52 protein-coding genes and 2 pseudogenes (2 of these 54 only partly in view) are annotated in these 57671 nt (G+C 58.2%); 18 read left to right on the plus strand and 36 right to left on the minus strand.

The features are described from left to right. Window positions 1-314, plus strand: the 3' portion of a protein-coding gene (azoR, locus tag HWQ14_RS16880; protein WP_148419465.1) for an FMN-dependent NADH-azoreductase. 292 nt of this gene lie to the left of the window's left edge; the window shows 314 of its 606 coding nt (coding positions 293-606); its start codon lies beyond the left edge, outside the window; it ends in the stop codon at window positions 312-314. Between the two features lie 89 nt (window positions 315-403). Beyond that, window positions 404-1090, plus strand: coding sequence for an RluA family pseudouridine synthase (locus tag HWQ14_RS16885; RefSeq protein ID WP_176610390.1), 687 nt, complete (start codon window positions 404-406; stop codon window positions 1088-1090). Between the two features lie 7 nt (window positions 1091-1097). Here the strand turns inward: HWQ14_RS16885 and HWQ14_RS16890 are convergent, their stop codons facing one another. After that, window positions 1098-1637: a DUF2058 domain-containing protein gene (locus HWQ14_RS16890; RefSeq protein ID WP_148419463.1), complete on the minus strand. Its 540-nt coding sequence runs from the start codon at window positions 1635-1637 to the stop codon at window positions 1098-1100. A 169-nt stretch (window positions 1638-1806) separates the two neighbouring features. Here HWQ14_RS16890 and HWQ14_RS16895 point away from each other — a divergent pair, with 169 nt between their 5' ends. Together HWQ14_RS16895 and HWQ14_RS16900 are read left to right on the plus strand one after the other, a co-directional pair. Beyond that, entirely contained in the window at window positions 1807-2781 is a 975-nt protein-coding gene (locus HWQ14_RS16895) for a DUF1852 domain-containing protein (protein WP_176610391.1), read from the plus strand. 25 nt (window positions 2782-2806) lie between these two features. Then, window positions 2807-3835 (plus strand): methionine synthase, encoded by a 1029-nt coding sequence (locus HWQ14_RS16900; RefSeq protein ID WP_176610392.1) that lies wholly within the window; start codon window positions 2807-2809, stop codon window positions 3833-3835. On the opposite strand, the gene HWQ14_RS16905 is transcribed toward HWQ14_RS16900, so the two are convergent. Then, window positions 3832-4764, minus strand: coding sequence for a LysR family transcriptional regulator (locus HWQ14_RS16905; RefSeq protein ID WP_176610393.1), 933 nt, complete (start codon window positions 4762-4764; stop codon window positions 3832-3834). The genes HWQ14_RS16900 and HWQ14_RS16905 overlap by 4 nt on opposite strands. Before the next feature lie 98 nt (window positions 4765-4862). Here HWQ14_RS16905 and HWQ14_RS16910 point away from each other — a divergent pair, with 98 nt between their 5' ends. Together HWQ14_RS16910 and HWQ14_RS16915 are read left to right on the plus strand one after the other, a co-directional pair. Beyond that, entirely contained in the window at window positions 4863-5297 is a 435-nt protein-coding gene (locus HWQ14_RS16910) for a DMT family transporter (protein WP_176610394.1), read from the plus strand. Between the two features lie 4 nt (window positions 5298-5301). Further along, on the plus strand, window positions 5302-5760 hold the full coding sequence (locus tag HWQ14_RS16915) for a DMT family transporter (protein WP_148419458.1): 459 nt from the start codon (window positions 5302-5304) through the stop codon (window positions 5758-5760). A 2-nt stretch (window positions 5761-5762) separates the two neighbouring features. On the opposite strand, the gene HWQ14_RS16920 is transcribed toward HWQ14_RS16915, so the two are convergent. The 8 genes and pseudogenes from HWQ14_RS16920 to HWQ14_RS16955 form a co-directional block, all read right to left on the minus strand. Next, on the minus strand, window positions 5763-6290 hold the full coding sequence (locus tag HWQ14_RS16920; protein ID WP_176610395.1) for a DUF3833 domain-containing protein: 528 nt from the start codon (window positions 6288-6290) through the stop codon (window positions 5763-5765). Then, entirely contained in the window at window positions 6287-6811 is a 525-nt protein-coding gene (locus tag HWQ14_RS16925; RefSeq protein ID WP_176610396.1) for a hypothetical protein, read from the minus strand. The genes HWQ14_RS16920 and HWQ14_RS16925 overlap by 4 nt, the downstream gene beginning before the upstream one ends. Further along, a complete protein-coding gene (locus tag HWQ14_RS16930; RefSeq protein WP_176610397.1) occupies window positions 6808-7293 on the minus strand; it encodes a DUF2878 domain-containing protein in 486 nt (161 codons plus the stop codon). Before HWQ14_RS16930 ends, HWQ14_RS16925 begins: the two co-directional genes overlap by 4 nt. Then, window positions 7290-8511, minus strand: a pseudogene (locus tag HWQ14_RS16935) (class I SAM-dependent methyltransferase). Before HWQ14_RS16935 ends, HWQ14_RS16930 begins: the two are co-directional and overlap by 4 nt. After that, on the minus strand, window positions 8508-9230 hold the full coding sequence (locus HWQ14_RS16940; RefSeq protein WP_148419453.1) for a DUF1365 domain-containing protein: 723 nt from the start codon (window positions 9228-9230) through the stop codon (window positions 8508-8510). The pseudogene HWQ14_RS16935 and the gene HWQ14_RS16940 overlap by 4 nt, the downstream one beginning before the upstream one ends. A gap of 1 nt (window position 9231) precedes the next feature. Further along, entirely contained in the window at window positions 9232-10491 is a 1260-nt protein-coding gene (locus tag HWQ14_RS16945; RefSeq protein WP_176610398.1) for an NAD(P)/FAD-dependent oxidoreductase, read from the minus strand. Beyond that, window positions 10488-11207, minus strand: a complete 720-nt coding sequence (locus HWQ14_RS16950) for an SDR family NAD(P)-dependent oxidoreductase (protein ID WP_176610399.1) — start codon at window positions 11205-11207, stop codon at window positions 10488-10490. The genes HWQ14_RS16945 and HWQ14_RS16950 overlap by 4 nt, the downstream gene beginning before the upstream one ends. After that, on the minus strand, window positions 11204-11638 hold the full coding sequence (locus HWQ14_RS16955; protein ID WP_176610400.1) for a nuclear transport factor 2 family protein: 435 nt from the start codon (window positions 11636-11638) through the stop codon (window positions 11204-11206). The genes HWQ14_RS16950 and HWQ14_RS16955 overlap by 4 nt, the downstream gene beginning before the upstream one ends. Window positions 11639-11897: 259 nt before the next feature. Here HWQ14_RS16955 and HWQ14_RS16960 point away from each other — a divergent pair, with 259 nt between their 5' ends. After that, window positions 11898-12095: a hypothetical protein gene (locus HWQ14_RS16960; RefSeq protein ID WP_176610401.1), complete on the plus strand. Its 198-nt coding sequence runs from the start codon at window positions 11898-11900 to the stop codon at window positions 12093-12095. Window position 12096: 1 nt separating this feature from the next. Next, window positions 12097-12849, plus strand: coding sequence for a hypothetical protein (locus HWQ14_RS16965; RefSeq protein ID WP_148419449.1), 753 nt, complete (start codon window positions 12097-12099; stop codon window positions 12847-12849). A gap of 58 nt (window positions 12850-12907) precedes the next feature. Here the strand turns inward: HWQ14_RS16965 and HWQ14_RS16970 are convergent, their stop codons facing one another. Next, complete coding sequence (locus tag HWQ14_RS16970; protein ID WP_148419448.1) at window positions 12908-14884, minus strand: alkyl/aryl-sulfatase; 1977 nt, start codon at window positions 14882-14884, stop codon at window positions 12908-12910. A gap of 203 nt (window positions 14885-15087) precedes the next feature. Here HWQ14_RS16970 and HWQ14_RS16975 point away from each other — a divergent pair, with 203 nt between their 5' ends. Further along, a complete protein-coding gene (locus HWQ14_RS16975; protein ID WP_176610402.1) occupies window positions 15088-15723 on the plus strand; it encodes a helix-turn-helix domain-containing protein in 636 nt (211 codons plus the stop codon). Window positions 15724-15767: 44 nt separating this feature from the next. Here the strand turns inward: HWQ14_RS16975 and HWQ14_RS16980 are convergent, their stop codons facing one another. The 14 genes from HWQ14_RS16980 to paaA all read right to left on the minus strand — a co-directional run bounded on the left by HWQ14_RS16980 (window position 15768) and on the right by paaA (window position 29144). After that, window positions 15768-17765, minus strand: coding sequence for a BCCT family transporter (locus HWQ14_RS16980; RefSeq protein WP_176610403.1), 1998 nt, complete (start codon window positions 17763-17765; stop codon window positions 15768-15770). Window positions 17766-17947: 182 nt separating this feature from the next. Further along, on the minus strand, window positions 17948-18553 hold the full coding sequence (gene paaY, locus HWQ14_RS16985; RefSeq protein ID WP_176610404.1) for a phenylacetic acid degradation protein PaaY: 606 nt from the start codon (window positions 18551-18553) through the stop codon (window positions 17948-17950). 9 nt (window positions 18554-18562) lie between these two features. Beyond that, on the minus strand, window positions 18563-19498 hold the full coding sequence (gene paaX, locus HWQ14_RS16990) for a phenylacetic acid degradation operon negative regulatory protein PaaX (protein ID WP_176610405.1): 936 nt from the start codon (window positions 19496-19498) through the stop codon (window positions 18563-18565). Window positions 19499-19631: 133 nt separating this feature from the next. Beyond that, a complete protein-coding gene (gene paaK / locus HWQ14_RS16995) occupies window positions 19632-20948 on the minus strand; it encodes a phenylacetate--CoA ligase PaaK (protein WP_176610406.1) in 1317 nt (438 codons plus the stop codon). 26 nt (window positions 20949-20974) lie between these two features. Beyond that, window positions 20975-22180, minus strand: a complete 1206-nt coding sequence (gene pcaF / locus HWQ14_RS17000) for a 3-oxoadipyl-CoA thiolase (protein ID WP_176610407.1) — start codon at window positions 22178-22180, stop codon at window positions 20975-20977. Beyond that, complete coding sequence (paaI, locus tag HWQ14_RS17005; RefSeq protein ID WP_176610408.1) at window positions 22180-22602, minus strand: hydroxyphenylacetyl-CoA thioesterase PaaI; 423 nt, start codon at window positions 22600-22602, stop codon at window positions 22180-22182. Before paaI ends, pcaF begins: the two co-directional genes overlap by 1 nt. After that, complete coding sequence (paaH, locus tag HWQ14_RS17010; protein ID WP_176610409.1) at window positions 22592-24019, minus strand: 3-hydroxyacyl-CoA dehydrogenase PaaH; 1428 nt, start codon at window positions 24017-24019, stop codon at window positions 22592-22594. Before paaH ends, paaI begins: the two co-directional genes overlap by 11 nt. A 1-nt stretch (window position 24020) precedes the next feature. Beyond that, complete coding sequence (gene paaG / locus HWQ14_RS17015; RefSeq protein WP_176610410.1) at window positions 24021-24806, minus strand: 2-(1,2-epoxy-1,2-dihydrophenyl)acetyl-CoA isomerase PaaG; 786 nt, start codon at window positions 24804-24806, stop codon at window positions 24021-24023. 2 nt (window positions 24807-24808) lie between these two features. Further along, window positions 24809-25576 carry a 2,3-dehydroadipyl-CoA hydratase PaaF gene (paaF, locus tag HWQ14_RS17020; RefSeq protein WP_176610411.1) on the minus strand — a complete coding sequence of 256 codons (768 nt, stop codon included), beginning with the start codon at window positions 25574-25576 and terminating at the stop codon, window positions 24809-24811. After that, the gene (paaE, locus tag HWQ14_RS17025) at window positions 25573-26643 is read right to left on the minus strand and encodes a 1,2-phenylacetyl-CoA epoxidase subunit PaaE (protein WP_176610412.1); all 1071 of its coding nucleotides are present in this window, start codon (window positions 26641-26643) and stop codon (window positions 25573-25575) included. Before paaE ends, paaF begins: the two co-directional genes overlap by 4 nt. Before the next feature lie 7 nt (window positions 26644-26650). Beyond that, window positions 26651-27148: a 1,2-phenylacetyl-CoA epoxidase subunit PaaD gene (gene paaD, locus HWQ14_RS17030; RefSeq protein WP_176610413.1), complete on the minus strand. Its 498-nt coding sequence runs from the start codon at window positions 27146-27148 to the stop codon at window positions 26651-26653. A gap of 11 nt (window positions 27149-27159) precedes the next feature. Next, window positions 27160-27906: a 1,2-phenylacetyl-CoA epoxidase subunit PaaC gene (gene paaC, locus HWQ14_RS17035; RefSeq protein WP_176610414.1), complete on the minus strand. Its 747-nt coding sequence runs from the start codon at window positions 27904-27906 to the stop codon at window positions 27160-27162. An 8-nt stretch (window positions 27907-27914) separates the two neighbouring features. After that, entirely contained in the window at window positions 27915-28202 is a 288-nt protein-coding gene (gene paaB, locus HWQ14_RS17040; RefSeq protein ID WP_003857353.1) for a 1,2-phenylacetyl-CoA epoxidase subunit PaaB, read from the minus strand. Between the two features lie 12 nt (window positions 28203-28214). Further along, window positions 28215-29144 carry a 1,2-phenylacetyl-CoA epoxidase subunit PaaA gene (paaA, locus tag HWQ14_RS17045; protein WP_176610415.1) on the minus strand — a complete coding sequence of 310 codons (930 nt, stop codon included), beginning with the start codon at window positions 29142-29144 and terminating at the stop codon, window positions 28215-28217. A 285-nt stretch (window positions 29145-29429) separates the two neighbouring features. On the opposite strand from paaA, the gene paaZ reads away from it, so the two are divergent. The 3 genes and pseudogenes from paaZ (at window position 29430) to HWQ14_RS17060 (ending at window position 35634) form a co-directional block, all read left to right on the plus strand. Continuing rightward, window positions 29430-31475 (plus strand): phenylacetic acid degradation bifunctional protein PaaZ, encoded by a 2046-nt coding sequence (gene paaZ / locus HWQ14_RS17050; RefSeq protein ID WP_176610416.1) that lies wholly within the window; start codon window positions 29430-29432, stop codon window positions 31473-31475. 656 nt (window positions 31476-32131) lie between these two features. Continuing rightward, window positions 32132-34407: pseudogene (tynA, locus tag HWQ14_RS17055) on the plus strand (primary-amine oxidase). A gap of 120 nt (window positions 34408-34527) precedes the next feature. Next, on the plus strand, window positions 34528-35634 hold the full coding sequence (locus tag HWQ14_RS17060) for a GGDEF domain-containing protein (protein ID WP_176610417.1): 1107 nt from the start codon (window positions 34528-34530) through the stop codon (window positions 35632-35634). A gap of 119 nt (window positions 35635-35753) precedes the next feature. Here the strand turns inward: HWQ14_RS17060 and HWQ14_RS17065 are convergent, their stop codons facing one another. Continuing rightward, entirely contained in the window at window positions 35754-37253 is a 1500-nt protein-coding gene (locus HWQ14_RS17065; RefSeq protein WP_176610418.1) for an aldehyde dehydrogenase family protein, read from the minus strand. Between the two features lie 241 nt (window positions 37254-37494). Here HWQ14_RS17065 and feaR point away from each other — a divergent pair, with 241 nt between their 5' ends. After that, on the plus strand, window positions 37495-38403 hold the full coding sequence (gene feaR, locus HWQ14_RS17070; protein ID WP_176610419.1) for a transcriptional regulator FeaR: 909 nt from the start codon (window positions 37495-37497) through the stop codon (window positions 38401-38403). On the opposite strand, the gene HWQ14_RS17075 is transcribed toward feaR, so the two are convergent. The 3 genes from HWQ14_RS17075 to HWQ14_RS17085 are packed head-to-tail and all read right to left on the minus strand — an operon-like array spanning window position 38404 to window position 41556. Further along, window positions 38404-38721: a YdbL family protein gene (locus HWQ14_RS17075; RefSeq protein WP_176610420.1), complete on the minus strand. Its 318-nt coding sequence runs from the start codon at window positions 38719-38721 to the stop codon at window positions 38404-38406. It abuts the gene before it with no gap. A gap of 7 nt (window positions 38722-38728) precedes the next feature. Continuing rightward, window positions 38729-38920 (minus strand): YnbE family lipoprotein, encoded by a 192-nt coding sequence (locus HWQ14_RS17080; RefSeq protein WP_176610421.1) that lies wholly within the window; start codon window positions 38918-38920, stop codon window positions 38729-38731. Next, window positions 38917-41556: a YdbH family protein gene (locus HWQ14_RS17085; RefSeq protein WP_176610422.1), complete on the minus strand. Its 2640-nt coding sequence runs from the start codon at window positions 41554-41556 to the stop codon at window positions 38917-38919. Before HWQ14_RS17085 ends, HWQ14_RS17080 begins: the two co-directional genes overlap by 4 nt. A 210-nt stretch (window positions 41557-41766) precedes the next feature. Here HWQ14_RS17085 and HWQ14_RS17090 point away from each other — a divergent pair, with 210 nt between their 5' ends. Together HWQ14_RS17090 and HWQ14_RS17095 are read left to right on the plus strand one after the other, a co-directional pair. Continuing rightward, window positions 41767-42756 carry a 2-hydroxyacid dehydrogenase gene (locus HWQ14_RS17090; protein WP_176610423.1) on the plus strand — a complete coding sequence of 330 codons (990 nt, stop codon included), beginning with the start codon at window positions 41767-41769 and terminating at the stop codon, window positions 42754-42756. Window positions 42757-43029: 273 nt separating this feature from the next. Further along, a complete protein-coding gene (locus HWQ14_RS17095; RefSeq protein ID WP_176610424.1) occupies window positions 43030-43866 on the plus strand; it encodes an alpha/beta fold hydrolase in 837 nt (278 codons plus the stop codon). Between the two features lie 122 nt (window positions 43867-43988). On the opposite strand, the gene HWQ14_RS17100 is transcribed toward HWQ14_RS17095, so the two are convergent. Further along, window positions 43989-44267: a DUF1471 domain-containing protein gene (locus HWQ14_RS17100; RefSeq protein WP_176610425.1), complete on the minus strand. Its 279-nt coding sequence runs from the start codon at window positions 44265-44267 to the stop codon at window positions 43989-43991. Between the two features lie 233 nt (window positions 44268-44500). Between HWQ14_RS17100 and HWQ14_RS17105 the strand changes: the two genes are divergently transcribed. Beyond that, the gene (locus tag HWQ14_RS17105) at window positions 44501-45094 is read left to right on the plus strand and encodes a DUF4142 domain-containing protein (protein WP_148419424.1); all 594 of its coding nucleotides are present in this window, start codon (window positions 44501-44503) and stop codon (window positions 45092-45094) included. Window positions 45095-45186: 92 nt separating this feature from the next. Here the strand turns inward: HWQ14_RS17105 and HWQ14_RS17110 are convergent, their stop codons facing one another. Next, window positions 45187-47283 carry a pyrroloquinoline quinone-dependent dehydrogenase gene (locus HWQ14_RS17110; protein ID WP_176610426.1) on the minus strand — a complete coding sequence of 699 codons (2097 nt, stop codon included), beginning with the start codon at window positions 47281-47283 and terminating at the stop codon, window positions 45187-45189. A gap of 10 nt (window positions 47284-47293) precedes the next feature. Beyond that, on the minus strand, window positions 47294-47659 hold the full coding sequence (locus tag HWQ14_RS17115; protein ID WP_176610427.1) for a hypothetical protein: 366 nt from the start codon (window positions 47657-47659) through the stop codon (window positions 47294-47296). Window positions 47660-48031: 372 nt separating this feature from the next. Between HWQ14_RS17115 and HWQ14_RS17120 the strand changes: the two genes are divergently transcribed. Together HWQ14_RS17120 and HWQ14_RS17125 are read left to right on the plus strand one after the other, a co-directional pair. Continuing rightward, the gene (locus HWQ14_RS17120) at window positions 48032-48997 is read left to right on the plus strand and encodes a magnesium and cobalt transport protein CorA (RefSeq protein ID WP_176610428.1); all 966 of its coding nucleotides are present in this window, start codon (window positions 48032-48034) and stop codon (window positions 48995-48997) included. A gap of 321 nt (window positions 48998-49318) precedes the next feature. Next, window positions 49319-52627, plus strand: a complete 3309-nt coding sequence (locus HWQ14_RS17125; RefSeq protein WP_176610429.1) for an autotransporter outer membrane beta-barrel domain-containing protein — start codon at window positions 49319-49321, stop codon at window positions 52625-52627. An 86-nt stretch (window positions 52628-52713) separates the two neighbouring features. Here the strand turns inward: HWQ14_RS17125 and HWQ14_RS17130 are convergent, their stop codons facing one another. The 4 genes from HWQ14_RS17130 to HWQ14_RS17145 form a co-directional block, all read right to left on the minus strand. Continuing rightward, the gene (locus HWQ14_RS17130; protein ID WP_176610430.1) at window positions 52714-53475 is read right to left on the minus strand and encodes an OBAP family protein; all 762 of its coding nucleotides are present in this window, start codon (window positions 53473-53475) and stop codon (window positions 52714-52716) included. Between the two features lie 287 nt (window positions 53476-53762). Next, window positions 53763-55133: an efflux transporter outer membrane subunit gene (locus HWQ14_RS17135; protein ID WP_176610431.1), complete on the minus strand. Its 1371-nt coding sequence runs from the start codon at window positions 55131-55133 to the stop codon at window positions 53763-53765. Between the two features lie 3 nt (window positions 55134-55136). Beyond that, window positions 55137-57077: a MacB family efflux pump subunit gene (locus HWQ14_RS17140; protein ID WP_148419419.1), complete on the minus strand. Its 1941-nt coding sequence runs from the start codon at window positions 57075-57077 to the stop codon at window positions 55137-55139. Beyond that, window positions 57074-57671: the 3' portion of an efflux RND transporter periplasmic adaptor subunit gene (locus tag HWQ14_RS17145; protein ID WP_176610432.1), read on the minus strand. The gene runs 590 nt beyond the window's last position; 598 of the gene's 1188 nt are visible here — the last part of the coding sequence; its start codon lies off the right edge, out of view; the stop codon is at window positions 57074-57076. Before HWQ14_RS17145 ends, HWQ14_RS17140 begins: the two co-directional genes overlap by 4 nt.

Here is a 57671-nt window from a genome sequence, read left to right on the forward strand (position 1 = left end):
ACTTCAACATTCCTACCCAGCTGAAGAACTACTTCGACCTGGTGGCGCGCGCTGGCGTAACCTTCCGTTACACCGAGAACGGCCCGGAAGGCCTGGTGAAAGGTAAACGTGCCATCGTGCTGACCAGCCGCGGCGGTATTCATAAAGATACCCCAACTGACCTGGTCACGCCGTACATGACGCTGTTCCTGGGCTTCATCGGCATTACCGACGTGAACTTTGTGTTCGCGGAAGGTATCGCTTACGGCCCGGAAGTGGCAACCAAAGCGCAAACCGACGCGAAAGCCGCTATCGACAGCCTGGTCGCAGCGTAAGATCCTCCCCTCTCACCGCCCGGTGGGAGGGTTTTTCTTTCCCTGAAAGTTCGTTATCATCCGCTCCCCCTTTCCAGCCGGACAGCCTGATGTCTGTCATTATCGATACTTTTATTGCTCCGCCGTGTCACGACGAGGTTGAGATCCTCTGGCAGGACGACCATCTTTTGCTGATTAATAAACCTTCCGGGCTGCTTAGCCTGTCGGGTAAAAATCCGCAGAACCGCGACTCCGTGCACTATCGTCTGGTACAGGACTTCCCCGGCTGCACGCTGGTACACCGTCTCGATTTCGGCACGTCGGGCCTGATGGTGATTGCCCTGAATAAAGCCGTTAACGCCGCCCTGTGCCACCAGTTCAGCCAGCGCGCCGTGACCAAGGTTTACAGCGCCCTGCTTTGCGGACACGTGGAGCAGGATGACGGGATCGTCGATGCGCCCATCGCCAAAGATCCGGCGCTGTTTCCGCTGATGTCGATCTGTGCCGTCAACGGCAAACCCGCCCGCTCGCGCTATCGGGTGGTGGAACGTCTGTATCAGAATAGGGAGGTGCCGGTAACGCGGGTCGAACTGTCGCCTGAAACCGGGCGAACCCACCAGCTGCGCCTACACTGCCAGCAGCTGGGCCATCCGATTTTAGGCTGCGATCTGTATGGGGGGCTGACGCTGCCGGGCACCGGGGCGACGCCACGGCTGATGCTGCACGCCAGCGAGCTGAATTTTATTCATCCGGCGAGCGGCGAGACGATCCGCGCCCGTCACGCCGCGCCGTTCTGAGCGGGGTTTACCACATTAAATCGTCAGGGACTTTGAAATCCGCATACGGATCGTCTTCGTCCTGCTCTTCCTGACTCAGCGCGCTGTTTAACACGATGCTGTCGGCATCGCGCTGGGCAATTTTATCCGCCACCACGGCCGGAATAATCGCGTATTCGCAGTCGCCGTTGGCGTTAATCACCAGTCGGGCAATCGCCAGACGGCCGTTAATCAGCTGAGCCTGCGTCTGCTTATCAACGTCGATTTTTTTAATCAGGTTGCCGTCGGTAAAGTTAAAGGTGATGTTGCCTTTCGCCACGGTGATGCGGTTCATCTCAATCAGCTGCTTCACCTGCGCTTTAAACTCTTTCGCCAGCACGGCCTGCTTCTGCTGCTCGCTCAGCTGCCTGTCGCGCTCGAGCTGCGCTTTCTTATTCTCTTCTACGGCCTCTCTCGCCTCGCGAGCCTGGACGCGGGATTTTTTCGCCGTGCGCTGAACTTTCGCCATCTTTTTGCTGCTGACTAAGCCCGCTTTCAGCATCTGCTCTTGCAGGGTGAGTTTTGTCATGATCGTTTAAACCGGTTGAAAATGTCGGAGGATTATACCTGAATTGAGCCGTTCATGAAGAACCCTCATGTTGCGGTGAAATTAAGTCACTTCCCCTGCGCCAGCGGCTCAGGCATAAATTATGCATTGATAACGTTCCGGCAACATGAACTTAGGATGCATAACCAAAATGAGCCAGGCTTTCACATTTACCCTTAAGCGCAGTTGCTTCGATGAAAATTATAACCCGTCTGAAAATACGCGTACCACCACCAACTTTGCCAACCTGGCCCGCGGCGAGAAGCGTCAGGAAAACCTGCGCAATACGCTGGTGATGATCAACAATCGCTTCAACGCGCTGGCGCGCTGGGATAACCCTAAAGCCGACCGCTACGCCGTCGAGCTGGAGATTATTTCTGTCGATATGAATATCGGCGGCGATTTTACCTTCCCGGCCATCGAAATTCTGCAAACGACGATCGTGGATAAAAAAACCAGCGAGCGCATCGAAGGCATCGTGGGAAATAACTTCTCCTCCTACGTCCGCGACTATGACTTCAGCGTCCTGCTGCTGGAGCATAATAAAGATCGATCCCGGTTTAGCCTCCCCGACAATTTTGGCGAGCTGCACGGCAATATCTTTAAAAGCTTTATCCACTCTGCGGCGTATCGGACGAACTTTAAAAAAGCGCCGGTAATCTGCCTGAGCGTTTCCAGCAAAGACACCTACCGTCGTACCGGCAACCACCACCCGGTGCTGGGCTTTGAGTACCAGCCGGACGGCGAATCGCTGACGGAGCAGTATTTCGCCAGAATGGGCCTCAGCGTTCGCTACTTCATGCCTGAAAACAGCGTCGCGCCCTTTGCCTTCTTCTTCACCGGCGATTTGCTGCGCGATTACACCAACCTCGAGCTAATCGGCACCATCAGCACCATGGAGACGTTCCAGAAGATCTATCGCCCGGAAATTTATAATGCCAATTCCGCCGCGGGACAGTGTTACCAGCCTGATTTGAACCAGCAGGATCACTCGTTAACGAAAATCGTTTATGACCGCGAAGAGCGCAGCCGGCTGGCCATTGAGCAGGGAAAATATACCGAAGAGCGGTTTATCAAACCCTATAAAACCCTTCTTGAGCAGTGGTCTCATAACTTCTCGCTTTAATATTACGGATAAAAGGTTACTTATTATGAAAACATTGCTCCCGACTTCAACGGCTGGCAGCCTGCCGAAACCCACCTGGCTCGCGCAGCCGGAAACGCTCTGGTCACCGTGGAAACTGCAGGACGAGGAATTGCTGGCAGGCAAACAGGACGCGCTGCGCCTGTCCCTGGATGAACAGCTTCGCGCGGGAATCGATATCGTCAGCGACGGCGAGCAAACCCGCCAGCACTTCGTTACCACCTTTATTGAGCACCTGAGCGGCGTGGATTTTGAAAATCGCCAGACGGTGCGGATCCGCAACCGCTACGATGCGAGCGTGCCGACGGTGGTCGATGCGGTCGCGCGGCAGAAGCCGGTGTTCGTTGACGACGCGAAATACCTGCGCCAGCTCACGGACAGGCCGATCAAATGGGCGCTGCCCGGCCCGATGACCATGATCGACACGCTCTACGACGCCCACTACAAAAGCCGCGAAAAGCTGGCCTGGGAGTTCGCTAAAATTCTCAATCAGGAAGCCCGCGAGCTGGAAGCGGCCGGCGTCGACATTATTCAGTTCGATGAACCTGCCTTTAACGTCTTTTTCGACGAGGTGAACGACTGGGGTATCGCCGCGCTGGAACGCGCCGTGGAAGGGCTGAAATGCGAAACCGCGGTGCATATCTGCTACGGGTACGGCATCAAGGCCAATACTGACTGGAAAAAGACGCTCGGCTCCGAGTGGCGCCAGTATGAAGAGGCGTTTCCTAAGTTGCAGACCTCGAAAATCGACATCATCTCGCTGGAGTGCCACAACTCCCGCGTGCCGATGGATCTGCTGGAGCTGATCCGCGGTAAAAAAGTGATGGTGGGGGCAATCGATGTGGCAACGACCACCGTCGAAACGCCGGAAGAGGTCGCCGATACGCTGCGCAAGGCGCTGCAGTTTGTCGATGCGGACAAGCTTTATCCGTCAACCAACTGCGGCATGGCCCCCCTTTCCCGCCAGGTCGCTAACGGTAAGCTCATCGCGCTGAGCGCCGGGGCAGAAATCGTCCGCCGCGAGCTTGCCCGCTAGGCCTGCCAGTAGAGCGGCGTGCCGAACCGTTCAATATAGTGATCGATAACCGCCCTGACGTTCAGGGGCGGATGCCGCGCGTTCGGGTAAATCGCCGCAATCGTCAGTGGCTCCGTATTAATGGAACACTCCATCTCCGGCAGCAGCGCCACCAGCTCGCCGCTTTTCAGCCTTTCGCTCACCATCCAGTCCGGAAAAAGCACAATCCCCATGCCGCCCAGTGCGGCAATAAGCAGCGTTTCCGCATTATTCGAGGCCATCAGCGGTGCGATGGGATAGTGAACCCACGCCTCGCCCGGCCTGCGGATCAGCCAGCGGTTTGGCCCGGACGAGCCGCGGTAGACCAGGCAGCGGTGGCGGCTAAGATCGTCCGGCCCTTCAGGCGCGCCGTGCTTTCGCAGATAGTCCGGCGAGGCCGCGAGGTGATAGAACTGCTGCCCGAATATCCGCGCGTGAAACGAGGAGTCCGTGAGCGCGCCGATGCGGAAGATAACGTCTGCGGCGTCGCGGTGAGGATCGATAAAATCGTCGGTGAGGGTCAGCTCAACGGAAAGGCGGGGATAACGTGCTGAAAGCGCGGGCAGCCCCGGCGCAATGTGCCTTTGCCCGAAAAAGACCGGTCCATTGATGCGCAGCGTGCCCGACGGCTCGCGCGCGCGTTCATCCAGCTCGCGTCGCGCGTCCTCCAGATTCCCCGCCATCGCCCGCGCATAGCGAACAAAAAGATGCCCGCTCTCGGTGGGGATAATCGCCCGCGTGTTGCGGTAGAAAAGCTGCTGCCCGAGGGCATCCTCAAGCTGGTGGATCACGCGTGAAACCTGCGACGCGGAGATCCCCTCCCGCCTCGCGACCACGGAAAAATTCTGCGCGTCATACACGTCGATAAAAATCAGCAGCGCGCGAATGCTGATATTTCCGGCATCAATCATTAATGCATATCCTGCACAGGTGTTTCCTGCATTATGGCATTTTTCTCAATGATTATCAGACGTACTCTTCTCCGCCTGAAAAAAGGAGAAGAGGCGTTATGCACGTTATTTTGATTTTACTGGTGATTGCCGGCGGTATGGGGCTATCCGTGGAGGCCGGGCTGCTGGGGCCGCTGGGTGCTGAAGTCGGCGATCTGTGGGCCACATTCAGCATATTCAGCGTGGGGGCCGGGCTGACGTTTATGCTGATGCTGTTTTTCAGCCCGCGCAACAGCCCCTCGTTCTTTGCGCAGCCGTCCTGGCATCTGCTCGGCGGGGTGCTCGGCCCGGTTTACGTCGTCATTCTGACCATTGCCACGCCGGCAATCGGCATTGCCATGACGATGATAGGCATTCTGGCCGGTCAGGTATTTAAGAGCCTGATAATCGACCACTTTGGCCTGCTGGGCACGCCGCACCGCAGGATCGATACGAAACGCATTATCGCGCTGGCGTTTATTATCGCCGCGCTTATTCTCGTGGCGCAGGGGTAAGGTTATGACGGTAATTATGATTATTCTGGCCGTTATCGGCGGCGCGACGCTGAGCGTTCAGGCCGCCATCAACGGGCAATTAGGCAGCAGCGTGGGGGTTTTCAAAAGCGCGTTTCTGACGTTTTCCGTCGGGGCACTGGTGACCGCCCTGCTCATCTTCTTCTTTGAGCCGAAACAGGCGGTCGGCCTGATGGATGTGCCCAAATGGCAGCTTCTGGGCGCGCTGTGCGGCGTGCCCTATATCGTGATTATGGTCCTCGCCGTGCAGCGTATCGGCACCGCCGTCGCGACGGTGGCGGTGATTTTAGGACAGCTGACCATGAGTATGCTGATCGACAACTTCGGCTGGCTTAACAATGCGGCCATTCCGTTTTCCATGAGCCGCCTGGGGGCCGTCGTCTGCCTGGGTATTGCGCTGTGCTTTATTTACTCCAGCAGCAAGCCGCGGCCCGAAGGCGATTAAACTTACTCCTTGCGGGTAAAGAACAGCGTCACCGTGGCGACGGTGACGCCAAATTTCTTCATCTCGGTTTTATTAAACAGATGCGTGCTGTCCTGCAGGTACATCCAGTCGTCAAAGTGCAGCAGCCAGGTTTTGCCGTCCGCCTTCACGTTCATGCTGTAGCGCCAGTTCAGGGCGTTGCCCGCCGTCTGGCCGGTAGCGACGCCCTCAATATCCCCTGCCGTGCCCTCGTAACGATCGCTGCCGACCCGGCGGATGTGCCACACGCGCTGCTGCTTTTCCCCGTCGTCGTAGACAAAATGCTCGTTCAGCGTCAGCGTATCGCCGATAACATCCCCGGCGATCTCGACGTGAAAACGGCGGATCTGCTTCCCGCTGCGGTCCTGAACCATCCCCCACGCCTCGGTTTTCCCCTGGAAGTAGGTAAAAATATCCAGCGTCGGCTGCTGCTGACGATACTCTTTCACCTCCGTGCTGCATCCGCCCACCAGCATCGTCAGGGCAAGCGCCATTAACAGAATACGTTTCATTTTGGACCTCCGATTAACCGCTGACGCAGTTCAGGATATTCGGTGCGGGGATCGAGCCAGATCGCCAGAAAACGCGAGCTGAACGCTGCCGACTGTCGCGGCCCCAGCGGCGTAAAACCCGTCTGCGACGTCGGGCTGCGATACCAGAACTGTCCCTGGCCGCCGCTCACCACAAACGCAATCTGCGCGCCGGTAGTGACGTCCGGCCAGAGCGTGGACAGCATGCGCAGCCAGGCTTCACCCTGCGGCTCCCGCTGCAGGATGCCCTGCGCCTGCCACTGGTCGCGGGTCGCGTCGACCAGTTCGTCGCGATCGATATCCCGGGCATAGGTGATAATCAGCGCGTTATCGCTGTCTACCCCCGCGTAGCGCCCGTCGGGCGTCAGCAGCCGGGAGGTATACACGGTAAACGGCCCCCAGGTGAGCGTGGCGTCGCCCACCTTGCGCCAGCTCAGCCAGTCAGCTGCCTGCGCGTTACAGGCCATAACGGTTAGCGCGAGCGCGAGTAACAGATGTCTCATTGTTGCCTCCCCATCAGCAGGTGGAAAAACAGCATCAGCACCAGCCAGCCCGGGATCGTCCAGCTGACGACGATAAAGGTTGGCTCCAGGAACGTAATGGCCCCCAGCCGCTCGCCGATCAGGTAGGCCACCGGCCCGCCCACGGTCGCCAGCGCCGTCAGCAGCCAGCCCGGCAGCGTGGTCGTGCGGGTCAGCTGCGTCCAGACGCAGGCAAACATTAGCCACAGCGCCACCATCCATAGCGGCATTATCGACGCGCCGGTAAAGGCAATCAGCCCGGTCAGCGCCCAGACGGCGTCCAGCAGCGCCCCCGACGCGGCCAGCCCGAGGGCATAAATCCGGTGCGAAGGGGGTAGCATCAGCCAGGCAAGCGCCGCCAGCGCGATCCAGATAACCTGCCCCTGCTCGCGAAACAGCACCACCAGGGTCCAGTAGAGATCAAACCCGATGGCCAGCAGAAAGACCTGCCCGTAGCGTTTCATACGCGTTCCGCGGTCAGCTGCACCACGCTGATGGTGCGGGCGTTAAACCCGGCCTCACAGTAGCCAAAGTAGTACAGCCACATCCGGCGGAAACGGTCATCAAACCCGAGCTTTTCAATCTCGTGCCAGGCCTGAACGAAGCGCTGACGCCAGTGGGCCAGCGTGCGGGCGTAGTCCGGCCCCATGTCGAAGAGGTTACGCACCACAAAATCGGTATGGCGGGTCATCAGGTCATTCATGGCGGTAATGCTGGGCAAAAAGCCGCCGGGGAAGATGTAGCGCTGGATAAAATCGACGCTTTTGCTGTAGTCGCGGTAGCGCTGATCCTGAATGGTGATGGCCTGAATCGCCATACGCCCGCCCGGACGCAGGCGCGCCTGGCAGGTGCGGAAAAACGTCGGCAGGTAGCGTTGCCCGACGGCTTCAATCATCTCAATCGACACCAGCTTGTCGTAGACGCCGGTCAGATCGCGGTAGTCGCAGAGCAGCACCTCAACGCGATCCTGCAGGCCGGCCCGGGCGATCCGCGCCGTGGCCCAGCGGTACTGCTCCTGCGACAGCGTGGTGGTGGTGACCCGGCAGCCGTAATGACGCGCGGCGTACTCCGCCATCGCCCCCCCAGCCGGTGCCAATCTCCAGCAGACGATCGTTCGGGCCGAGCGCCAGCTGGTCGCACAGCCTCGCCATTTTCGCCTGCTGGGCCGCGGTCAGATCCTGATCCTCAGCGGTAAACAGCGCGCTGGAGTACAGGAGCTGTTCATCGAGGAAATGGGCGTAAAAGCTATTGCCGAGATCGTAATGGGCAGCAATATTGTCCCGCGCCTGAGCACGGGAGTTGCGCCGCGTCCAGTGGCGCAGCCGCTCTACCGGCTTCCCGAACAGGCGGAACCCTTTTTCCAGCTGCCCGAGGATCTGGCCGTTGAGCGCAATCAGCTCCAGCAGCGGCGTGAGGTGAGCCGTCTCCCAGTCGCCGTCCATCCACGCTTCCGCCGCGGCGAGGCTGCCGCCCGTTAAGATGCGCCAGTACAGGCCCGGAGAGAGCACCTGAACATCAGCGTGGAGCGCGGCGGAGGTGTCGCCGAAGCGGAAGGTCTGCGCGCCCTCACGGAGGGTCAGCGAGCCCCCGCGCAGGCCGCTCAGCAGGCGAAAAAGCAACCAGCGCGCGACGCGAGCGTTGCGCGGGATATCGGGTTCAAGCGCAAAGACGGGATCGGTCATGATCGTTCACTCCTGCTGAGGGGATGGTTATGCAGCGGCACGCGCTTCAGCCACAGCCTTAGCGCCTGCCAGTAAATAGCGAAAACGGTTTTGAGGGTCATCAGCGGGATGCGCACCAGCATCGCGCGCAGCGCCGGACGCGTGAGCGGCTCGCGGCGAAGCGTCAGCGTGGCGTCAAACACCTTCGCCTCCTGATGATTTTCAATATGCATGCGCAGCGCGTGGTCCGGGCTGTTAAAGCGCCAGTGGTAGACCATCTCCATTGGGTTAAAGGGCGAGACGTGAAACGCTTTCTCCGTCGGCCGGGCGTCCTGCCCCTCCACCGCGTAGTAATGCCGTTCATTCCACGGCGTGTTACGCACTTCGGCGAGCACCCAGCGCAGGGTGCCTTCGCCGTCATAGCAGTAGTAAAAATTGACCGGGTTAAAATGCAGGCCGAAATAGCGCAGCTGCGTCAGGAGCATGACCCGCCCCGCCGGGCGCTCGCCGGTCAGGTTTTCCAGACGCTCGAGGACGCGCTCTTTCAGCGGCGTGCCCAGCGGGTAATCCGCATCACAGAACGCCGCCGGGGCAAAGCGGTTTCGCCGCACCCCGACTGAGGGCAGCATCTCAAGCTCATCGAGATCGAGCCAGGCCATAAACACGCTGTAGGTAAAATGGTGCGCTTTCGGCGTAAGGCGGCGATGGCGCAGGGCGCCGTGGTACAGGCAACTGTTCATCTCACCCGCCCTCCCCGGCCGCGATGGCGTTCACCACGTCCAGCGCGCTGCGCACGCCGTCTTCGTGGAAGCCGTTGTACCAGTAGGCGCCGCAGAACCAGCTCCGCTGGCGGCCGTTTATCTCGCCGCGCCGGGCCTGGGCATGCCAGCTTTTCGGGTTAAACAGCGGATGTTCGTAGACGAAGCGGCGCAGCACAAAGCGCTCTTCCACCGGCGTTTCCGGGTTAAGGGTGACGCAAAACAGCGGGCTACCGGCGGGCAGCCCCTGCAAAATATTCATGTTGTAGGTGACGCAGGCGCTGGCCCGATCCTGTTCGCTCAGGCGATAGTTCCAGCTGGCCCACGCGCGCTCGCGCACCGGCAGCCAGCGCGGATCGCTGTGAAGCACTACCTCGTTGCGCTGCCAGCCGATATCCCCCAGCACCTCGCGTTCAGCCTGGGTTGGGCTGGCAAGCATCGCCAGCGCCTGGGCGGAGTGGCAGGCAAAAATCACCTGGTCAAAGGCGCATGTTTCCCCCTCCAGCTCAACGTCGACGCCCCGATCGTGGCGAACAACCCGCTGGACCGGGGCGTTGAGGCGCAGCGTCAGGCGGTTGCCGAGCCTGTCCATCATCGCGCGGATATACTCTCTGGATCCGCCCGGCACCACGTACCACTGCGGACGATGGGTAATGTCCAGCAGACCGTGGTTTTCGAAAAAGCGCAAAAAGAGCGGCAGCGGGAAGCGCTTCATCTCCTGTAATGACGAGGACCAGATAGCCGCCCCCATCGGCAGAATGTAGTGGCGCGCGAAAAACGGCGTAAAGCGGTGCTGGCTCAGGAACGTCTCCAGGGTGGCGGACGCATCCACGTCGGCCTGGAGCGCCCGTTTCGCCAGCCGGTTGAAGCGCACAATCTCCTTCAGCAGCATCCAGAAGCCGGGGTTCACCAGGTTACGGCGCTGGGCGAACAGCGACGTCAGGGTGTGGCCGTTATACTCCAGCCCGCTCTGCGGATTGTGCACCGAAAAGCTCATCTGCGTTTTTTGCCCGCTGATGCCCAGCTCGCTGAGCAGGCCCATAAAGCGCGGATAGGTGCGGTCGTTGTAGACAATAAATCCGGTGTCGATGGCGTACGTGCCCTGCGGGGTGTCGACGTCCACCGTCGCGGTATGGCCGCCCGGGGTGGCCTGCGCTTCAAACAGCGTGACCTGATGATGCCCGGCGAGGCGCCAGGCGCAGGTGAGGCCGGCGATGCCGCTGCCGATAATCGCAATCTTCATGATCTCACCATCCTGCGCAGCAGCGCGCGCTGAACAACGTCAGGCAGCCCGGCGAGCAGCCGCAGCGCCAGGCTAAACCCGGCGGGAAACGCGATACTCTCTTTTCCCTTCGCCAGTCCGCGGCGGATGGCGGCGACGGCCTCCTCCACGCTTACCCGACCCGGCATCGGAAAATCGTTTTTACGGGTCAGCGGCGTGTCAACGAAACCGGGTGAAACGACCGTGACGGCAATCCCTTTTGGCTCCCAGTCGAGACGCAGCGTGTCGGCAAACCAGGTTAGCGCCGCCTTGGAAGCGCCATAGGCTTCGGCTCGCGGGAAGTGCAGCCAGTGCGCCATCGAACTGACCAGCACCACGCGGTTTCCGGCCACCAGCTGCGGCTGCAGCGCCGCGAGGCAGTTTACCGGCCCCATGAAATTGGTGGTCATCACCCGCTCCACCAGCTCCGCGTCCACCACGCCACGATCGAGATATTCGCAGGTGCCGGCGCACAGAATCACCACGTCGGCGGCACAGTCCGCCAGCGCCTGGCGACAGGCGTCCCTGTCCGTCATATCGAACTGGCGCACCGTGACGTTGGGACTGTGCTGGTGCAGGGAGGCCAGACGTTGCGCATCGCGCCCGCAGGCAATCACCCGGTAGCCGTCGCTGGCGAAGGAGGCGGCCAGCCCCGCCCCAATGCCCGAGCTTGCGCCGGTAATCAGAACCGTTTTCACGATCTCACCCTCCGCTTAACGCCGCGCACGGCCCAGCCAAGCACCGGAAGATGCTCATAGATCATCTCTCCGGCATCGTAGTAATCCCGCTGGCGAATAATGCGATCGTCCAGCATGTCCACCACGGAGCAGCCCGGCAGCTGCAGCACGGCTCCCCGGGCGATACGCGGGTGTGACCAGTGCATAACCCAGGTCACAACAAAGCGATCCCCCTGCTGCAGCGGCGCATCGACGGTAAAGCGGCACTGCTGGACGTTAGCCAGCAAATGAGTGAAGTAACGCTGAAGCGCGAACAGCCCGCTGTGTTCGCCAAAGGGATCGATAAGGGTGGCATCGGAACGATAAATTTCTGCCAGCGCGGAAGGTGGCTGGGTGTCCAGCGCGGCGTAGTAATCAACAAACCGACTGATGACGGACGGTAACGTGCTCATGGGTCACATCCTGGCTGTAAACAACGTAGCGATATCGCATAAATTAAACTTACACAATTAACGTTATTTGTCCAAGTTTGTGCAGATATATTTTTTATATCTGTTTTATTTCATAAACTTAAAGAGACACTCCGCATTGCTCTTTTGACTCAAAAGTGGACTGACGCCGCCGCGCCGTTATTTTTTTAGGGATAACCTTAAGGCAAATGTTGCTTTTATCTTCCAGACTTATCCTTTTAATTCATAAGGATGTCACGCGATGAAAAATTTACTGATGGCGCTCTTTTCCAGCCCGGAATCTTTATTGCAGGTCATGAGTCACCAGGAAATTATCGAAGCCGTCGAGGATGGCGACCGCATCATTATCGATCAGGATGGAAACGCCTCGGTTAACCACAAAAGCAACGAGGTACGGCAGGACTTTCTGCGCCATGTCAACGCGCTAAAGAGGGCCTGAAATGGGAACGGCAATATTTATGGTTCTGATGGTGTGCGGCTACTGGTACACCAGCCGCGATCTCTCTACACGGTTCAAAATTAAGCGTTCATTCGGATGGGATGTCTATTTTCTGGTTGCGCTGTATGGCTGCATTTTCGTCCTGCAGGGGGTGATCGCCACCGGCCTGCTCTGGCTGCTGCTGTTCGCCCTCTCCGCCGCCGACAACACGTTCCATTTTACGTCCGCTAAATACGCCGACTGGCAAATTGACTTCATGAACTGGAGCTTTTTAGGTATACAGGCGCCGGTGGTGGTGATGCTTACCTTTGCGATCCTGTTTTGCCTCTACCGCTCGAACTGGGCAGGCAGCGCGCGGCTGGACGGCGAAGGCCGGAAAAAGCTCTACAAGCGGCTCGCGCAGTCGAGCGGGATTGAACAGCTGCTCTACCAGTGCATGGAAGAAGGTGAACTGGCGCACGTCACGCTGAAATCGCGGCGAATTTATATTGGCATGATCCACACCGCAACCCTGGAATATGAAAAAACGGCCAACATCGTGCTTATTCCCATGCTGAGCGGCTATCGTGACGGGAAAAATATGCAGCTGTGCATTGAGCACAACTACAGCAGGTGGTACGCCGAGCATGACGTTACGCTGGATTCAGACCCAAAAAGCGCAATGGATTTTCGGAAGGTGATCATGCTGGATCAGATTGAGAGTATTTCGTTATTCGATCCGGCGAGCGCCAGCGCGCTGGCGATGCGTGAATAAAAAAAATGGCGCCTTATTGCAGATAAGGCGCCATCGTCAGGACGGGAGAAATGCCGGGTTATGGCGTCACAATATTGAACCAGAAGTCAAACTTGTCCATGTAGCTCAGCATCTCTTCTAGCTTCGCGCCGTTCCCGCTCACCTTCACCTCACCGCTGTCCATCGCCTGCTTCAGCGACGCTTCTTTCAGGATGATCTTGTTCAGCGTGGCGCGATCGAGCGTGATGGTGGCATCGGCATCCTTCGCCTGGGCATTGGCGGTATGGTTCAGCACGCCGTTTTCCAGCTCCAGCTTGTATTTGCCGCCATCTTTGCCGAGATCGACATTAAAGACCGCTTTCGCGTTACCGGCCCGCACGCCGTTGATGTGCACGCCCAGATAGTCGAAGAACATCTCCGGCGTCATCGCGCGCACGGTATCCGGGCTGGCGGTGTTTGGCGTTGGCAGCTTTTTAACGCCGTTACGCAGCTCCTGCGCGCCGGTCAGATAGAAGTTACGCCAGGTGCCCGCTTCGGCCTGGTAGCCCAGCTGCTCCAGCGCGTCGGCTTCGAGGTTGCGCGCGGCCTGGTTGTTTGGGTCGGCGAATACCACTTTGCTGACCACCTGCGCCACCCAGCGGTAATTGCCCTGCTGATAATCAGCTTTGGCCTTCTGCATGATGGCATCAGCGCCGCCCATGTACTGCACGAACTTCTTCGCAGCCTGTTCAGGCGGCAGCTCGTCGAGGGTAGCCGGGTTGCCGTCGAACCAGCCGAGATAAAACACGTAGGTGGCCTTAACGTCGTGGCTGACGGAGCCGTAATAGCCCCGGCTGGCCCACTGTTTCTCCAGCGATTCCGGCAGCTTAAATTCGGCGGCAATCTCATCGCGGGTCAGGCCCTTATTGGCCATACGCAGGGTCTGGTCGTTGATGTAGCGGTACATATCGCGCTGGCCTTTCATCAGCCTGACGATATTCTCGTTGCCCCAGGTCGGCCAGTGGTGCTGGGCAATAATCACTTCCGCGTCCGCGCCCCAGCGCTCAATGGCGGCGTTAATGTACTTAGACCAGGCCAGCGGATCGCGGATTTTCGCCCCGCGCAGGGAGTAGGTATTGTGCAGGGTGTGGGTCACATCCTCTGCCGCTTCGATCATTTTCTTCTCTTTGACGTACCACAGCATCTCCGACGGCGCCTCAGAGCCCGGGGCCATCATAAAGTCATAGGTCAGGCCGTCGATCGTTTCCTGCTGCCCGGTATGGGTAATATAGTTGGTTGGTGGGATCAGGGTTACCGTACCTGCGGAGGTGGTCGTCCCAAGCCCCGCACCAACCTGACCCTTCGCGTCCGGCTTAAGCAGGTTGCCGTACATGTAGCTCGCGCGGCGGCTCATCGCGTTCCCGGCCATGATGTTCTCGGAAACGGCTTCTTTCATAAAGCCATCCGGCGCGTAAATCTTCACCTTACCGGACTTCACGTCGGCTTCGTCAACCACGCCGCGCAGGCCGCCGTAATGGTCAACGTGGCTGTGGGTGATCACCACCGCCACTACCGGCTTTTTGCCACGGTTAGCGTAGTAGAGATCGAGCGCTTCCTTCGCCGGCTCGGCGCTTAGCAGCGGGTCAATAACGGTGATCCCCTTCTCGCCTTCGATGATGGTCATGTTGGAGAGATCGAGGTTGCGGATCTGATACACGCCGTCGGTCACCTTAAACAGGCCGCCGATGTTAATCAGCTGCGACTGACGCCACAGGCTCGGGTTTACCGTGTCCGGAGCTTTTTCACCCTCCTTCACGAAATCATATTTCGCGGGATCCCAGATAACGTTTCCTTTCTCCCCTTTGATCATGTTCTGCGGTAACGGGGCGATAAATCCTTTATGCGCGTTTTCAAAGTCAGTCTTATCGGCAAACGGCAGCTTGTTATACAGGGCGTTATTCGCCTCGCGGGTGACGGGCGTGGCATTCTGCGGCTGCGCTTCAGCCCAGGCAGAAAGCGAAAGCGATGTGAATACACCGGCCAGCGCCAGCTGCTTCGCGATTATCGTTAATTTCATTAAATGGCCTCATAGATTATTAGCACCGCCTGCGATATTTACTGCTGGCGGATAATTTTAATGCGAACTCATTGCAGACCATTCTAATCAGAATACTTTCCCATGATAGTCCCATATGGGACTGGTATAAGGTTATCTCGTCATCCGGTCGCTACTGCTGCTATACTCGCTACGAAGACAGACGTTGCGGAACGAGGCCTGGCGTGAATTTTCAGGATATACATACCTATTATCAGCAGCTCAATATTGGGGGCTTTTTTCCCCAAATCCTTTCTACAGGAGAAGCGTTAACCGTTGGCGCAAATAAAAAGCTAACCGTCGAACCCGGCTATATTTATTTCTGTACCGAAGGTTCACTGACGATATTAATGCCGGAAGATGGTTTGAATATTGGCAATACTATTGAATATATGCCGATAGGGCTTATGGAACGGTATTGCCCGTTAGCGAAGTTTGAATATCGCAGCAGCGCGAAGGTTAAGCTGGTAAAAATTCCCTGTGCCGATTTCGATCGGCTATTTTTGCACGGCGGGCCAAAGCGCGTGCAGGAGCTGGCCACCATTCTGACCTTCATGTCGATTTTTACTATCGATCTGCATAACGAACGCAGGCAGGTCACCAGCTACCAGACCATCAAACCGATGCTGTATCGCTATCTCTACCGGCAGAATACCCACACGGGCGAGAATGAGGGCCTGGCGCTGTTTATCATCAAGCGCACTAACCTGTCGAGAACCCACGTGTTTCGCGTGCTGGCGGATCTCAAAGCCGGGGGCTATATCACCATGAAGCGCGGAAAGCTGGTGTCGATCGACAGGCCGCTGCCGGAAGACTATTAGCGTACCCTGAAGCAGATGCCTCAGGGCATGCTCATGCTGGCCGATTATCGCACCAGGTGCAGGAAGTGCAGATGTTTTTCGTACTGGTCCAGGATATCGTTAATTAACTGCTCCTGGTTCCAGCCCATGACATCGTAATTTTGCCCGCCTTCCTTGAGGTAGATTTCTGCCCGGTAGTACCGGTGCTGCTCCGCCTGGTTTTCATCGTTGTCCATCGCCGCCAGCGCGAAGGTTGGGGAGTTATAGCCGCGCAGCCTGACTTCATAAATAAAGTTCAGCTCGTTGCCTAAATCCACCTCAAGACGAATACGCTCGTCAGACGCGTCGCTGATATGGCTTTGCGTTCCCTGCTTATTCAGCTCCTCCTGAACCAGCACCATGGCCGGCCTGATCACCTCTTCCATAAAGCGCTTCACCAGAGAGCGCTTAGGCAGGTAGGCGATGTTGCGCAGACGTCGCTGCCACGGAATGGGGTTGCGGGCCGCCGTCGGCGCGATAGTGGCCATGCTCAGGCTCTCGCGCTTGGTCAAATCGCGTCGGAGCGCCTTCAGCAGGCCATAGATCGACACCAGCAGGATCATCGAGAACGGTAGCGCGCTGGCGATGGTCACGGTTTGCAGTGCGCTCAGTCCACCCGCGAGCAGCAGCGCGATTGCCACAACGCCCATCAGCGCGGCCCAGAAAATGCGCTGCCAGACGGGGGTATTGGCCTCGCCGCCGGACGCGAGGGTATCCACCACCATCGCCCCGGAGTCAGCGGAGGTCACAAAGAAGACGATGACCATCGCCATGGCGATAAATGACAGCACCGACGAGAACGGGAAATGCTCAAGGAAATTAAACAGCGCCAGCGCCACGTCCTGCTGGACGGTATTTGCCAGATCGGACGCGCCCTTATTCATGATGAGGTAAATGGCGCTGTTGCCGAACACCGTCATCCACATCAGGGTAAAGCCTGCCGGGACGAACAGCACGCCGGTGACAAACTCGCGGATGGTTCTGCCGCGGGACACGCGGGCGATGAACATCCCGACAAACGGCGACCACGACAGCCACCAGCCCCAGTACAGCAGCGTCCAGCCCCCCAGCCAGTTGCTGGACTTCGGTTCATAGGCGTACAGGTTAAACGTTTTGCTCACCAGCTCGGACAGGTAGCCGCCGGTATTTTCCACAAACGATTTCAGCAGCAGCACGGTTGGCCCGAGGCACAGCACCAGCACCAGCAGCAGCACCGCCAGGCCCAGGTTTAGCTCAGATAAGATACGAATGCCTTTATCCAGGCCGGACACCACGGAAACGGTCGCCAGCCCGGTAATCAGGACGATCAGGATCACCTGCACGGTATCGTTGATGGGCACGCCAAACAGGTGGTTCAGCCCGGCATTGACCTGCAATACGCCATAGCCTAACGAGGTCGCCACGCCGAATACGGTGCCGATCACCGCGAAGATATCCACCGCATGGCCTATCGGGCCGTAAATACGGTCGCCAATAATCGGATACAGCGCCGAACGAAGCGTCAAGGGCAGGCCGTGGCGGTAGCTGAAGAACGCCAGAATCAACGCAACGATGGCGTAGATAGCCCAGGCGTGCAGCCCCCAGTGGAAGAATGTTAGCCGCATGGCCTCTTTGGCCGCAGCAACCGTTTCAGGCGTCCCCACCGGTGGAGAAAGATAGTGCATCACCGGTTCCGCCACGCCGAAGAACATCAGGCCGATCCCCATCCCCGCCGAGAACAGCATCGCGAACCAGGAGTGGTAGCTGAAGTCAGGCTGGGAGTGGTCGGGCCCGAGTTTAATATCGCCGTAGCGGGACAGGCCGAGGAACGTCACGCTCATCAAAATCAGCGCGACGGCAAGAATGTAAAACCAGCTGGCGTTGGTGAATATTTGCTGTTGCAGTATTTTAAAGTTTTTATCGGCAACGTCGGGGAAAATCGCGGCAAAGGCGACAAGAAGGAAAATTAACAAAGCAGATGTGTAAAATACCGCTTTGTTAATCTGGCTTTTGGACTGCTTTGGGATAGTGTCGTTTTCACTCATATAGTGTCTTCCATAAACGCATTGACCGCTCTGAATGAGAGGCATGATCTGCGTCAGGGTAACAAAATACCTGTGTGAATGCAGGTCAGATTCGTTCAAATATACACTATCCCGCAGCGGGATTATTTATCGCGCGTTAGCTCTTCCTCATGCCGGTGTATTATCACGTACGCGAGAAAGGGTTAATTATCCCGGCCTGACGACTTTGGCCGTAAATTCTCATCGAAAACCAGCCGCTGGCGTCCGGGCTCCTCTTCTCGCAGCGGCTCAACCTGGTGCAGGGTTCGCCTGCAGCGTTCCACCAGCACCTGATACTCCCGCGTGCCCTGCTTTTTCCACTCCATCTCCTGGGCGCACAGCTCACGGATGGCCTTCGCCGGACTGCCGATAATCAGATGATTAGCGGGCATCTCCGCCCTGGCCTTCACAAACGCCGCTGCGCCGACGATGCTGTTTTCTCCAATTGTCGCCCCGTCCATGACCACCGCATTCATCCCCACCAGCGCGTTGCGGCGGATGATACAGCCGTGAAGAATGGCGCTATGGCCGATATGCCCGTCCTCTTCCACCACGGTGTCCTGCTCCGGGAACCCGTGCATCACGCAGTTATCCTGAATGTTGGCGCCATCCTTCACCACGATACGGCCAAAATCACCGCGCAGGCTGGCGTTGGGGCCAACGTAAACGCCTTTACCGAGGATCACGTCGCCGATCAGCACCGCCGTCGGATGAACGTAGCTCTCTTCAGGCACCACCGGCGTCAGGCCATCAATTTGATAAACGGGCATAGCATCTCCTTACGTGATATTCAGACCACCAAAGCGCTGGTGATAAAGCGTGCCGGGTGCGGGCAGTTCGCCCACCGAGGTTTCCCCCTTCTCGCTGACGAACGCCAGAGCGCCCGCCGCCACGCGCTGGTAAATATTGATGCACAGCTGCCGCGCGCTTTGCCCCGCCCAGTGCGCGGGCAGTAGCTCTTCGGGCAACAGCGGATCCTTTAGCACCACGCGACGATAAAAATGAATCAGCAGCAGCTGGATCTGGAAGCAGCGCTCCGGGGTCATATCCCCCGGCGACGCTTCCTTCAGCAGCGGCAGCAGCGGACGAAACGAGTCGATAAACGTCTCGTACATCGCGTTTTGTTCGGTAAGCTGCCAGCACTCCTCCACGCGGGATCGCAATGCCGCGCGCGACAGGGCCAGCGGCGAATGGGCCTCAAAGAAGATGACGTTTTCCGCCACGCCCGCGTCGTGCAGCAGGGACTGCACGTCCGCCAGGTTCTGCGACGGCGAGGCCATCAGGCTTGGTGCCAGCGTGCCGAATCCCTGCCAGATGAGCTGTTTTTTCACGTCCGCGAGGGTGGTTTTATCCAGCCCCTCGGAGAGCAGCAGCAGCCATTTGCCGTCCCACGCCGGCAGCTCCGCGCGATAAATTTTGTTCTCCGCGCGCCGCGTCAGGCGTAACCCCTTGTCGCTGAGGCGGTAAAAGCTGCGTCGTCCAATGCGCGACACGTCCAGCCAGCCCTCTTTATTGAGGCGGAACAGCGCGGTGCGCACAAATCGTTCGCCGAACCCCATCCCCTCCAGCAGGGCCGCCAGGCTGCCGAGCCAGATCTCGCCCCCGCGATGGGAAAGCGCATCGCCGTAAAGGGAAGCGATAAGCGAGGTCCCGCTGATGGGAACGGAGCTGACCGCGTGCTGGATAAAGGCGTCAAGTTTATTCATATGATTCATTCTGTTGTGATTTTTTTCCTGGATGAATCATAGCACAGGAATCTGGGATCGACCCTCACCCTAACCCTCTCCCAAAGGGAGAGGGAACTCAATACACCCTCTCCCTGTGGGAGAGGGCTGGGGTGAGGGAAATTCAACCGTTGGCGGCCACTTTACGCAAATCAAACACCCGGCAGGCTTTACCCTCCGAGCGGGGAATGCTGCCGCAGTTCACAATCATCACATCGGTTGAGATCCCCACCATAGACTTAATACGGTGGCGCAGCTGGTGGCAGACCTGACAGCGCTGCTCGTGCGTTAACGTTAAGCTACTCTGCTTTAGCTCAACCTTCACCGAAAGTGAATCAAGATGCCCGCGACGGTTCACCTCCAGCTGATAGTGCGGCGAAAGGTGTTCAAACTTGACGATCTCTTCTTCCAGCTGTGACGGGAAGACGTTAACGCCGCGAATGATGAGCATGTCGTCGCTACGCCCGCTGATGCGGTCCATCCTGCGCATGGTGCGCGCGGTGCCCGGCAGCAGGCGCGTCAGATCGCGGGTGCGGTAGCGGATCACCGGCAGCGCCTCTTTGGTGAGTGTAGTGAACAGCAGTTCGCCCTGCTCGCCGTCGGCCAGTGGCGCGCCGTCATTCGGGTTGACGATCTCCGGGTAGAAGTGATCTTCCCAGATGGTCGGGCCGTCAGCGGTTTCGAGACACTCCATCGCTACCCCCGGGCCCATCACTTCGGAGAGACCATAGATGTCCAGCGCGGTAATGCCCAGCCGTTTTTCAATTTCACGGCGCATCGCCTGCGTCCACGGCTCGGCGCCAAACACGCCGACGCGCAGGGAGCAGGCGCTGGCGTCACCGCCCATCTGGCGCTCCAGCTCTTCGATCAGGTTCAGGCAATAGGACGGCGTAACCATGATCATGTCCGGCTGGAAATCGCGGATCAGCTGCGCCTGCTTCTCCGTCTGGCCGCCGGACATCGGGATCACCGTCGCCCCCAGACGCTCGGCACCGTAGTGCGCGCCCAGACCGCCGGTAAACAGCCCGTAACCGTAGGCCACGTGAATTTTATCCTTCGCGCTGCCCCCGGCGGCGCGCAGGGAGCGGGCGACGATATTGGCCCAGTTGTCGATGTCATTTTGGGTATAGCCCACCACGGTCGGCTTCCCGGTGGTGCCGGACGAGGCGTGGATGCGCACCACCTGCTCCATCGGCACCGCAAAGGTATCGAACGGGTAGTTGTCGCGCAGATCCTGCTTGGTGGTGCACGGGAATTTTTGCAGGTCCGCCAGCTCGTTAAAATCGTCAGGGTGAACGCCCGCCGCGTCAAACTTGCATTTGTACATCGGAACGTTGCTGTAGGCGTGGTTCAGCGTCCACTTCAGGCGCGCGGTCTGCAGGGCCTGTAATTCATCAACGGACGCGGTTTCGATCGGGTCAAGCTTTGTTGTATTTATCATCGCAGGGTACTCACATTATTGTTCGCTCAAACACGCTCAAGGATCATGGCAATGCCCTGACCCACACCGATGCACATCGTACACAGCGCGTAGCGCCCGCCGCGTCGGTGCAATTCATTGCCTGCGGCCAGCGCCAGTCTGGCACCGCTCATGCCCAGCGGGTGGCCCAGCGCGATCGCCCCGCCGTTCGGGTTGACGTGCTCCGCGTCATCCGGCAGGCCCAGCTGGCGCAGCACGCCCAGCGCCTGTGCGGCAAAGGCTTCGTTAAGCTCAATGACGTCCATATCGGCGATACTGAGCCCGGCGCGCTCCAGCACCCTGCGGGTGGCCGGAACCGGGCCCAGCCCCATCAGACGCGGCTCTACCCCCGCGGTTGCCATTGCCACAACGCGGGTGCGCGGGGTTAATCCCTGGGCCAGCGCCATCTGCTCGCTGGCGACAATCAGCGCCGCAGCGCCGTCGTTCACGCCGGACGCGTTCCCCGCCGTAATCACGCCGTTCTTACGAAACGGGGTTTTCAGCGCGGCCAGCTGTTCAAGCGTGGTCTCCGCGCGCGGATGCTCATCCTCCGCCACCTCCGTCACCGCCCCTTTTTTGCCGGGCACCTGAACCGGCACAATCTCCTGCGCCAGAACGCCGTTCTGCTGCGCCCACGCGGTGCGCTGCTGGCTGCGTAGGGCAAACGCGTCCTGATCGGCACGGCTGATATTTAACAATTCAGCTACATTCTCTGCCGTTTCCGGCATGCTGTCAGTTCCGTATTGCTGATGCATGAGCGGATTCACAAATCGCCAGCCGATGGTGGTGTCGAAGATTTCCGCCTGACGCTGGAACGCCGCCGTGGCCTTACCCATCACGAAAGGCGCGCGGGACATGGACTCCACGCCGCCGGCGATCAGCAAATCGCCCTCTCCGGCCTTGACGGCGCGCGCCGCAAAGCCAAGCGCGTCCAGGCCTGAACCGCACAGACGGTTAATGGTGGTAGCAGAAACCGCGTGCGGGAGCCCGGCGAGCAGCGCCGACATGCGCGCCACGTTGCGGTTATCTTCCCCGGCCTGATTCGCGCAGCCGAAGATCAGGTCATCTATCCGCTCGAGGTCAAGCTGCGGGTACCGCGCCAGCAGCGCGCGCAGCGGCACGGCGCCTAAATCATCAGCGCGCACGCCGGACAGGCTGCCGCCGTATCGACCGATTGGGGTACGAACACCATCACAAATAAATGCGTCACGCATCAGGCTTCTCCTGTCACACTGCCGCCGGTGCGGTGGGATTTCCCGCGAAAGAGAGCGACGGTTTTCTGTTGTTGGTTTTGAATTTCAATGTCGTATACGCCGGTCAGCCTGCCCTGATGCTTTACCCGCGCGGTGGCGGTGAGCTTATCCCCGGCGAAGCCCGGACGCAGAAAGTCGATGGAGCAGCCAGAGGCCACCGCCGCCAGCCCCTGGCTGTTGCAGGCGTAGGCAAAGGCGGTATCGGCCAGCGAGAACAGCTGGCCGCCGTGGCAGGTCTGATGGCCGTTGAGCATCTGCGGCGTGACGGTCATCGTGACCACCGCATAGCCTTCGTCCATTTCGATAATGTCGATACCAAGCGCCCGGGCGCAGGCGTCCCGTTCATACATGGCACGGGCGTTGTGCCAGGCGTTATGACTCATGACTACTCTCCAGAAGCGCGCGCTGGCGCAGCAGTGAACAGGGGCGATAGCGTTCTTCGCCGTAGTGACGTTGCAGGTTCTCCAGCAGCGCTAACAGACGCTGCCAGCCAAGACGCTCGCCCCAGGCAATCGGGCCGCAGGGGTAGTTCACCCCTAAGCGCATGGCGGTATCGATGTCTTTTTCGCTGGCAACCCCTTTTTGCAGCGCGTCCAGCGCTTCGTTGGCAATCATCGCCACCGTGCGCCAGACCAGCAGGCCGGGGTAATCGGCAATCTGCACCACCCGCTTCCCCTGGTGCTGCAACCAGTGAATGGCCTTCTGCGTGGCGGAGTGCGGGTTGCCAGACGCTGCGGCAATCACGGCCACGTCGCGCTCGATGCGGTCAACCACCACGACCGGCCGACCGTGGCGCAGCGCCAGGGACTGAGCGGTTTCACCCTGCGTTTCAATCAGCAGCAGCTCGTCGATTTCCGTGACACCGTCACTTCTTCGCTGGGCGCGCATCGGGCTGAAGCTGTCGCTAACCGGCGCGAGCCAGCTGACGGCAGGCTTTTCTTCCTGCCAGCGGTAGACACCCTGCCCGCTTTTTTTGCCCAGACGCCCCGCCAGCACCAGCTCCTGCTGCACCAGCGACGGCAGAAACCGGCGCTCCTGCCAGAAGGCGTTAAACACGGAGCAGGTCACCGCAAAGTTGACGTCCTGACCAATCATGTCCGTCAGCTCGAGCGGCCCCATCGGGAAGCCACCGCCGTCCCGCAGGGCGGCGTCAATCACCTCCGGCGCCGCCACCTGCTCTTCCAGCGCGCGCCACGCTTCGGAATAGAAAGGACGCGCCACCCGGTTGACGATAAAACCCGGCGTGGACTGGCAGCGTACCGGCTGTTTTCCCCAGTTCAGCGCCAGCTCGCAGAGGGTATCGGCCACTTCCGCCGAGGTTGCCAGCCCGCTGACCACCTCCACCAGCTTCATCACCGGCGCGGGGTTAAAGAAGTGCAGCCCGGCGACGCGCTCGGGATGGCTAACCTCCGCCGCAATGGCGGTAACGGAGATGGATGAGGTGTTGCTGGCGAGCAGCGCCTGCGGCGGGCATACCTCTGCCAGCTGGTTAAACAGCGCTTTTTTCACCTCCAGACGCTCAGAGGCCGCCTCGATCACCAGATCGGCCTGCGCCAGGGCATTGATCTTCGTCACAGGGGTCAGGCGGGCCAGGATTTGTTCCCCGGCTTCGGCAGAGAGTTTTCCGCGCGAAACGCGAGAGGACAGGCGCTGGCGAATGCCGTCAATGGCGCGGGAGATGGCCGAAGCGTCAATGTCGTACACCAGCACCGGATGACCGTGGCTGGCCGCCACCTCGGCAATCCCGGCACCCATGGTGCCGCTGCCGATCACGGCGACCGTGTGAATGTTCGTCGCCATCTTATTTCCCCGTAAAGCGCGGAGCGCGTTTCGCGAGGAAAGCGCCGACGCCCTCCCGGTAGTCGTCGCTGCGTCCGGCAAGCCGTTGGTAATCCCGCTCAAGATCGAGCTGAGCGTCCAGCGTGTTGGTTTCCGCGGCGTTAATCGCCCGCTTGATCAGCCCCAGCCCGAACGTGGGCTGAGAGGCGAAATGCAGCGCCATCTGCTGCGCGGTAGCGGAGAGCTGCTCGTCGTCCACCACCTGCCAGATCATTCCCCAGTCCTGCGCCTGTTCGGCGCTGAGCTTATCCCCCAGCAGCGCCAGCCCCATGGCGCGGGCGCGTCCGGCAACGCGCGGCAGGAACCAGGTGCCGCCGCAGTCCGGCACCAGCCCGAGCCTGCTGAAGGCCATCACAAAGGTGGCCGAGCGGGCGGCGATCGCCATGTCGCAGCCGAGCGCCAGCGTCGCACCGGCCCCTGCCGCCACGCCGTTCACCGCACATATCACCGGCTTCGGCAGCTTTGCCAGGCGGCGCACCAGCGGGTTGTAAAAGGTTTCAACGGACATGCCCAGATCGGGCGCGGGGCCGTTCGGGTCAACGTTACGGTCGTTAAGATCCTGCCCGGCGCAAAAGCCGCGCCCGGCGCCGGTAATCAGCAGGCAGCGGATGGCGTCATCGCGCTCAGCCTGCTTCAGGCACTCGGATAGCTGCTGGTGCATTGCGTCGTTAAAGCTGTTCAGGCGCTCGGGGCGGTTCAGCGTAATGGTCATTACGCCCTGCTCTACATGGCTCAGAATAAATTCCACAGTTAGCGTCCTTTAAAGTCTGGGGTGCGTTTTTGTAAGAAGGCAGCGATACCTTCACGGCGATCGTCGGTGGCCGCGAGCAGCGTGAACAGCTGACGCTCCTGCGCGAGCCCGGCCTGGAGCGGCACCTCCTGCGACTGGCGCAGCGCCTGCTTCGCCGCCTGCAGCGCCAGCGGCGAGTGTCGCGCCATCAGCGCCGCCTGCTTCAGGGCGTACTCCAGCGTCAGCGAGGCCGGGAAGACGTCGCTGACCAGCCCGGCACTATGCGCCTGAACCGCTGTGATGCTTTCGCCCGTCAGCACCATTTTGCTGGCCAGCGATTTACCCACGCAGCGGATCAGCCGCTGGGTGCCGCCCGCGCCCGGCATGATGCCCAGGGAAATCTCCGGCAGGCCAAAGCGGGCGTTATCGCCGGCGATCACCACGTCGCACAGCAGCGCCAGCTCGCAGCCGGCGCCCAGCGCGAAGCCGTTGACGGCGGCGATCAGCGGCTTGTTGAAGGCGTTAATCCGCGCCCACAGCTGGGGACGGATATCGTTCAGGGTGGCGGGCAGGTCTTTTTCAGCCATTTCGTTGAGGTCTGCCCCGGCCGCAAAGCAGCGTTCGCTGCCGTAAATCACGCAGGCAGAAATTTCCGCGTCCGCGGCGGCGGCCTCGAGCTGCCCGGCTAGCAGCGTCAGCAGCGCATTGTTGAGCGCGTTGCGCGCCGCCGGACGGTTGAGCGTTAGCTGCATCACGCGGCCATGGCGGGTGACAATCAGTTCGTTCATGCCATCCCCTTCGCGTCAAAATCGACAATAACGTCGGCGGTCAGCGGCAGCGCCTGACAGCTCAGGACGTAGCCTGCCGCCAGCTCGTCCGGCTCCAGGCTGTAGTTGGTAGCCATATCGACTTTCCCGCGCAGCACTTTGCATTTGCAGGTGGCGCACACGCCGCCCTTGCAGGCGTACGGCAGATCCGCCCCCTGACGCAGGGCCGCGTCCAGGATGCTCTCGTCGTCCGCAGTCAGGGTGATTTCCCGGTCGCGCCCGTCCTGGCGGACGGTCACCTTCTGCCCCTCGGCCTGCACGCCGTGCGTTCGCTTCGCGGCGATGCCCGGCGTGTTAAAGCGCTCCAGGTGAATCGCTTTGTCCGGCATCCCCAGCGCTTTCAGCGCCGCCTCGGCGTCGTCCATCATCGCCGACGGGCCGCAGATGAAGGCTTCGTCGTACTGGCGGAAGTTAATCAGGGTTTTTGCCAGCGCCTGGAGCTTTTCGCCGTCAATGCGGCCATGCAGCAGATCGCTGTCGAGGGTCTCCTGGCTGAAGATGGACACCAGCTGCAAACGCTGCGGGTACTTATCCTTCAGGTCCGCCAGCGCCCGGCGGAACATCATGCTCTGGCTGCTGCGGTTGCCGTAAATCAGGGTGAAATGGCTGTTCGGTTCCGTGGCAAGGGTCGCGGAGAGAATGGCCAGCATCGGGGTGATCCCGGATCCGGCGGCAATCGCCAGATAGTGGCCTTCCCGTTCGGCCTGCGGCTGGTAGCCGAAATGCCCCTGGGGAACCATCACCTCCAGCGCCATGCCCTGTTTGATCTCATCCCGGGCATAGCGGGAAAAGCGCCCGCCCTCGATGGCCTTCACCGCCACGCTAATTTCTCCCGGCGCGGTGCTGCGGCAAATGGAGTAGCAGCGGCGCAGTTCTTCATCCCCGAGCCGGGCTTTCAGGGTCAGATGCTGGCCGGGGCGGAAGCGGTACGCCTCCTGCAGCGCCTGCGGCACCGCGAAGGTAATGGTTACCGCGTCGCGGGTTTCGGGTTCTACTTTTGCCACTGTTAATGAATGAAACGTTGTCATGGCGGCCTCAAATACATTTGAAATAGTCGAACGGCTCACGGCAGGTATTGCAGCGGTAGAGCGCCTTGCAGGCCGTGGATCCAAATTCACTGATAAGCGAGGTATCGGTGCTCGCGCAGCGCGGGCAGCTCACCTCAGCCGGCGCGTGTGCGTGACAGCTGTGGCCCACGGGCGGGCTGATGCCGTATGCCCGCAGGCGCTCGCGCGCGTCGGCGGTCATCCAGTCGGTGGTCCAGGCCGGTTCAAGCTGGAGCACGATATGCACCGGGGTAAAGCCGCTTGCGGTCATTGCCTCGCGGATCGCCCCCAGCAGGTGCTCCGTTGCCGGGCAGCCCGAATAGGTTGGCGTAAAGCCGATGACCCAGCCCTCACCCTGCGCCTTGACGCTGCGCACCATGCCTAAATCGGTGATGGTAAGAACCGGCACTTCCGGGTCGGGGATCTGGCTTAACAGCGTCCAGATCTGCGGGATTTGCGCCGGGGTGACGTCGACGAGGCGTTGCATAGCGTGCTCCTCTACCACTGCTGCCCGGGGTAGGCGCGCTGGAGATACTGCATCTCTGCCAGCATCGGCCCCAGATGTTCGGTATGAAGGCCCTTCTTGCCTCCCGTGCGATACGCCACTTCCTCTGGCACGCTGAGCTGAGCTTCCGCCAGACCGGAAAACACCTCGCTCTCCCACGGTTCACGCAGGGTGCGAGGGTCAACCGCCACGCCGGAATCAATCAGCGCCAGCTCAACGTCGTCGGCGTCGAACAGCTCGGCCGTAAAGCGCCACAGGCCGTTCACCGCCTGCTGCATTTTTTGCGCGGAGGTTTCCGTGCCGTCGCCCAGGCGCACCAGCCAGCCGCGGCTGAAGCGCAGGTGATAGCGCGCCTCCTTAATGGCTTTAGCCGCGATGGCGGCAAGCTGGCCGTCGCTGCTGCGGATCAGCCGCTCGTACAGCGCCACGTTCCAGGCGTCCATCAGGTACTGGCGGGCGATGGTGTCGGCAAAGCTGCCGTTTGGCTGTTCCACCAGCAGCACGTTGCGGAACTGACGCTCATCGCGCCCAAACGCCAGCGCGTCTTCATCGCCCTGGCCTTCCAGCCCGGCGGCGTACGTCAGGAAGTTGCGCGCCTGACCGAGCAGATCGAGGCCAATGTTGGCGAGCGCCAGGTCAATTTCCAGCTCCGGCGCGTGGCCGCACCAGGCGCCCAGACGCTGAGAAAGCACCAGACCGTTGTCGCCCAGGCGCAGGGCATATGCGGATACGTTGTTCATCCCTAACCTCACATGTGCTCGATGCCATCGGGGATCGTGTAAAACGTCGGATGGCGGTAGACCTTGCTTTCCGCCGGGTCGAAGAACTCGCCGCTCTCTTCCGGCTGGGAGGCGACAATTTCACTCGCCTTCACCACCCAGATGGAGCAGCCTTCGCTGCGGCGGGTATAGGCGTCGCGCGCGTTTTCCAGCGCCATGCGGTCGTCGGCAGCGTGGAGGCTGCCTACATGACGGTGCGACAGCCCCTGCTTAGAACGGACAAAAACTTCGTATAACGGCCAGTAAACATTGCTCATGTAGGTTTCCTCTTATGCGGCCCGGCGAGCGCGCTGTTTTTCGGCGTGCGCCAGCGCGGCTTCGCGCACCCACGCGCCGTCGTCCCAGGCTTTACGTTTTGCGGCCAGACGTTCGTGGTTACAGATCCCGCGCCCGCTAATGACCTCGTCAAATTCCTGCCAGTCGATCTCGCCGAAGCGGTAGTGGCCGCTCTCCTCATCGAAGCGCAGGTCGGGATCCGGCACGGTCATCCCCAGCATCTCCACCTGAGGCACGGTGTTATCCACGAAACGCTGACGCAGCTCGTCGTTGCCAAAGCGCTTGATCTTCCAGGCCAGGCTGCGGGCGCTGTTGGGAGAGTTGTCGTCGTTTGGCCCAAACATCATCAGCGCCGGCCACCAGAAGCGGTTGATGGCGTCCTGCAGCATCTGACGCTGTTCTTCACTGCCCTGCGCCAGCGCCATGCAGGCTTCAAAGCCCTGACGCTGGTGAAAGCTCTCTTCTTTACAGATTTTCACCATCGCCCTGGCGTACGGGCCGTAGGACGTGCGGCACAGCGCCACCTGATTGACGATGGCAGCCCCGTCCACCAGCCAGCCGATGACGCCGATATCCGCCCAGCTCAGGGTCGGATAGTTGAAGATGGAGGAGTACTTCATCCTGCCGTCGAGCATCTTCTGGTAGATGTCTTCCCGGGCGCAGCCCAGCGTTTCCGCCGCGCTGTAGAGGTACAGGCCGTGTCCGGCTTCGTCCTGCACCTTCGCCAGCAGAATGGCTTTACGGCGCAGCGTCGGCGCGCGGGCGATCCAGTTGCCTTCCGGCAGCATGCCGACAATTTCGGAGTGGGCGTGCTGACCAATCTGGCGGATTAGCGTCTTGCGGTAGGCTTCCGGCATCCAGTCCTGCGGCTCGATGGCCGTCTCCTGCGCGATGCGTTGCTCAAAGCGTTGTTCTTGCGTCACATAACCACCTTTATGATTCGTTATATCACCATATGTAGCAAAATGGTGAATCACTTGGTTTCTTAAAAGTTACACAAAGGTTAAATATAACCCCAAGAAGCGTTTGCCTGTTTTGTGACGACGCTCGCAAGGCTTTTCGCTTAAGGCTTGCTACGCGCGGGTTTAGCATCAGGATTCCGGGCAACGCAGATCACATCGTTAACAATTCATTAAAACTCAGCTTGATTTTTATGATTCACGATCAAACTATTTATAGGTAAATCACGAAACACCTGGAGAGAAGAAATGCAGCAGTTAGCCAGCTTCTTGTCCGGCACCTGGCAGTCAGGCCGGGGCCGCGCGCGCACCATTACCCACGCCATCAGCGGCGAGACGCTATACGAAGTGACCAGCGAAGGGCTGGACATGGCGGCCGCCCGCCGTTACGCCATTGAACGCGGGGGTGAAGCGCTTCGCGCAATGAGCTTTATCGAGCGTGCCGCCATGCTGAAGGCGGTGGCTAAACACCTGCTGGGCCAGAAGGATCGGTTTTATGCGCTATCAGCCCAGACCGGCGCGACGAAGGCCGACTGCTGGGTGGATATTGAGGGCGGCATCGGCACCCTCTTCACCTACGCGAGCCTCGGCAGCCGTGAGCTGCCGGACGATATCCTGTGGCCGGAAGATGAGCTCATCCCGCTGTCGAAGGAAGGCGGTTTTGCGGCCCGCCACGTCTTAACCTCAAAATCCGGCGTGGCGGTGCATATCAACGCCTTTAACTTCCCGTGCTGGGGGATGCTGGAAAAGCTCGCGCCTACCTGGCTTGCCGGGATGCCCGCCATCATCAAGCCGGCCACCGCCACCGCGCAGGTTACTCAGGCGATGGTGAAATCGATTGTCGAAAGCGGGCTGGTGCCGGACGGCGCCATCAGCCTGATCTGCGGCGGCGCGGGCGATCTGCTGGGCCAGCTCGACAGCCAGGACGTGGTGACGTTTACCGGCTCGGCCAGCACCGGCCAGAGCCTTCGCGTGCACCCGAATATCGTCGCGAACGCCATTCCGTTCACCATGGAAGCCGATTCCCTGAACTGCTGCGTGCTCGGTGAGGACGTGACCCAGGAGCAGCCGGAGTTTGCGCTGTTCATTCGGGAGGTGGTGCGCGAGATGACCGCCAAGGCCGGGCAAAAATGCACCGCCATCCGCCGCATCATCGTGCCGGAAGCGCAGGTTGAGGCGGTCAGCCAGGCGCTGATTGCGCGGCTGGAGAAGGTGGTTGTCGGCGATCCGTCGCAGGAAGGGGTGAAAATGGGCGCGCTGGTAAACGCCGAGCAGCGCGCCGACGTGCAGGAAAAAGTCGATAGCCTGCTTGCCGCCGGCTGTCAGGTCCGCCTGGGCGGCAAAGCCGATTTGCAGGCGGCTGGCGCCTTCTTCCCGCCCACCCTGCTGTTCTGCCCGCAGCCTGACGAAACCCCGGCCGTGCATTCCACCGAAGCCTTTGGCCCGGTCGCAACCCTGATGCCGTACCGCGATACCGAACACGCCATGCGGCTGGCGCGGGCGGGCGGCGGCAGCCTGGCGGGAACGCTGGTCACGGCAGATTCAAACGTGGCGCGGCAGTTTATTGCCGGAGCAGCACGCGCCCACGGGCGTATTCAGATCCTCAACGAGGAATCATCCAAAGAGTCTACCGGACACGGTTCCCCGCTGCCGCAGCTGGTGCACGGCGGTCCGGGACGTGCGGGCGGCGGCGAGGAGCTGGGCGGCCTGCGCGCGGTGAAGCACTACCTCCAGCGCACGGCCATTCAGGGCAGTCCGTCCATGCTGGCCGCCATTGGCAAGCAGTGGGTGCGTGGCGCAGAGGTACGGGAAGATCGGATCCATCCCTTCCGTAAATACTTCGAGGAGCTGCAGCCGGGTGACAGCCTGCTTACGCCGCGCCGTACCCTGACGGAAGCCGATATCGTCAATTTTGCCTGCCTGAGCGGCGACCACTTCTACGCCCATATGGACAAAATTGGCGCGGCGGAGTCGATTTTTGGCGAGCGCGTGGTGCACGGTTATTTCCTGATTTCTGCCGCAGCGGGGCTGTTTGTTGACGCCGGCGTCGGCCCGGTTATTGCCAACTACGGGATGGAAAACCTGCGCTTTATCGAGCCGGTCAAGCCGGGTGACACCATTCAGGTACGCCTGACCTGCAAACGTAAAACGCTGAAGAAGCAGCGCGCTGCCGATGAAAAGCCCACCGGCGTGGTGGAATGGGCGGTTGAGATTTTCAACCAGCATCAGCAGGCCGTGGCGCTCTACTCCATCCTGACGCTGGTGGCGCGCCAGCAGGGTGATTTCAACGGCTGATTTCCCATCACCCTAACCCTCTCACCACGGGCTGAGGGATCCCCACAAAATAATGCCTGCACGGAGGACCCCCTCTCCCTTGAGGGAGAGGGCTGGGGTGAGGGGGAACATATGGTTGTAGAGGTAATTCCGTTCACTTTAAATTCCTTGCTACTCTTTAACGGCATGACTTGTGAACGTGCCATGGCGGCTCAGTCGCCGCCGCCCTGGCGACCCGGGCTCCCGGCGGTAAATCGCCGCTTCGCGGTGCCTTCGGCTTATTCCTTCCGGCTTATCGGGGACGGGCGGAGGTAACGTCCCTGTAAAGCCGCCCTCTCGGCGCATCCCTGCGCCTCGCCCCGGCCTGCAGGAAACACCTCAGCGATTTACAGCCGGACCAGGGCGTCGCTGTAATTCATTTATTTTCCTGAAACAACATTCGTCGCTTTCGGTAAAAAAATTACTGGGGATCCTTCAGCCCCACGGGAGAGGGAACAGTCCCTGCCGACATTATGTTGTGGGGGATGCATCTGCATGAGCGTGTGATTAATCCCTGCCCTTTTTTTAACCTGGCAAGACTGACAAACAACCTGGCAGATGCAGGCAAACGTTTTTCGTGGGCGCCTGTCAGGATAAGGCTGACACAACACAATAAACACAACAAGATGAGGTCTACGATGGGAAGCACTCCTTCTTTTTCTGCCCGCAGAACGGCGCTGGCCATGGCCGTTACGCTCTGCTGCGCCTGGCAGTCCCCTGTTTTCGCTCACGGCAGCGAGGCGCATATGGTCCCGATGGATAACGCGCTTCAGGAGTTTGGGGCTGACGTGCAGTGGGATGATTACGCCCAAATGTTCACCATCGCGAAGGACGGTGCTTTTGTGAAGGTCAAGCCAGGGGCGACCACCGCTATCGTCAACGGTAAACCCCTGACGCTCCAGGTGCCGGTAGTGATGAAGGACAAAAAAGCGTTTATCTCTGAGACCTTTATCAACGACGTTTTTCAGTCCGGCCTTGACCAGACTTTCCAGGTGGAGAAGCGCCCTCACCCGCTAAACGCGCTGACGGCGGATGAAATTAAGCAGGCCGTCGGGATTGTGAAAGCCTCGGCGGACTTCAAGCCCAACACCCGCTTTACCCAGATCGCGCTGGCGGATCCGGAAAAAGCCAAAGTGTGGGACTTCGTGCTCAACGGCACCGCCGTGGATGCGCCCCGGCAGGCAAATATCACCATGCTCGTTGGCAAGCAGATTGTCGAAAGTCGCGTGGATCTGAAGGACAAAAAAATCCTGCACTGGGCGCCGGTAAAAGACGCGCACGGCATGGTGCTGCTGGATGATTTCAACACCGTTCAGCAGATCATCAACGAGAGCCCGGAGTATGCCGCGGTGCTGAAAAAGCGCGGCATTACCGATCCGACAAAAGTCATCACCACGCCGCTTACCGTCGGCTTTTTTGACGGCAAAGACGGCCTGAAGCAGGAAGACCGCCTGCTGAAAGTGATCGCCTATCTGGACGTGGGCGACGGTAACTACTGGGCGCACCCGATTGAAAACCTGGTCGCGGTGGTGGATCTCGACCAGAAGAAAATTCAGAAGATTGAGGAAGGCCCGGTGGTGCCGGTGCCGCTTACCCCGCGCCCCTATGATGCCGCGACCGCGTTGAAACGGTGAAGAAACCGCTGGAGATTATCGAGCCGGAAGGCAAAAACTACACCATTACCGGCGATACGGTGCGCTGGCAGAACTGGGATTTCCACCTGAGCCTGGATTCACGCGTCGGCCCGATTATCTCCACCGTCACCTATAACGACAACGGCAAAAGGCGTCAGGTGATGTATCAGGGCTCGCTCGGCGGCATGATCGTGCCTTACGGCGACCCGGATATCGGCTGGTACTTCAAAGCCTATCTGGATTCCGGCGATTACGGCATGGGCACCCTGACCTCTCCGCTGGTGCGCGGCAAGGACGTGCCGTCTAACGCCGTTATGCTTGATGAAACCATTCCGGACTACACCGGGGCGCCGCTGGAAATCCCGCGCGCAATAGCGATTTTCGAGCGCTACGCCGGACCGGAATATAAGCATCAGGAGCTGGGTAAGCCCAACGTCAGCACCGAGCGCCGCGAGCTGGTGGTCCGCTGGGTCAGCACCGTTGGCAACTACGATTACATCTTCGACTGGGTGTTCCACGAAAACGGCACCATCGGCATTGATGCGGGCGCAACGGGGATTGAAGCGGTGAAGGGCGTGCAGACGAAAACGATGCATGACGCCACCGCGAAGGATGACACCCGCTACGGCACGCTGATCGACCATAACATCGTGGGCACCACGCACCAGCACATCTATAACTTCCGTCTGGACATGGACGTGGACGGGATCGGCAACAGGCTGGTGGCGATGGATCCGGAAGTGAAGCCGAACACCGCAGGCGGCCCGCGCACCAGCACCATGCAGGTTAATCAGTACAGCATTGATACCGAACAGCAGGCGGCGCAGAAGTTTGATCCGGGCACCATTCGCCTGCTGAGCAACACCAGCAAGGAGAACCGCATGGGGAACCCGGTCTCGTATCAGATAATCCCTTACGCGGGCGGTACGCACCCGGTGGCGACCGGCGCGAAATTCGCCCCGGACGAGTGGATTTACCACCGCCTGAGCTTTATGGATAAACAGCTGTGGGTGACGCGTTACCATCCTGACGAAATGTATCCGGAAGGGAAATTCCCGAACCGCTCCACGCGCGATACGGGCCTCGGCCAGTACGGCAAAGATAACGAGTCGCTCAACGACCAGGATAACGTCATCTGGATGACCACCGGCACCACCCACGTTGCCCGCGCCGAAGAGTGGCCGATCATGCCGACGGAGTGGGTACACACGCTGCTCAAGCCGTGGAACTTCTTTGACGAGACGCCAACGCTCGGCAAGAAAAAAGCCGAGCAGAAATAAGCACACGCCGGGCATTTGCCCGGTTTTTTTATCCATACATTTGAGGAATAATCGAGCCTGCTTATAGTTAGTAATACCTGGCTTTCGCGAGCTATCCACCGGACGGGAACAAAAATTGTAATGGAAAAAAGACACAACGCTACACCTGAGCCAGCGACCTGGCCAACCCGTAATTCGATGGTCGTCCACGGGCTGGCCGTAAACCTGCCGTGGCTTGCTTTCGTGAATGCGAGCTTTGCGCTGATGGTTCTGCTGCGCAACTCCCTGTTCGGCCATATTGATGCCCTTCTGCACATCAGCCAGCACCTGCGGCTGATGATTGACGCCTCCATGCTTGGCGTGGTGATCCTCTCCGTTGCGCTGGTGATGATGGCCTGGCGACGCATCCGCGGGGTCAGCGCCGTGCTGTTCATATGCAGCGTGCTCTGGTCGCTTTGCTGTTACTGGTTTATCAACGTTATCCAGCTTCCTCACCCCTGGCCGATATTTGTCACCCTGCTGATGGCCGGCATGACCGCACTCTATTTTCACCCGGTGGGGCTGTTATGCTTCATCGTGCCGCTGTGGCTCACCATGCCCGTTGCCAGCATGCTGCTGAATAAGGAAATGACGCTTCGCTTTGCCGGGCTGTGGGTGATCTTCACGTTCATCCTCGTTTGCGGACGCTATATCCTGCTCCGCTGGTTTGATGAAGCCTGGCGTCGCAACCAGCAGAACCAGCGGTTAATTTCGCGGCTGGACGCGCTGGCCCATCAGGATCCGCTGACGAAAACGGCCAATCGCCGCGCGATGGAGCTGGTGCTGGAAAACGCGGTGGAGCAAGGCAAGCCCTTCACGGTGCTGATGCTGGACGTGGATTACTTCAAACTTTATAACGATACCTATGGTCACCAGGCGGGAGATGAGTGCCTGGCGCGGGTGGCCGAGGTGCTGAATACGTCGGTGCGCACGCCTGAGGATGTGGTCTCACGCTACGGTGGCGAGGAGTTTGTGGTGATCCTCTTTGACTGCGCAGAAGACGTTGCTGAAAAGGTCGCCGCACGGATCCAGGCTGGCCTGCGGGCGGCGGCGATCCCGCACGCCGCGTCTAAGGTCAATGACTATGTGACGGCCAGTATGGGCATCGCAGGTCACACCGAAGGTCTGGCCGGGCCCGAAATCATCGCCCGCGCCGACGCGGCGCTGTATCGGGCGAAAGAGGGAGGACGGGATCGGTGGTCGCGGTAAGGCTGGCGCCCGCGTCCCCTCACCCTAACCCTCTCCCCTGAGAGCCGAGGGCATTGCTCAGTGCCCGCAGTAATTTATGGGGATCCCTCAGCCCACAGGGAGAGGGTTACCCGGCGTTTTTAATACCGCACGCAAACTGACTTGGTTTCACACCAGCCGTCCAGCCAGTCCGGGCCGAAATCGCGCCCGGTGCCGGACTGCTTCATTCCACCAAACGGCAGGTTAGCGTCGATCAGCGTATGGCTGTTCACCCATACCGTCCCGGCCTGTAGCCTGTCGGTGTATTCCAGCGCTTTACCGATATTCTGCGTCCAGACGCTGGCGGTGAGCCCGTACTCGGTGTCGTTCGCCAGCTGCAGCGCCTCCTCCCCGTCCGCCACGCGCACCAGGTTTACCACCGGGCCGAACACCTCCTCACGCGTCAGGCGCAGGTTATTATCCGGGTTAACCACCAGCGTCGGCGAAACGTAATAGCCTTTGTCGTCCGGCCCGCGGTTACCGCTAATCAGTTCCGCGTTGTGTGCTTTCGCGTCGTCAAGGAACGCCTGAACCTTATCGCAGTGGGCGCGCGACACCAGCGGGTTGATAAACGCCTCGGGCGACATGCCCGGCCCGACGCTGAGGGACTTCACGGCCTGCTCAAACTCGCTGACCAGCGTGTCAAACAGGGGAGCCTCAATATAAATGCGCGAGCTGGCGGCGCATACCTGCCCCTGGTTCAGAAAACTGCCGGTCATTAGCCCCTCAATCACCCATGACGGATCGGCGTCCTTCAGGACGATGGCCGGATTTTTGCCCCCCAGCTCCAGCGTCACGCCCGTTAACGTGTCCGCCGCCGCGCGGGCGATCTGCTTGCCCGTCGCCGTCGAACCGGTAAAACTCACCTTGGCAACGCGCGGGTGCGAGGTCAGCGCCGCGCCGCAGACGGCGCCGCTTCCGGTAACCACGTTGAACACGCCATCCGGGATCCCCGCCTCGCTCGCCAGCTCCGCCACCCGTAACAGGGTGAGCGGCGTGGTTTCGGAGGGTTTGATCACGATTGAACAGCCTGCCGCCAGCGCGGGCATCACCTTCCACATGCCAATCATCAGCGGGAAGTTCCACGGCACGATCCCCGCCACGACCCCAACCGGCTCTTTGCGCGTCCACGCCTGATAGCGCGCCCCCTGCGGCAGAGGAATAGAGAGATCGAGAGTTTTTCCGGCAATTTTCGTGGTCAGCCCCGCCGTATAGCGCATCCAGTTCAGGGTGCAGCCCACTTCGAACGCGCGGGAAATAGTAATGGATTTCCCCTGCTCCAGCGTTTCGAGCTGAGCCAGCTCTTCGCCGTGCTGCTCCACCAGATCCGCAAACCGCAGCAGGATGCGTTCCCGCTCGGCCGGCAGACGCCCTGCCCAGCTTCGGGCGACAAAGGCGCGCCAGCCCGACATCACCGCACGATCCACGTCATCAACGCTGGCATCGGCGGTGGAGGCAATCACCTCTCCGGTCGCCGGGTTGTAGACGTTCAGACGCTTTTCGCTATCGGACGCGGCCTGACGCCCTTCAATCCACAGGCCATGCTGGCGATCTAAAAACTGCTGCACGCCCGGTAGAACGGCGGTATGTGATTCCGACATAGGGTACTCCTTCGTTATGCTTCGCAGGGTGTGTATGCAGTCTAAGAGGGGTTTCGCATTCCTGCTTTTGTCTGTGTGACATTCGCTTTGCCACCTGTGACAGGCTCCGCAAATTGTGATAATTCCCGCTTATAACGCTGTAACCATTGAGTGTTCTTTCCTATAGTCAGCCTCGTAGCCCTGACTAAATGCAACATAAATGCAACAATGCAAAAACGGTGACGGTGCAGCGAGAAAATCAATGACATGTGCAAGCGAACAGGACAATTTTCAGCAGTGGCTGGCGCAGATTAACCAGGTTTGCGGGCGCTTTGCTGCGCGTCCGCTAGGGGGCGCGTTTCTCGGCGAGCTGGAAACCAGCTACACCCAAAGCCTGAAGCTAAGCACCGTAACCGCCGCTGGCGTTAACCTGTTTCGCACCCGTCAGGAGATCAAAAACGGCAACGACGCCTGGTTCTATACCGTGTTTCAGCTGGAAGGCAGCGCGGAGATTGAGCAGGACGACCGCCGCTCGGTGCTAAAAACCGGAGATATCACGCTGATTGATGCCTCCCGCCCGTGCTCCATATACTGGCAGGAGCGATCCCGCCAGATTTCGCTGCTGCTGCCGCGGCAGATCGTTGAGCAATACGCGCGCTTTCAGGAAGTGAGCTGCGCGCTTACCCTCTCCCGCAGCCTTCCTACCGTTCAGCTTAGCTATCGCCTGTTGCAGGAGAGCATGGGCAATGCCGATCTGAGCGCCAGAGAGAGTGAAGCGGCCCTTGAGGCAATGGTGTGCCTGCTGCGCCCGGCGTTCCAGCAGCGTGACGAGGTGCTGCCGCGCAAGGAGCGCCAGTTCCGCAACGTTCTGTCACTGATTGACGACCATATTCAGTCAGAGGCGTTAAGACCGGAGTGGATAGCCTCTGAGAGCGGCATGTCAGTACGCAGCCTGTACCGCATGTTCGCCGAGAAGGGGCTGGTGGTGGCGCAGTATATCAAGAACCGTCGCCTCGATTTGTGCGCTCAGGCGCTGCGCGGTATTAGCGATGACGAAAAGCTGGCGGGAATTGGCTACAGCTGGGGCTTTACCGACCATAGCCATTTTTCCACCGCGTTTAAGCAGCGTTTTGGGGTCTCGCCGGGCGAATACCGGAAGCGTTTTCGCTAGCTACTTTTTCAGCCACCTGCCGTTTATCCCCTTCACGTACTCCCCCGGCTGCGCGCGGGCCACCAGCTTTTGCCCCGCCATTTTTGCCACGTCGTCCACGGGCAGATTATTGCTGTCGGCCAGTTTTTGATAGCTTTCCGTGCGCGCGGCGTTGATACGGTTCACCAGCGCCAGCGTTTCCGCGTCATGCTGGACGGGGGCAAGGTAGCCGCTCAGGGTTTCCCCCACGCGCCCCTGGGCGCGCGCGTCGTTGAGCGTGAGCGTGGCGGCGTGAACGTTCATCCCCAGCGCCAGTAACAGCAGTGCTAATCGTTTCATGGCATCCTCAGAACAGATCGCTGCGGGATTTCAGCAGGGCTTCAGCGTCTTTATCCACCTTGATATGGATTTCGTGCTCGATTTTCACGTTCATGTTGATGGTGATCGGCTCTTTGGGCGCCGCCACTTCAATGCGCGGCGTACAGCCTGACAGCAGCGCGGCCACGGCCACGGCGAGCACACCAGCCCTCATTTTCATTGTTGTTCCTCACTTTCCTTGTCTGTCGAACCGCGGAGAAGTGGTATCGCCGCATGTTGCTCAAACCATGTTTGCAAATTGTCCCCAAAGCGCAGGCTGCGCCAGAGGGTAAAAATGTTCTCTTCATGGGTATAGTTCAGATTCACGAAGCCGCTTTTGCCGTCGACGCGGCTGGTGCCCTTAATGGACGCCTGCATGGTTAATACGCCCAGATTATCCACATTGAGTTTTGTCCACGACTGCGAAATTTCCATATAGCGGAGCCAGTTAATTGCCGCCCCGGCAGCCATGTTGTCTTTCACAATGGCGTCAGCCGTATCCTGGTCGATACGCAGCGTCATCGGCCCCGGGTTGGTCAGCCAGCCATCTTTAATGATCCATTTCTCATTGTCCAGCCAGAACGGCAGCGCACCGCTCACCGGGCCGGACATGGAAAACTGCTTAGGATCTACCGCGCTAATCAGTTCGCTGGAGGAAATATTATCCACGCGCAGGAGCGCCGGATCGTGCTGCGGCATTCTCAGCTGCTGCATGGTGATTTTTCCGCCCAGCACCTCAACCTTAACGTTGGTGAGCAGGAGCGGGTTCGCTTCGGTCCAGGGATAATCGCCCTGGAGATCCGCGGTGATATTTCGGGCCGTCACCAGGTTTTTCACCTCGCCGATGCGTAACGTTACCGGCCCGCGCGTGCCCAGCGACCAGGTGCCCTGGCTCAAGCGGAACGGCAGTACAAAATCGACGCCGTTTATCTCGTTATCCGGCATCCACGCGCTGCCTGCTTTCAGCACCCCGTGCCCCCCCGCCTCAAAGCCCTGCCCGGCTGCCGCCGAGAAAGCGACCTGGGCATACATCTCACCGTCGCGCAGCGTCATTTTCCAGTCCGGTGGGATCAGCGGCTGAAACACGGTGAGAGACTGCTTTGGCCACCAGGCCTGACCGCGAAGGCGTTCGCCGTCCCAGCGGCCATTCACCCGTACCGGGCCGATTTTTTCCGCATGGAGGTCACCCTTAAACTGGAATACCGTCGGGTCTGTCCCCTCAACGCTGAAGGTCAGGACGGACGGCGGCAGCACGCTTCCGCCAGAGAAGGTGGTTTGTCCGGCATTAAGCACGAGCGCGCCGCTGAAGGTGGGTTTATCCGGGTCCCGCGACCAGCGCACCGGCTTTTCCAGCACCAGGCGCGGTTTGCTGACAAGCATCGTGCCGTACTGGAGTTTGTCGAAACCGGTAGAGAGGTCCGTCAGCTCTATCAGGCTGTCGCGCCACTCCCCCGTGCCCCGCACATCCCAGCGCGCGTTCATTGGCGTGAAGTTCCCTTTACCCCAGTAGCGCCACTGCCACAGGCCGTTATCGGGTAAAAAATCGTTCGCCTGGCCGTCCAGGTGCAGCTCAAAATTGCCCATCTCGTTCTCATGCGCCCGCAGAATGGCCTGCAAGCGGCCGTCCACGCCCTTCTGCGTAAGCTTCACCCCCGCCAGCGGCCAGCGGATCTCATCGATATCGAGCGAATCGATGAGGCGACCGCGCGAGCGCAGCAGCGCGCCGGGAGCAAAAGTAAGCTGAGGATCGTAAAGGCTGCCGGTCAGCTTTGCCGGGAGTCTGGCATACAGGATCAGATCGTTTTGCTTGGCTTCACCGCTCAGGTACAGCGGCATATCGCTGTTTTCCATACTGAGCGAGCCGGGGCCGATATTCAGCACCGCGTTGCCCTTACCCGCATCCCCCTGCGTCAGGACGTTGAGACGCCCCGTGAACGTGGCTTTTTCCAGCCCCTGCTGCCAGTTATCTACCCTGAGGCCGACGCGACCGCTCATCGGCATACCGGAGGCCGACCAGCTCCAGCGGCCGTCGCTGACGTTTAACCGCTGGGCGGTAATCTGCCACGGTAAATCGAGCAGCGGATCGGGATTGCCACGCACCATGACCAGCAGCTGGCCCTGATTGCCCTCCCAGTCAAGATCGGCATCGACCAGCGAGGATAACTGTGGCACGTTGAAGGTGGCGACCGTATGCCCTTTTACCGGCACGCCGTCCGGTACCAGCGGCATCGTAAATTCGCCGACCAGCTTCACGGGCTGCGGCTGGTTCGGCAGCTGCACATCGAACTGGCTTATTGAAAGCGTCTGGCCGCGCAGCTGCCCCCTGATGCTCACCTGCTCTCCTTTATAGGTGATTTCCTGGCGGGCCGGGGTCAGTGAAGCGTGCAGCTCCCCCTCCCACTGCTGCCAGGGGGAAAGCGTAAAGCGGTGAACGGTAAGCCATGTGTTGGGCAGAATGGCCTGCCACTGGGCCAGCGTTTTCGGCGCGACCGTAGAGGGCGCGGATTGCGGTAATTTGCTCAGGCAGACGGCGTTGAGATCGAGCGCGCCAATATCCAGATCCCAGCGGCCCGGATGGGACAGCGTGAGGTTTTCGACGCGGGCAATTTCACACTCATCTACCAGATAGCGGAGATCGGGAACGATCAGGGCGTGGCGCGTGAGCCGCGGGCTTTCTTCGAACGCGATGCGCGTTCCAACCGGTAGCCAGATCCCGGCGAGCGTGGGCACCCACTGGGCGAGCGTCATCAGCAGCGTCAGCGGCACAATAAAGAGCAGCAGTAATAGCGCGATTGCGGCTTTGTATTTACCCTTCATGGGCAGTTAATATCCTGATTTAGCGAAATAAATAAGCCGTTCCTGCCGCTCATTGTCGCATGTTTAGCCAGTCAGTTGAAGGTAATGCCATTTTTAAGAGTAGATGCTCTACAATAATTCATAGAACTTATTGATTTCAATGAAATTTGAAAAATTGTAAGATAATTTTAATCATGCTAACGTGGTTGCAAAATCACTGGAGAACGTCTTATGAAACTCGCGGTATATAGCACAAAGCAGTACGACAAAAAGTATCTGCAACATGTTAACGAGACGTACGGTTTCGATCTTGAATTTTTCGACTTTCTGCTGACTGAAAAGACGGCAAAAACGGCCCACGGCTGCGAAGGCGTTTGTATCTTCGTAAACGATGACGGCAGCCGACCGGTGCTGGAGGAGTTGAAAAAGCAGGGCGTGAAGTACGTTGCCCTGCGCTGCGCGGGCTTTAACAACGTCGATCTTGATGCCGCCAAAGAGCTGGGCCTGAAGGTGGTTCGCGTCCCGGCCTACTCTCCGGAAGCGGTTGCCGAGCATGCCGTCGGCATGATGATGTCGCTCAACCGTCGTATTCACCGTGCCTATCAGCGCACCCGTGATGCCAACTTCTCTCTGGAAGGGCTGACCGGCTTTACCATGTACGGTAAAACCGCAGGCGTAATCGGTACCGGCAAAATCGGCGTGGCCGCCCTTCGCATTCTGAAAGGTTTCGGCATGCGCCTGCTGGCGTTCGATCCGTACCCAAGCGCGGCTGCGCTGGAGCTGGGCGTGGAGTATGTCGATCTGAAAACGCTTTTCTCCCAGTCTGACGTCATCTCCCTGCACTGCCCGCTGACGCCGGAAAACTACCATCTGCTTAACCAGTCGGCATTCGATCAGATGAAAGACGGCGTGATGATTATCAACACCAGCCGCGGCGGGCTGATTGATTCTCAGGCCGCTATTGAAGCGCTGAAAACGCAGAAAATTGGCGCGCTGGGGATGGACGTGTATGAGAACGAACGCGATCTGTTCTTTGAGGATAAATCTAACGACGTGATCCAGGACGACGTGTTCCGTCGCCTGTCGGCCTGCCACAACGTGCTGTTTACCGGTCATCAGGCGTTCCTGACCGCCGAAGCGCTGATCAGCATCTCGGAAACCACGCTGGGGAATTTGCAGCAGCTCGAAAAAGGTGAAGCGTGTCCTAACGCGATCGTTTAAGCCAGTCTGGCCGGGTGGCGGTTACCTCTGCCCGGCCGATAATAAGCCCATCGGAAAAATAACGGTGCCCCGGCTGGCAGAGGGGATATTTCGTTTAAAAATAAATAACGACCGCGTAAAACAAATCTACAACTGTTTTCAGGAAGCCGTTCTACACTTTAAGCGGATATATCGGTAATAAGATTAATATAAGACAATTTTATTACGTCCTTAAATGCCGGGCTATTTACGTAGCCTTCACACATTGTTGCCATTAGCGGAGGAGTCTGAAATATGGCATTCGTAACAACGAAAGATGGTGTCAGTATTTATTACAAAGACTGGGGCCCGAAGGATGCGCAGCCCATCGTTTTCCATCACGGCTGGCCGCTGAGCGCCGATGACTGGGATAACCAGATGCTCTTTTTCCTTGCAGAAGGCTTCCGCGTCATCGCCATCGACCGTCGCGGTCATGGTCGTTCCGATCAGGTGAGTGAAGGCCACGATATGGATCATTATGCCGCCGACGCATCGGCGGTGGTCGAAAGCCTGGATTTGCGTAATGCCGTGCACGTCGGCCACTCCACCGGCGGAGGCCAGGTCGCCAGATACGTTGCGAAGTACGGCCAGCCTCAGGGCCGCGTGGCCAAAGCGGTCCTGGTCAGCGCCGTTCCTCCGCTGATGGTAAAAACGGACGCTAACCCCGGCGGAACGCCCATTGAGGTGTTCGACGGCTTCCGCCAGGCGCTGGCAGCTAACCGCGCCCAGTTTTACCTCGACGTCGCCAGCGGCCCTTTCTATGGCTTTAACCGGGCCGGGGCAGACGTTTCGCAGGGCACGATACAGAACTGGTGGCGTCAGGGAATGATCGGTAGCGCCAAAGCCCACTATGAGGGCATTAAGGCGTTTTCAGAGACCGACCAGACGGACGATCTCAAAGCCATTACGGTGCCTGTCCTGGTGTTGCAGGGCGATGACGACCAGGTCGTGCCGTATAAAAATGCCGCCCTTCTGCAGGACAAGCTGCTCGCAAACAGCGAGCTTAAAATTTATCCGGGCTTCCCGCACGGGATGCATACCACGCATGCCGATACCATAAACGCCGATATCCTGGCATTTATTCGCTCATAAAGACGATGATTATGCATATAAAACCGGGCGGCACGCCCGGTTCTCTTTTGCACGAGGGGCATTTTGGGCTGAGCATAAGCAAAAAACCCGCCGGAAGCGGGTTTTTGTAGTAGCCATGAAGATTATTTGAACACTTCAGCTACGGCCTGGAAATTAGGGCCATGCTCACGAGCGGCAATGATGACGTAGTATTTCCCGCCCTTCTCGTCTGCCAGTTTTGAGAGTTTTTCATGAAGATCGGAAGGTGAAGAAATTTGTCCACCTGAAGCCCCTACGGTTACATTACCCAGGTATTCCAGCTTGAAGTGGTGCGCTTCATCCTTGGAAATCATATCTGCCGCAGATGCGCCAAAGCTTGCTACCGTTAAAGCCAGTACAGTCCCTAATAGTGCCTTTTTCATATCATTCCTCCTGTGGATGTATCTTCCTGTTTAACATTAGCGCTAAATATGTAAACGAGCCGGGTCATTTTCACAAAGGGATTACGCGATGCTTCAGTTCCTGGCTTTTATTCCTCACCACGCGGGCTCAGCAGCTTCATCTACTATACTGACCGATGCAGTTGTCATTTATCCGCGCGGTTACGCGTAAAGTAACGAAAACTCACCTGTACCATGACCATCAGGAGAACAATATGCACACGAGTAAAACCCTGAAAAGGGTGCTAGCCGTATCAGTAGCTGCAGCGATGTTCAGCACCGTTGGCGTACAAGCCCAGACGACGAACGCCGCGCAAACCAGCGCTGCGGGCCAGGCTCAATCGGGCGCTAAGCTAAGCTCCGGCGACGAAAACGCGTTGAAGGACATGGCGCAGGCCAACATTAACGAAGTGGCCGCCGCCAAACTTGCCCTGAGCAAGGCCCAGAGCAGCGAAGTGAAAACATTCGCTCAGAAGATGGTCGACGATCACGGTGCCGCCCTCACCAAAGTCCAGGCCGTTGCCCGGCAAAAGGGTGTAGAACTGCCGACCGAGCCGGACGTTGCGCATAAGGACCTGACCCGTAAGCTGGAAAACCAGAGCGGCGACGCCTTTGACAAGATGTATATGGAATATGCCGGCGTGAAAGACCACCAGATGGTGCTGTCGAAGCTGCAAAAGGATGCCAGCAAGATCGACGATCCGGACGTGAAGGCCCTGGCTAACGAGCATACTCCGGTCGTTGAGCAGCATCTGAAGACCGCCGAGCAAATGTCGGTGCCGTCCGGCGCGTCAGCGGACAAAAAGTAAGTGTCGCAGCAGCATGGCGCGCCCCGAGCGCGCTGACCCAAAAAAGTGGGGCCCGCAGGCCCCACGCGCATTTCTACTCTCCCGGGTGAATGTTATTCAGGCAGCGCGTAGACCACCACCTGGTCTCCCACCTGATCCTTCAGGATAGTGTTCCCGCCCGCCACGAACGCCACGTACTGACGGCCTTTATATTCATAGACCGACGGGTTCGCGACCGCCGGGGCTTCAACCTGATCGGACCACAGCTCTTCTCCGCTCTCAACCGAGTAGGCACGCACTTTGGCATCCATTGAGGCGCCGATAAAGATCACCCCGCCCGCCGTCACGGCCGGACCACCGATGGTAGGTGAACCCCAGCCTTCCGGCATAAAGAAGCCATACTGCTGGGATGCGCCAACCGGACGACGCCATTTCACATCGCCCGTGTGCATGTCCAGCGCCACGATTTCGCCAAACGGTGGCTGCCAGCACGGCATGCCCAGCCAGTTATCGGCCACCAGCAGGCGCATACCGTACGGGGCCCCTTCCTGCGGCGCAAAGCCGCTTTCGTTTCCGGCGGTTTTATCCGCCTTATCGTAATCCTCGCGGCTGTAGAGCTTCACGTACTGGACGATATGCGAGGTGTTGACGATGGCGATCTGCTTTTGCGGATCGAACGCAACCCCGCCCCACTGCACGCCGCCGGCGCTATCGGGATAGGTTAACGCGCCCTCGCCTTTGGTGGTGGGCGGCGTATACATTCCCTCATAGGTCAGGTTGTCCCACAGGCGGGAGCACTGGCCGGCACCGACGATATCCGCCAGCTTCCAGATTTTTGGCTTTTTCGACTGGTCGAGCAGCGGCGCGGGCCTGGTTGGGAACGGCTGCGTGGGCGAGAGAACTTCGCCCTGCACCGAACCGTCGCCCTGCGGAACCGGACGTTCTTCGATTGGCCATACGTCCTCCCCCGTCAGGCGGTTAACCACAAACAGGAAGCCCTGCTTGGTGGCCTGCACCAGCGCCGGGATCTTTTTGCCGTCTACGGTGATATCCATCAGCGTCGGCGCGGAGTTGATATCGTAATCCCAGACGTCGTGGTGTACCCACTGGCGGGACCAGACCACCTTACCCGTGTTGATGTCCAGCGCGGTGGTCGAAGTGCCGAGGGGAATCGCGTCGACGCGGTTGCCGCCCCAGTAGTTGGGCGACGGCGATGAGACCGGCAGATAGACCAGGCCATTGGCCTCATCCGCGGACATGTGCGTCCAGACGTTGGCGGTACCGGTACGCTTGCGGATCGCTTCCGGGATCGCGTCAAAGGTCCATTCACGCTCGCCGGTCCGGGCATTGATGGAGAATACGGTACCCGGAGGCGCTTCGGCATAGGCCCAGTCTTTACCGGCCCAGCCCACCAGCAGATGGTCGCCGACCACGGTTGGCGGCTGCAGGATAGAGAGCGGATACCTGGCGTTAATGGTGTTCCACTGGTTCACGTCCAGCACGCCGTTGTCCGCAAAGCCGCTGCACGGCTTGCCTGAATCGGCGTCCAGCGCGAAGAGCTTGCCGTCAACGGTGCCCATATAGACGATCTTCTGGCATGCCTGGCCGTTCACCGGGTTTTTTGCCTGCCAGTAGGACACGCCGCGGTTCTTCAGTACCGGCTGGGTCAGCGCCTTGCGCGAGGATTTGGTGTCATAGTGCCACTTCTCTTTACCCGTGCCCGGATCCAGCGCAATCAGGCGATCGAAAGGTGTGCCGATGTAGAGGGTGTCGTTGGCGAAAATGGGCGTGGCGGACCAGACTGTGGCGGGCGTATCGCCTTTTCCATCCGAGACGTCGCCGGTATGGAACTCCCAGATTTTCGTTAATTTGCCGACGTTTTCCGCCGTGATTTGGGTCAGCGGGCTGTATTTTTGCGCGTTAAGCTGCCCATGGAAGCTGTCCCAGGTGGCGGTGGAAGGCACCAGCGGCGTTGCCGGCTGGCTGGTCGAAGCGACTTTTTGCCCACTACCGTTGCCGGTTGAGGCATCGTCCGTGGTTTTTGTCGTCCCTGGCGCCTGCCGATCGGCCGCATCAATATCAAGCGAATCCTGGGTGCCCTGAGAGGCCTCGGCGGCCTTATCCTGGGCCTGTAGCGCGAACGGGGCGACCAGCAGCGCCAGCGCCGTCATGCCGACCTTCAGGAAGGGATAATACTTATCGTTATGCACGGGCGGCTCCTCAGGCTTTGACGCGTTGATGGTTACGGGCTGACGTGCTGCTCAGCATAATCAGACCGATCAGGCCGACCACCATGGCCGCAGTGATGATGTACTGGTGCAGCAGCGCGGCGGCAAAACCCACGCCCGCCAGCACCACCAGGGTGATAATAATCAGGAAAATGCGCGTTCCGCGACCGGACGCCGCGCGTAGCATAAAGGCCAGTATCGCCAGCACCGCGCTGGCGATGGCTACGCCCAGTGCGCCAATGGTGCCGGTGACGCCGGTAAGCGGCGTCCACCAGGCGTACAGCGCCACCGCGAAGCCGGTTAACGCGGCCAGCAGCAGCAAAATGCTGCCGACGCGCGAGGATTGAGAATGATACATACCAGGAAGCCCCCTATAAAAATGCAAAATAAACCACCGATAAGGCGTTTTCGTGGATATATGCCGCTGCCGTTCGCGCAGACACTCGCTAAAAAAACAACGCGGCGTGAGAAACGGCGGCATATTTCACTAAACGTAACAGAGTATAGAAGAGGATTTTTTTAAGGGGCGTTTATCCGGCGAGCGCCCTGCTCCACGCTGCGTTCAAAAGGCGGCGTGCTCCGAGAAAAACGCACGGGCGAGATTTAATGTCTGCTTTGAACGAGGAGCAAACAACGCAATTCCACATGTAAAAACCTACCGGCTTAAAAATTTGGAAATTCAACGGAAATGGTTAAGCTTCTTATAAACATGCTTAAGGATAGCCAGAAAATGATTGTTAACTGTATGGTCTACCGTTCAGGCCACCCCGCCGAAACCGTAGATATTGAAGATATCAGCGAAGTTATTCAGGACCCCGATGCGTTTATATGGCTGGGGCTTTGGCAGCCTGAACCGGCGTTTATGTACAAGGTACAGGAGGAGTTCGGTCTGCACGATCTGGCAGTAGAGGATGCGCTTAACGCACATCAGCGGCCTAAGATAGAGCGTTATGGCAGCTCGGCATTTATCGTTGTGAAGACCGTCAGTGGTCAGGGCGACAATATTGAGTTTGGCGAAACGCATTTGTTCGTGGGCCGAAACTTCCTTGTTACGGTGCGCCATGGGGCTTCAGAGAGCTACGCGCCTATACGCGCCCGCGCTGCCGAGGCCCCGGACATGCTTTTGCATGGTCCGGCTTATCCCCTTTACTGTATTCTGGACTTCATTGTCGACAGCTATGCAGAGCTGACCGCGCGCCTCAACACAAAGATTGGCGATATTGAAGCGACGCTTTTTCACAGTGAATTTGACCGTGAAGCCATTCAGGACGTGTATTCCCTCCGCCGCAATCTGCTCGGGCTTCGCAATGCCGCTCAGCCCGTAGAAGAAATCTGTACAGAGCTTATCCGCATTCATGAAGAACTCATCCCAAAACCCCTCAGGGCCTATTTCAGAGATATTCAGGATCATGCTCGCCATGTCGTAACGGACGTAAATGACATGCGTGAGCTGCTTAGCAGCGCGATGCACGTCAACCTGGCTCTGGTTTCAGTGCAGCAAAATGAAGTCGTGAAGAAACTGGCCGGCTGGGGGGCCATTCTCGTGATCCCGACGGTAGTCTTCAGCATGTATGGTATGAACTTCGAACATATGCCGGAACTGAAGACGCTCTTTGGCTATCCGGCTACGGTCGCCGTCACGCTGGGAGCCTGTGTATTACTGTGGCTTCGGCTCAAACGCTCTCGCTGGCTTTGATTGATAAGCGGTCTGATAGTTTTTGGTGTCGTGAAGTACGGTAACGCCTCACGCTTACGTCGATTATGCCACGACACCCTACCCTCTCCTTTATTTCCCCTGCATATGTCGGTACATCCCTGTTCATTGAGAACCGGGATCTCCCGCTTTACCGTTTATAAAATACTGCAAAACGAGGCAATTACAGGGCAAGGTCATTCGTTATTACAAATCATCAAGCCACATCGATAATTATTATATTTGTTTATGCTTTATTGAGCTCGGGTGTGAATTCATATTGACGGACATAGGCACTAATTTTTTTACACAAGGATGGTTAATATGAAAAGGGTTTTTATGACGGCTGCATTTACTGGTTTATTTGTCAGTAATAATCCATATGCAGGGGAAAGCTATCTGGTCTATAACCCACACAATATTGCGGTATTTGAAGTCCGTTTCTTTAACGTTGGCGACGGCCCCTTTATGCCGGACTGGCCGAGCGCGTCTGAGTCAACATGGGATCTTGGCCAGCAACAAAAAGAAAAAATACTCGATGCCATGCGTTACTGGGCTGAGGTTATTACCCCCAGCCCAGGGCAACTGCCCGCCATTATCAATGTGGGAACGTTCAACGACGAGAATGCCGCAGGTTCCAGCGAATCAGTGACCGACGGCATCATAAGCCTGACGCAGCTGCAGGGCGCATTGAACGGCATTGATACCGGAGAGCTGACCTTTGGCTCCCACGCCCAGTTCATCATGGGCAAACTGGATTTTGATAATGTTCCCTATGTGCCCGCGCAGTTGCCGCGCACTGGAAAGGCCGATCTGGTCAGCGTCGCTATTCATGAGCTGGCCCATGGACTGGGAATATCCAATATGGTTACCGAGCTGCAGGGAAGTGGCACATTCACGCCCGCTTTTGATACCGAGCCTTTTGGCTCCTGGACCAGCCATCTGCGCGACGATCGTGGTAATCCTGCCCGACCAGGGCAGGTAATATTGTGTAATGGATGCAATAACACATGGGATCCGCAAGGCTTTGATGTACGGCTCGATAAAGGCTATTTCACCGGCAGGCACGTGGATGAAGTCCTTGCAGGCGCCATGCCTGGCGTGCCGGTGAAAATGTTAGCAGACGACGGTTCGGTCGATGATAACTACATGAGCCATATCGAGCTGAAAAACAGCATGATGAGCCATCAGAACTACCGCAATTACACAACGTTTATGGAAGCGGAACTGGCGTTGCTGCAGGATATGGGGTATCAGATTGACCGACGTAACTTTTTCGGTTTTTCGCTGTATGGCAACGGGCAAACTCTCGTTAACCGCAACGGCTATTTTCAGCGTAATCAGCAGGCGGATGGCTATCTGGCTGGTCAATACAATACCGCTAGTCTGGGGGTTGGCCTGCATGTGTATGGCAGTAATAACCATATCTTTCAACAAGCGGACCTGTTGACGTTAGGGGCTGGCGGCGCGGGCATCCGTATAGACGGGCAAAATAACACCCTGAGCATCGAACCCGGAGTTCGGGTATACGCCGATGGCGTTAATGGCCGTGGGGTGATGTTTGCCTACGGCAAACAGCACAGCCTTATTCAGCGTGGCGACGTTCAGGCACTGGGCGCCAGTGGCGTCGGTATCAGTTTTGATTTTGGCAATAATCTCCTGGGTAACGAAGTGGACTACCGTGGATCCTGGCTTCATATCGTGGACGGATATTACGATGCGTTATTACCCGAGCTGCAGGGAGCGCTGGTAGACAATGCCGACATCAGCGGACGGGTTGCCGGTAAAGGCGCGGCGATTTATATATCACCGAACGCGCTGGTCGGTAATATAAATATATTAACGGGTGCCCGGCTGGAGGGTGATATTTATTCGGACTACGCCCAGCGGGATGATTATGGCCAACAGCGGTTAACGCTGCTTACCTTCGGTAAGAAGGCCAATGCGTACGGGCAAGCGACGGAAGCTGCCGATGCTGATTTCAGCTTTACGTACCGCGGAAACATTGAAGGTATCAATAATCTGGCACTGGACGCGCACGGAGGGAAAACCTCGCTTAACGGCGATTTTCAGATTTACAGCATGACTATTGCGCCAGGTGCCAGCCTGTCCGGCAACGCCAGCTACACGCTTAATGAGGAAGGCCGCTTTGTAAATAACGGGATCCTTGCGCCGGGTAATTCCCTTGGGCAAATCAATATATCCGGCGCTTATCAACAGGGGGATACCGGGCAGTTGTTGCTGGAAGTCGACGGGCGCGGCAGGCATGATACTCTGCGAGTGGACGGTCACGCACAATTTGACGGTCAGCTGACGTTTGCGCCGCAGCCTGACTGGTACGCAACAAACTGGCGTCTGAATACGCAAGATTTACTAAAAACGGACTCTTCCGGCGGCAATTTCAGTGCGGTGAATAGCGTGCTCCGCTCACCCACGCTAACGCTGCAAACAACGCCTCAGGGAAAGAATGTCTGGCAGCTCTCAATGCTTCGCGCTTCAAACGCATACAGCCGGTATGCGCAGGACGCTAATGCGCGGCAGGTAGGGCAAGCGCTGGATAAAATTGTGGCAGAAGCTAAGTCGGATATACAACCGCTGTACCGTACTCTGGACTTCTCAGCCACTGATGGCAGGAGTATCAGCAATGCCTTGCCGCAACTTTCTGCGGGCGCCTACAGCGCCATGTTCGCAAGTTCCCTTCACCGTGAACAGCAGATAGCGCGGATCGTTGGCGGGCCAAATCCTGTGGTTATGCCGAAGCAGCTGGCGGAAGGCGAATGGCGCAGCTTTGCCATACCCTTTGGCGGCGGCTTCTGGCAACAGCGTCAGGGTGACAGTGTAGGGTACGACGCCAGCAGTTATGGCATTGTATTCGGTGCTGAAAAACAAAACGATGAGAATCACAACTGGATTTATGGCTTTCATGGTGCGGTCAGCGGCCAGTCGGTGACGGTGAAATCACCAGAAACCGCGACCGGGAAAACCACTGCTTTCGATCTGGGTATTCATGCGCGTTACGGCGCAGAAAGATCCGCAGGAATGTATTTATTCGGCACTGGCCGATTGGGTATTGAAGACAGCTGGCTGGACAGAAACATTAATGTCGAAACTTACGGAGCAAGCCACCATGCCACCTGGACCGGATTGTCAGGCTCTGTGTCGGCCGGCGGGGGCTATCGATGGGCGCTGAATAATAATGTGAACGCCGGACCGGTAACGTCATTGAATTACACCACATTACATCGTCCCGGCGTGAAGGAAAGCGGCAATGACGGCAGCCGACTGATGCTGGGTTCGCAGACCTTCGATTCTCTGAGATCAAGTATCGGGGTGAATGGTAACTGGAATGTACCGCTCGCTTCAGGGGCGTCGATCGCAGCTGAGCTGCAGCTCACCTGGGATCATGAACTGCTTGATGGCAACGTAGTGCAACAAGCCTCTTTCGCCAGCTATCGAAGCACAGGGTTTAGTTCCCGGAATCAGGTGACTGGCCGTGACGCTCTGGGCGTTAAGGCAGGTATGCGCTATAAAATCAACGCTGATGTCGAACTGGGCATCGGGGTTGAAAGCGAAATGTTTCGTTCTGGCTATGACTCGATCGCAGGTAATCTTTCAGCCACCTGGCGTTTCTGATGTCTGAGGACGAGAAAATAACAGGGCTGGTAATTTAACTCACCGTATCCCCGGCGTTGCCGGGGTATTCCTGAAGGTTTTTGATATCAGAAATGGCTTGTGTCTCCCTGGCCATGCTCACCTGAACCTTTAACCCGCTTAAGCTGGATCTCTTCACCACGTTGCCAGGCATCCGCTCCCTTAGCAACCGGGTGCGCAACAATATCCTTACGTTCTTCTTTGATGGCTTGCGTGTTCACGTCAAAGCGTCGATCTCTGTCCGCCAGGAGTTTAGGGTCTAACTGCCCTTCCCCGGTAAAGCCCATCATCAGTGCCGGAATGCCGAGCGGCAGCTTTTTATCGCGGTCGGTGTGCCAGGTATGCCAGGTCTTGCCGTAGGTATTCACAATTTTGCTCATCAATGCTTTGTCAGCCACTGCAGGTAAACCTGGCGCAATCAGGCTGCCGGATTTCACTTCATATTGATGGCTGTGCCACAATTTTTTTTCTTCCTGCGGCAGTGTGTTAAACAAACGCTCACTAATGATGTACTCAACGCCCATTAAACGGGCATCTTTGGTGTTTCCGTCGTAGATCACCGCCTGCATCACGTCCTCATTCAGGACGGTTACATAATGATGGGCTTCCATCTGGCCATTTTTATCCCCGCTATAAAAATGGAAACCGTCAAGGTAGGCGCTAATTGCATCAATGGGCGGACGGGACTGGATAAGCTGAGCGCCGGCTTCAAGCGTGCTCGTCCCGACGGAGGTTTTTGCACCCGGAACAGGCGTATTTGAAGGGGTATTATTCGCGCCGCAACCCACCAAAGTCAGGCTCGACAATAATAAAAGCGATAATGGTTTCATTGACCCTCCCTGTAAAAGTCGCTTTACTGAAAGTAGTACATTCGCGCAGACACGCCAGGAGAATTTTTATTAAACCATCGGGCAAACGGGCGTACCTTCCGTTTAAGAACACCATTTATATTTATGCCCAGACGCTATAAATCTTTTATACCATCTGTTATCCGGTTAATAGTCGCTTAACCACCATCACTATGAATTTATATGACGGAAAATCAGCGAAATAGCCAAACTGATGCGCCGTGAGCAGCAAGTCCATTTGCTGCCGGACGTAAATGAGTCTGCATAATTCAGATGAAGGATACCGAACCGCCGAACTCCATATAAATTTTTGCCAGATTATTTAACTGGTTAAAGCGATTTTCGCTCAGTAACAGTTCGGCCTGACGGCGTTTCTCCTGGGCATCAAGCCAGAAAGAAATTCGCACCGCGCCCTGCCGGTAGCGAACTTCGTTTAGCCTCTCTGATTTTTTCGCCAGTTCCAGACCTTCACGGAGAAGCGTCCCCTGTTCCAGGAGTTGATGACGCAAAGCAAGCGCATCTTCTATGCTGCTCATCGCCTTGTAAAGTTCCTGCTTAAACTCCAGAACCCGTTGTTCGTAGTCGTTGCGGGCAATCTTCACGTCCATGCCCCTTTCTCTCCATTCCAGGAACGGCAGGGTCAGGTTTGCTCCAACAGAGCCTACAGGATTTTGCAGGAAGGCCATGAGGGTGTTGCTGCTGGTGCCAAGCGAGCCGGTCAGACTAAACGCTGGATAAAATTCAGTACGCTGGACGTCAACGGTGGCCAATGCTTCCCGTACCCGCCACTCTTTAGCGCTGATATCTGGCCGATGCCGCAGCACGTTGACCGGAATCTTTTCACTGACCTGCGGCAGCGGCCCCATGGGTAACGCTTTCGGTTCGACTATCGAGCTGCCCGGCGCGGTACCAAGCAAAACGGCTTGCTGATTGAGCACCTGTAAACGTTCATTCTTCAATGCCGCCAGCCTGTTTTCCTGCGAAAGTACGCCCTGCTGAGCATCCACAACATCCAGAGAGGAAGCGCCGCCCGCGGCATAACGCGCCTTGGCCAGGCGCAGCGTCTCTTTTGCATAGTCGATACTTTGTTGCAGGACAGACAGCTGCTGGTTAATAAAGCCTAAACGCCAGTAATTATTACTGGCATTTGAAAGCAGCGTCAGGCGGGCAGCGCGGAGATCCTCTTCCGAGGCAAAACGTGCCCACGCCTTCGCGTCGCGCTGCCGCGCTATTTTGCCCCACAGATCCAGCTCATAGCTGGTATTAATATTGGCAGAGCTGCTCCTGCTCCAGCTGGCTGAGCCGTTCAGCTGTTTTTCACCGTTAAGGCCGAGCGAACCTTTGAGTCCCGGATCGTTTGCGATGCCAATCCGCTCTTCGTCCAGTCGGGCGCGATAAACACGCAGTACCGCTCCAGCGACATCGTTATTGCGCGCCATAACCTGCCGCAGCCAGCCGTTGAGGTCTGGATCGTTAAAGGCCTGCCAGTCGAACGGCACCTTCTCTTCCACAGCATCAGCCTGATACCAGCTGGCAGGATATTTCACCTCAGGAGGCTGATAATCGCTTTTCAGCGAGTTTGCGCAGCCAGCGCTAAGCAGGAAAGCAAGGCATACCGTTAAAGGAAATACTATTTTCATGGGTTACTCGCTGGCCAGTGAAACGACCGGATCCATCCTTGCTGCCTTGCGGGCAGGGAGATAACCAAAGATCATGCCGATTAACGTTGAGCAGAAGAAGGCGGCAGCAGCGGCCTGCCACGAATAAATGGCGGTGAAAATGCCGCCTGCCAGCGCGGTGAACAGCGCTCCGGCGGCATACGACAGGGCAATACCTAACGCTCCGCCTATTAGACATACCAGCACAGCCTCAATCATAAACTGCTGCATGATATCGCCCTGACGCGCACCGACCGCCATTCGCACACCAATCTCATGGGTCCGTTCAGTGACCGACACCAGCATGATATTCATCACCCCAATACTGCCAATCATCAGCGAGATGCAGGCCACCATCAGAATCAAGATGCTAAAGGTCATTGAGGTCCGTTCGATTGATTGTCGAATCTGCTCGTAATTATAAAGCTGGAAGTCTTTCACGCCGTGGCGTTGGGTCAGAAGCTGAGAAATAGCGCTAACCGCTGCCTCGTTGGCAACATCATCCTTAAGCCTTACGCTGATGCTGGTCAACACAGGTTTTCCTGTCATTCGGTACATCACCGTGCTGTAAGGCATCCAGACGTTTATGCGATTAGGCGCATAGCTTCGGCTGTTCCCTTTGGCGATGCCGACAACCCGTGCAGGCACTGAACCCAGAAAAACGATTTGCCCAAGTGCCTTTAGTCCTGCATCGTCAAATAACGCCTTGCGGGCGTTTTCATCAATGATGACCTCCTGCAAGGCATTTCGATCGTCCCGGAAAGTTGATCCCTGCATCAGTTCAATACCGTTTACGCGAAAATGATCGCGCCCAACGCCATTGATCGTGGCGGTAGCGGATTTACCGAGAAAGCGAATGTTGTCTGAAGCGTTAACTTCGGGGCTGACGCTGTCAACAAACCCCTGCTTTGCTAATGCTTCGGCGTCTGCCGGGACCAGCGTACGAATGCCTTCGGTGCTGTCGTCAAAGAAATCCCTTCCCGGGTAGATGCTCACCACGTTGGTTCCAAGCTCCTTGATATTCTCAAGGGTTCGCTGTTTCGCGCCTTCACCCAGCGCCACCACCGTAACAACCGCGGCGATACCAAAAATAATGCCCGTCATGGTTAACGTCGTACGCAGGCGATGCGCATTCATCGCTTTTAACGCCATGTGCAGAGATTCACGGGTACGGTCAAAAATACTTTGCCACCAGCTCTGCTGAACGCTGTCTGGTGGTGTAAGGGCAACCCCGGAAGTAACTCGACTACCGGTATCAGAAATAATTTCACCGTCACGCAGCTCAATAATACGGTTAGCATGCTGCGCTACCTTCATATCATGCGTCACCATAACCACGGTATGACCACGCTGATTCAGTTCACTGAGTATTGACAGCACTTCCTGACCGGACTGCGTATCCAGCGCGCCGGTTGGTTCATCCGCCAGAATGATTTCACCGCCGTTGATCAGCGAGCGGGCAATACTGACACGCTGCTGCTGGCCGCCTGAAAGCTCTCCCGGCTTATGATGTTCACGCCCTTCCAGCCCGAGTCTTCCAAGCAGGGTAGCCGCGCGCAGACGGCGCTTTTCGCGCTCACTATTGGCATAAATCGCCGGAATTTCAACGTTACTTAACGCGCTCAGGTCGGGCATTAAATGATAACGCTGGAAGATAAAGCCGATGTGCTCCCGGCGGATCCTTGCCAGATCGTCAGGTGAAAGCTGGGCGGCATTTTGACCGCTGATATAGTAGTCGCCACAATCAGGGACATCGAGACAGCCCATAATATTCATCAGGGTTGACTTACCGGAACCGGAGGCGCCGATGATCGCTACCATCTCCCCTGCTGCGATAGTCAAATCAATCCCTTTTAGCACGGTGAGATCCTGTCCACCGTTCCTGTAGGTGCGGCTGATGCCCTTGAGTTCTATGATATTACTCAAGATACAAACCCTTCCCCGGGCGCTTTTTCACCCGGCTGCGATAACACAACATGTTCCCCAACGTTTAAGCCTTCCAGGACCTGAATATCCACACTGTTAGTAATGCCGGTTTTGACATCGCGGGTTTCCAGCCGGTTATCACTGGTTAACACCTGCACCTGCTGCTTGTTGCCATTAACTTTGTGAACAGCCTGAATCGGCACCAGCAACGTATTTTTAGCTTCTCCAGACAGCAAGGACACCTGTGCTGTCATGGCAATTCGCAGACGGTTTTCTGGATTGGGAACATCCAGCAGCGCGTTGTAGTACACCGAAGCATTTGACGTGCCTGACCCCGAGGCTGAGCTACTGCTGGCCAGGGTATCATCTTTCATAACCGACTCAGGTGCCAGTTCAACGGTACGTAACGTGGCGTCATAATGCTTATCCGGCTCCGAAAAAATGGTGAATCTGGCTTTCTGTCCCGGTGAAATTCGCGTGATATCCGCCTCAGAGATCTGGGCTTTAATTGTCATAACGTCCAGACGAGCGAGTTTGATAATGGTCGGCGCACTTTGGCTGGAGTTAACCGTTTGGCCCTGTTGGGTGACAACG

Source organism: Enterobacter cloacae, from assembly GCF_013375935.1.
GTDB lineage: Bacteria > Pseudomonadota > Gammaproteobacteria > Enterobacterales > Enterobacteriaceae > Enterobacter > Enterobacter pasteurii.

Coding starts and splice junctions, on each gene's coding strand:
- HWQ14_RS17130 (WP_176610430.1), bottom strand. CDS start 53,475: ATGAAACCATTATCGCTTTTATTATTGTCGAGCCTGACTTTGGTGGGT.
- HWQ14_RS16955 (WP_176610400.1), bottom strand. CDS start 11,638: ATGAGCACGTTACCGTCCGTCATCAGTCGGTTTGTTGATTACTACGCC.
- HWQ14_RS16885 (WP_176610390.1), top strand. CDS start 404: ATGTCTGTCATTATCGATACTTTTATTGCTCCGCCGTGTCACGACGAG.
- HWQ14_RS16920 (WP_176610395.1), bottom strand. CDS start 6,290: ATGAAACGTATTCTGTTAATGGCGCTTGCCCTGACGATGCTGGTGGGC.
- paaB (WP_003857353.1), bottom strand. CDS start 28,202: ATGAGCAATGTTTACTGGCCGTTATACGAAGTTTTTGTCCGTTCTAAG.
- paaH (WP_176610409.1), bottom strand. CDS start 24,019: ATGGCGACGAACATTCACACGGTCGCCGTGATCGGCAGCGGCACCATG.
- HWQ14_RS16905 (WP_176610393.1), bottom strand. CDS start 4,764: ATGATTGATGCCGGAAATATCAGCATTCGCGCGCTGCTGATTTTTATC.
- HWQ14_RS16965 (WP_148419449.1), top strand. CDS start 12,097: ATGGGAACGGCAATATTTATGGTTCTGATGGTGTGCGGCTACTGGTAC.
- HWQ14_RS16925 (WP_176610396.1), bottom strand. CDS start 6,811: ATGAGACATCTGTTACTCGCGCTCGCGCTAACCGTTATGGCCTGTAAC.
- HWQ14_RS16900 (WP_176610392.1), top strand. CDS start 2,807: ATGAAAACATTGCTCCCGACTTCAACGGCTGGCAGCCTGCCGAAACCC.
- HWQ14_RS17105 (WP_148419424.1), top strand. CDS start 44,501: ATGCACACGAGTAAAACCCTGAAAAGGGTGCTAGCCGTATCAGTAGCT.
- paaX (WP_176610405.1), bottom strand. CDS start 19,498: ATGAATCATATGAATAAACTTGACGCCTTTATCCAGCACGCGGTCAGC.
- HWQ14_RS17120 (WP_176610428.1), top strand. CDS start 48,032: ATGATTGTTAACTGTATGGTCTACCGTTCAGGCCACCCCGCCGAAACC.
- HWQ14_RS17115 (WP_176610427.1), bottom strand. CDS start 47,659: ATGTATCATTCTCAATCCTCGCGCGTCGGCAGCATTTTGCTGCTGCTG.
- HWQ14_RS16895 (WP_176610391.1), top strand. CDS start 1,807: ATGAGCCAGGCTTTCACATTTACCCTTAAGCGCAGTTGCTTCGATGAA.
- HWQ14_RS17135 (WP_176610431.1), bottom strand. CDS start 55,133: ATGAAAATAGTATTTCCTTTAACGGTATGCCTTGCTTTCCTGCTTAGC.
- pcaF (WP_176610407.1), bottom strand. CDS start 22,180: ATGCGTGACGCATTTATTTGTGATGGTGTTCGTACCCCAATCGGTCGA.
- paaK (WP_176610406.1), bottom strand. CDS start 20,948: ATGATAAATACAACAAAGCTTGACCCGATCGAAACCGCGTCCGTTGAT.
- HWQ14_RS16915 (WP_148419458.1), top strand. CDS start 5,302: ATGACGGTAATTATGATTATTCTGGCCGTTATCGGCGGCGCGACGCTG.
- HWQ14_RS16940 (WP_148419453.1), bottom strand. CDS start 9,230: ATGAACAGTTGCCTGTACCACGGCGCCCTGCGCCATCGCCGCCTTACG.
- paaF (WP_176610411.1), bottom strand. CDS start 25,576: ATGAACGAACTGATTGTCACCCGCCATGGCCGCGTGATGCAGCTAACG.
- HWQ14_RS17095 (WP_176610424.1), top strand. CDS start 43,030: ATGGCATTCGTAACAACGAAAGATGGTGTCAGTATTTATTACAAAGAC.
- HWQ14_RS17065 (WP_176610418.1), bottom strand. CDS start 37,253: ATGTCGGAATCACATACCGCCGTTCTACCGGGCGTGCAGCAGTTTTTA.
- HWQ14_RS16930 (WP_176610397.1), bottom strand. CDS start 7,293: ATGAAACGCTACGGGCAGGTCTTTCTGCTGGCCATCGGGTTTGATCTC.
- paaC (WP_176610414.1), bottom strand. CDS start 27,906: ATGAACAACGTATCCGCATATGCCCTGCGCCTGGGCGACAACGGTCTG.
- paaI (WP_176610408.1), bottom strand. CDS start 22,602: ATGAGTCATAACGCCTGGCACAACGCCCGTGCCATGTATGAACGGGAC.
- paaZ (WP_176610416.1), top strand. CDS start 29,430: ATGCAGCAGTTAGCCAGCTTCTTGTCCGGCACCTGGCAGTCAGGCCGG.
- HWQ14_RS16910 (WP_176610394.1), top strand. CDS start 4,863: ATGCACGTTATTTTGATTTTACTGGTGATTGCCGGCGGTATGGGGCTA.
- paaY (WP_176610404.1), bottom strand. CDS start 18,553: ATGCCCGTTTATCAAATTGATGGCCTGACGCCGGTGGTGCCTGAAGAG.
- paaE (WP_176610412.1), bottom strand. CDS start 26,643: ATGACAACGTTTCATTCATTAACAGTGGCAAAAGTAGAACCCGAAACC.
- HWQ14_RS17075 (WP_176610420.1), bottom strand. CDS start 38,721: ATGAAACGATTAGCACTGCTGTTACTGGCGCTGGGGATGAACGTTCAC.
- HWQ14_RS16890 (WP_148419463.1), bottom strand. CDS start 1,637: ATGACAAAACTCACCCTGCAAGAGCAGATGCTGAAAGCGGGCTTAGTC.
- HWQ14_RS17085 (WP_176610422.1), bottom strand. CDS start 41,556: ATGAAGGGTAAATACAAAGCCGCAATCGCGCTATTACTGCTGCTCTTT.
- HWQ14_RS17060 (WP_176610417.1), top strand. CDS start 34,528: ATGGAAAAAAGACACAACGCTACACCTGAGCCAGCGACCTGGCCAACC.
- paaD (WP_176610413.1), bottom strand. CDS start 27,148: ATGCAACGCCTCGTCGACGTCACCCCGGCGCAAATCCCGCAGATCTGG.
- HWQ14_RS16945 (WP_176610398.1), bottom strand. CDS start 10,491: ATGAAGATTGCGATTATCGGCAGCGGCATCGCCGGCCTCACCTGCGCC.
- HWQ14_RS16980 (WP_176610403.1), bottom strand. CDS start 17,765: ATGAGTGAAAACGACACTATCCCAAAGCAGTCCAAAAGCCAGATTAAC.
- HWQ14_RS16960 (WP_176610401.1), top strand. CDS start 11,898: ATGAAAAATTTACTGATGGCGCTCTTTTCCAGCCCGGAATCTTTATTG.
- feaR (WP_176610419.1), top strand. CDS start 37,495: ATGACATGTGCAAGCGAACAGGACAATTTTCAGCAGTGGCTGGCGCAG.
- HWQ14_RS17080 (WP_176610421.1), bottom strand. CDS start 38,920: ATGAAAATGAGGGCTGGTGTGCTCGCCGTGGCCGTGGCCGCGCTGCTG.
- HWQ14_RS17100 (WP_176610425.1), bottom strand. CDS start 44,267: ATGAAAAAGGCACTATTAGGGACTGTACTGGCTTTAACGGTAGCAAGC.
- HWQ14_RS16970 (WP_148419448.1), bottom strand. CDS start 14,884: ATGAAATTAACGATAATCGCGAAGCAGCTGGCGCTGGCCGGTGTATTC.
- HWQ14_RS17125 (WP_176610429.1), top strand. CDS start 49,319: ATGAAAAGGGTTTTTATGACGGCTGCATTTACTGGTTTATTTGTCAGT.
- HWQ14_RS17090 (WP_176610423.1), top strand. CDS start 41,767: ATGAAACTCGCGGTATATAGCACAAAGCAGTACGACAAAAAGTATCTG.